Source organism: Planococcus notacanthi (assembly GCF_030407825.1).
Lineage (GTDB): Bacteria > Bacillota > Bacilli > Bacillales_A > Planococcaceae > Planococcus > Planococcus notacanthi.
The window spans coordinates 1-57,103 of sequence record NZ_JASDCQ010000008.1 but is presented as its reverse complement, the minus strand read 5'-3'; the positions used below and the strand labels follow the sequence as shown (position 1 = coordinate 57,103).

The 57,103-nt window shown below is 44.6% G+C and carries 68 protein-coding genes and 2 other annotated features (1 of these 70 cut by a window edge); all 68 genes read right to left on the bottom strand.

Annotation, left to right across the window (positions count from 1 at the left end; genetic code table 11):
- Positions 1–913, bottom strand: partial view of a DNA-directed RNA polymerase subunit alpha gene (locus QMA01_RS17455; protein ID WP_191716887.1) — the 5' portion only. Its footprint begins 32 nt before the window's first position; 913 of the gene's 945 nt are visible here — the first part of the coding sequence; its start codon is at positions 911–913; the stop codon falls past the left edge of the window.
- A gap of 130 nt (positions 914–1,043) precedes the next feature.
- Entirely contained in the window at positions 1,044–1,433 is a 390-nt protein-coding gene (gene rpsK, locus QMA01_RS17450; protein WP_006828953.1) for a 30S ribosomal protein S11, read from the bottom strand.
- A gap of 25 nt (positions 1,434–1,458) precedes the next feature.
- Positions 1,459–1,824: a 30S ribosomal protein S13 gene (gene rpsM / locus QMA01_RS17445; protein WP_006828952.1), complete on the bottom strand. Its 366-nt coding sequence runs from the start codon at positions 1,822–1,824 to the stop codon at positions 1,459–1,461.
- A 23-nt stretch (positions 1,825–1,847) separates the two neighbouring features.
- Entirely contained in the window at positions 1,848–1,961 is a 114-nt protein-coding gene (gene rpmJ, locus QMA01_RS17440) for a 50S ribosomal protein L36 (protein WP_006828951.1), read from the bottom strand.
- A 37-nt stretch (positions 1,962–1,998) separates the two neighbouring features.
- Positions 1,999–2,217, bottom strand: coding sequence for a translation initiation factor IF-1 (gene infA / locus QMA01_RS17435; protein ID WP_006828950.1), 219 nt, complete (start codon positions 2,215–2,217; stop codon positions 1,999–2,001).
- A gap of 399 nt (positions 2,218–2,616) precedes the next feature.
- Positions 2,617–3,270: an adenylate kinase gene (locus tag QMA01_RS17430; protein ID WP_191716886.1), complete on the bottom strand. Its 654-nt coding sequence runs from the start codon at positions 3,268–3,270 to the stop codon at positions 2,617–2,619.
- A gap of 61 nt (positions 3,271–3,331) precedes the next feature.
- Positions 3,332–4,627 carry a preprotein translocase subunit SecY gene (gene secY / locus QMA01_RS17425; RefSeq protein ID WP_191716885.1) on the bottom strand — a complete coding sequence of 432 codons (1,296 nt, stop codon included), beginning with the start codon at positions 4,625–4,627 and terminating at the stop codon, positions 3,332–3,334.
- Positions 4,627–5,067, bottom strand: coding sequence for a 50S ribosomal protein L15 (rplO, locus tag QMA01_RS17420; protein WP_038701928.1), 441 nt, complete (start codon positions 5,065–5,067; stop codon positions 4,627–4,629). Before rplO ends, secY begins: the two co-directional genes overlap by 1 nt.
- A gap of 33 nt (positions 5,068–5,100) precedes the next feature.
- Positions 5,101–5,283 carry a 50S ribosomal protein L30 gene (gene rpmD, locus QMA01_RS17415; protein WP_038701926.1) on the bottom strand — a complete coding sequence of 61 codons (183 nt, stop codon included), beginning with the start codon at positions 5,281–5,283 and terminating at the stop codon, positions 5,101–5,103.
- A 14-nt stretch (positions 5,284–5,297) separates the two neighbouring features.
- Positions 5,298–5,798 (bottom strand): 30S ribosomal protein S5, encoded by a 501-nt coding sequence (gene rpsE / locus QMA01_RS17410; RefSeq protein ID WP_191716884.1) that lies wholly within the window; start codon positions 5,796–5,798, stop codon positions 5,298–5,300.
- A 20-nt stretch (positions 5,799–5,818) separates the two neighbouring features.
- Positions 5,819–6,181 (bottom strand): 50S ribosomal protein L18, encoded by a 363-nt coding sequence (gene rplR / locus QMA01_RS17405; protein WP_191716883.1) that lies wholly within the window; start codon positions 6,179–6,181, stop codon positions 5,819–5,821.
- Between the two features lie 33 nt (positions 6,182–6,214).
- Positions 6,215–6,754, bottom strand: coding sequence for a 50S ribosomal protein L6 (gene rplF, locus QMA01_RS17400; RefSeq protein ID WP_191716882.1), 540 nt, complete (start codon positions 6,752–6,754; stop codon positions 6,215–6,217).
- A 30-nt stretch (positions 6,755–6,784) separates the two neighbouring features.
- Positions 6,785–7,183 carry a 30S ribosomal protein S8 gene (gene rpsH, locus QMA01_RS17395; protein WP_006828942.1) on the bottom strand — a complete coding sequence of 133 codons (399 nt, stop codon included), beginning with the start codon at positions 7,181–7,183 and terminating at the stop codon, positions 6,785–6,787.
- A 29-nt stretch (positions 7,184–7,212) separates the two neighbouring features.
- Positions 7,213–7,398 (bottom strand): 30S ribosomal protein S14, encoded by a 186-nt coding sequence (rpsN, locus tag QMA01_RS17390; protein ID WP_006828941.1) that lies wholly within the window; start codon positions 7,396–7,398, stop codon positions 7,213–7,215.
- Between the two features lie 19 nt (positions 7,399–7,417).
- Positions 7,418–7,957 (bottom strand): 50S ribosomal protein L5, encoded by a 540-nt coding sequence (gene rplE / locus QMA01_RS17385; RefSeq protein WP_191716881.1) that lies wholly within the window; start codon positions 7,955–7,957, stop codon positions 7,418–7,420.
- 27 nt (positions 7,958–7,984) lie between these two features.
- Complete coding sequence (rplX, locus tag QMA01_RS17380) at positions 7,985–8,296, bottom strand: 50S ribosomal protein L24 (protein WP_058386721.1); 312 nt, start codon at positions 8,294–8,296, stop codon at positions 7,985–7,987.
- A 35-nt stretch (positions 8,297–8,331) separates the two neighbouring features.
- Complete coding sequence (rplN, locus tag QMA01_RS17375; RefSeq protein ID WP_006828938.1) at positions 8,332–8,700, bottom strand: 50S ribosomal protein L14; 369 nt, start codon at positions 8,698–8,700, stop codon at positions 8,332–8,334.
- Between the two features lie 47 nt (positions 8,701–8,747).
- Positions 8,748–9,011 carry a 30S ribosomal protein S17 gene (gene rpsQ, locus QMA01_RS17370; RefSeq protein ID WP_008432511.1) on the bottom strand — a complete coding sequence of 88 codons (264 nt, stop codon included), beginning with the start codon at positions 9,009–9,011 and terminating at the stop codon, positions 8,748–8,750.
- Between the two features lie 24 nt (positions 9,012–9,035).
- Complete coding sequence (gene rpmC, locus QMA01_RS17365; protein ID WP_006828936.1) at positions 9,036–9,236, bottom strand: 50S ribosomal protein L29; 201 nt, start codon at positions 9,234–9,236, stop codon at positions 9,036–9,038.
- Positions 9,226–9,660, bottom strand: coding sequence for a 50S ribosomal protein L16 (gene rplP, locus QMA01_RS17360; protein ID WP_038701916.1), 435 nt, complete (start codon positions 9,658–9,660; stop codon positions 9,226–9,228). Before rplP ends, rpmC begins: the two co-directional genes overlap by 11 nt.
- Before the next feature lies 1 nt (position 9,661).
- Positions 9,662–10,318 carry a 30S ribosomal protein S3 gene (gene rpsC / locus QMA01_RS17355; RefSeq protein WP_006828934.1) on the bottom strand — a complete coding sequence of 219 codons (657 nt, stop codon included), beginning with the start codon at positions 10,316–10,318 and terminating at the stop codon, positions 9,662–9,664.
- Positions 10,319–10,321: 3 nt separating this feature from the next.
- On the bottom strand, positions 10,322–10,663 hold the full coding sequence (gene rplV / locus QMA01_RS17350; RefSeq protein WP_008432509.1) for a 50S ribosomal protein L22: 342 nt from the start codon (positions 10,661–10,663) through the stop codon (positions 10,322–10,324).
- A gap of 19 nt (positions 10,664–10,682) precedes the next feature.
- Positions 10,683–10,961, bottom strand: a complete 279-nt coding sequence (gene rpsS, locus QMA01_RS17345; protein WP_068871362.1) for a 30S ribosomal protein S19 — start codon at positions 10,959–10,961, stop codon at positions 10,683–10,685.
- A 60-nt stretch (positions 10,962–11,021) separates the two neighbouring features.
- Positions 11,022–11,852 carry a 50S ribosomal protein L2 gene (rplB, locus tag QMA01_RS17340; protein ID WP_191716880.1) on the bottom strand — a complete coding sequence of 277 codons (831 nt, stop codon included), beginning with the start codon at positions 11,850–11,852 and terminating at the stop codon, positions 11,022–11,024.
- Between the two features lie 45 nt (positions 11,853–11,897).
- Positions 11,898–12,182, bottom strand: a complete 285-nt coding sequence (rplW, locus tag QMA01_RS17335; protein WP_006828930.1) for a 50S ribosomal protein L23 — start codon at positions 12,180–12,182, stop codon at positions 11,898–11,900.
- Complete coding sequence (gene rplD, locus QMA01_RS17330; RefSeq protein ID WP_191716879.1) at positions 12,182–12,805, bottom strand: 50S ribosomal protein L4; 624 nt, start codon at positions 12,803–12,805, stop codon at positions 12,182–12,184. The genes rplW and rplD overlap by 1 nt, the downstream gene beginning before the upstream one ends.
- 29 nt (positions 12,806–12,834) lie before the next feature.
- Positions 12,835–13,464: a 50S ribosomal protein L3 gene (rplC, locus tag QMA01_RS17325; RefSeq protein WP_191716878.1), complete on the bottom strand. Its 630-nt coding sequence runs from the start codon at positions 13,462–13,464 to the stop codon at positions 12,835–12,837.
- Positions 13,465–13,513: 49 nt separating this feature from the next.
- Positions 13,514–13,822: a 30S ribosomal protein S10 gene (rpsJ, locus tag QMA01_RS17320; protein WP_042478628.1), complete on the bottom strand. Its 309-nt coding sequence runs from the start codon at positions 13,820–13,822 to the stop codon at positions 13,514–13,516.
- 254 nt (positions 13,823–14,076) lie between these two features.
- The gene (locus QMA01_RS17315; RefSeq protein ID WP_191716877.1) at positions 14,077–15,399 is read right to left on the bottom strand and encodes a Na+/H+ antiporter family protein; all 1,323 of its coding nucleotides are present in this window, start codon (positions 15,397–15,399) and stop codon (positions 14,077–14,079) included.
- 249 nt (positions 15,400–15,648) lie between these two features.
- The gene (gene leuD / locus QMA01_RS17310; protein WP_203341405.1) at positions 15,649–16,242 is read right to left on the bottom strand and encodes a 3-isopropylmalate dehydratase small subunit; all 594 of its coding nucleotides are present in this window, start codon (positions 16,240–16,242) and stop codon (positions 15,649–15,651) included.
- 25 nt (positions 16,243–16,267) lie between these two features.
- Positions 16,268–17,686 carry a 3-isopropylmalate dehydratase large subunit gene (leuC, locus tag QMA01_RS17305; protein ID WP_203341404.1) on the bottom strand — a complete coding sequence of 473 codons (1,419 nt, stop codon included), beginning with the start codon at positions 17,684–17,686 and terminating at the stop codon, positions 16,268–16,270.
- An 18-nt stretch (positions 17,687–17,704) separates the two neighbouring features.
- Positions 17,705–18,805: a 3-isopropylmalate dehydrogenase gene (gene leuB / locus QMA01_RS17300; protein WP_191716874.1), complete on the bottom strand. Its 1,101-nt coding sequence runs from the start codon at positions 18,803–18,805 to the stop codon at positions 17,705–17,707.
- A 31-nt stretch (positions 18,806–18,836) separates the two neighbouring features.
- Positions 18,837–20,378 (bottom strand): 2-isopropylmalate synthase, encoded by a 1,542-nt coding sequence (locus QMA01_RS17295; protein WP_191716873.1) that lies wholly within the window; start codon positions 20,376–20,378, stop codon positions 18,837–18,839.
- Complete coding sequence (ilvC, locus tag QMA01_RS17290) at positions 20,365–21,399, bottom strand: ketol-acid reductoisomerase (RefSeq protein ID WP_203341401.1); 1,035 nt, start codon at positions 21,397–21,399, stop codon at positions 20,365–20,367. The genes QMA01_RS17295 and ilvC overlap by 14 nt, the downstream gene beginning before the upstream one ends.
- 27 nt (positions 21,400–21,426) lie before the next feature.
- The gene (ilvN, locus tag QMA01_RS17285; protein WP_191716871.1) at positions 21,427–21,939 is read right to left on the bottom strand and encodes an acetolactate synthase small subunit; all 513 of its coding nucleotides are present in this window, start codon (positions 21,937–21,939) and stop codon (positions 21,427–21,429) included.
- The gene (gene ilvB, locus QMA01_RS17280; protein WP_191716870.1) at positions 21,936–23,663 is read right to left on the bottom strand and encodes a biosynthetic-type acetolactate synthase large subunit; all 1,728 of its coding nucleotides are present in this window, start codon (positions 23,661–23,663) and stop codon (positions 21,936–21,938) included. Before ilvB ends, ilvN begins: the two co-directional genes overlap by 4 nt.
- Positions 23,664–24,007: 344 nt before the next feature.
- The gene (gene ilvE / locus QMA01_RS17275) at positions 24,008–24,907 is read right to left on the bottom strand and encodes a branched-chain-amino-acid transaminase (RefSeq protein WP_290215552.1); all 900 of its coding nucleotides are present in this window, start codon (positions 24,905–24,907) and stop codon (positions 24,008–24,010) included.
- A gap of 326 nt (positions 24,908–25,233) precedes the next feature.
- Positions 25,234–26,421, bottom strand: coding sequence for an elongation factor Tu (gene tuf, locus QMA01_RS17270; RefSeq protein WP_191716868.1), 1,188 nt, complete (start codon positions 26,419–26,421; stop codon positions 25,234–25,236).
- A 116-nt stretch (positions 26,422–26,537) separates the two neighbouring features.
- On the bottom strand, positions 26,538–28,616 hold the full coding sequence (fusA, locus tag QMA01_RS17265; protein WP_290215551.1) for an elongation factor G: 2,079 nt from the start codon (positions 28,614–28,616) through the stop codon (positions 26,538–26,540).
- 50 nt (positions 28,617–28,666) lie between these two features.
- A complete protein-coding gene (gene rpsG / locus QMA01_RS17260) occupies positions 28,667–29,137 on the bottom strand; it encodes a 30S ribosomal protein S7 (protein WP_008432480.1) in 471 nt (156 codons plus the stop codon).
- A 44-nt stretch (positions 29,138–29,181) separates the two neighbouring features.
- Positions 29,182–29,601, bottom strand: coding sequence for a 30S ribosomal protein S12 (gene rpsL, locus QMA01_RS17255; RefSeq protein WP_049694534.1), 420 nt, complete (start codon positions 29,599–29,601; stop codon positions 29,182–29,184).
- Positions 29,602–29,699: 98 nt separating this feature from the next.
- The gene (locus tag QMA01_RS17250) at positions 29,700–29,948 is read right to left on the bottom strand and encodes a ribosomal L7Ae/L30e/S12e/Gadd45 family protein (RefSeq protein ID WP_290215550.1); all 249 of its coding nucleotides are present in this window, start codon (positions 29,946–29,948) and stop codon (positions 29,700–29,702) included.
- 137 nt (positions 29,949–30,085) lie between these two features.
- Entirely contained in the window at positions 30,086–33,691 is a 3,606-nt protein-coding gene (gene rpoC, locus QMA01_RS17245; RefSeq protein WP_191716865.1) for a DNA-directed RNA polymerase subunit beta', read from the bottom strand.
- Positions 33,692–33,798: 107 nt separating this feature from the next.
- Positions 33,799–37,353: a DNA-directed RNA polymerase subunit beta gene (gene rpoB, locus QMA01_RS17240; RefSeq protein ID WP_191716864.1), complete on the bottom strand. Its 3,555-nt coding sequence runs from the start codon at positions 37,351–37,353 to the stop codon at positions 33,799–33,801.
- Positions 37,354–37,567: 214 nt separating this feature from the next.
- Positions 37,568–38,170 carry a class I SAM-dependent methyltransferase gene (locus QMA01_RS17235; protein WP_191716863.1) on the bottom strand — a complete coding sequence of 201 codons (603 nt, stop codon included), beginning with the start codon at positions 38,168–38,170 and terminating at the stop codon, positions 37,568–37,570.
- 126 nt (positions 38,171–38,296) lie between these two features.
- On the bottom strand, positions 38,297–38,656 hold the full coding sequence (gene rplL, locus QMA01_RS17230; protein WP_191716862.1) for a 50S ribosomal protein L7/L12: 360 nt from the start codon (positions 38,654–38,656) through the stop codon (positions 38,297–38,299).
- 56 nt (positions 38,657–38,712) lie between these two features.
- Entirely contained in the window at positions 38,713–39,213 is a 501-nt protein-coding gene (gene rplJ, locus QMA01_RS17225; protein ID WP_191716861.1) for a 50S ribosomal protein L10, read from the bottom strand.
- A 31-nt stretch (positions 39,214–39,244) separates the two neighbouring features.
- Positions 39,245–39,393: a sequence feature (ribosomal protein L10 leader region), on the bottom strand.
- A gap of 42 nt (positions 39,394–39,435) precedes the next feature.
- On the bottom strand, positions 39,436–40,134 hold the full coding sequence (gene rplA, locus QMA01_RS17220) for a 50S ribosomal protein L1 (protein ID WP_191716860.1): 699 nt from the start codon (positions 40,132–40,134) through the stop codon (positions 39,436–39,438).
- A gap of 105 nt (positions 40,135–40,239) precedes the next feature.
- Positions 40,240–40,665, bottom strand: a complete 426-nt coding sequence (gene rplK, locus QMA01_RS17215) for a 50S ribosomal protein L11 (RefSeq protein WP_006828906.1) — start codon at positions 40,663–40,665, stop codon at positions 40,240–40,242.
- Positions 40,666–40,829: 164 nt separating this feature from the next.
- Entirely contained in the window at positions 40,830–41,363 is a 534-nt protein-coding gene (gene nusG / locus QMA01_RS17210; protein WP_142830501.1) for a transcription termination/antitermination protein NusG, read from the bottom strand.
- A 103-nt stretch (positions 41,364–41,466) separates the two neighbouring features.
- Positions 41,467–41,652, bottom strand: a complete 186-nt coding sequence (gene secE, locus QMA01_RS17205; RefSeq protein ID WP_191716859.1) for a preprotein translocase subunit SecE — start codon at positions 41,650–41,652, stop codon at positions 41,467–41,469.
- A gap of 59 nt (positions 41,653–41,711) precedes the next feature.
- Positions 41,712–41,858, bottom strand: coding sequence for a 50S ribosomal protein L33 (gene rpmG, locus QMA01_RS17200; protein WP_142830497.1), 147 nt, complete (start codon positions 41,856–41,858; stop codon positions 41,712–41,714).
- A 69-nt stretch (positions 41,859–41,927) separates the two neighbouring features.
- Entirely contained in the window at positions 41,928–42,578 is a 651-nt protein-coding gene (sigH, locus tag QMA01_RS17195; RefSeq protein ID WP_191716858.1) for an RNA polymerase sporulation sigma factor SigH, read from the bottom strand.
- 71 nt (positions 42,579–42,649) lie between these two features.
- Entirely contained in the window at positions 42,650–43,159 is a 510-nt protein-coding gene (locus QMA01_RS17190; RefSeq protein ID WP_191716857.1) for an NYN domain-containing protein, read from the bottom strand.
- A 4-nt stretch (positions 43,160–43,163) separates the two neighbouring features.
- On the bottom strand, positions 43,164–43,919 hold the full coding sequence (rlmB, locus tag QMA01_RS17185) for a 23S rRNA (guanosine(2251)-2'-O)-methyltransferase RlmB (RefSeq protein ID WP_191716856.1): 756 nt from the start codon (positions 43,917–43,919) through the stop codon (positions 43,164–43,166).
- On the bottom strand, positions 43,916–44,335 hold the full coding sequence (locus QMA01_RS17180; protein ID WP_191716855.1) for a Mini-ribonuclease 3: 420 nt from the start codon (positions 44,333–44,335) through the stop codon (positions 43,916–43,918). Before QMA01_RS17180 ends, rlmB begins: the two co-directional genes overlap by 4 nt.
- Positions 44,336–44,340: 5 nt before the next feature.
- Positions 44,341–45,741: a cysteine--tRNA ligase gene (cysS, locus tag QMA01_RS17175; RefSeq protein ID WP_290215549.1), complete on the bottom strand. Its 1,401-nt coding sequence runs from the start codon at positions 45,739–45,741 to the stop codon at positions 44,341–44,343.
- Entirely contained in the window at positions 45,738–46,400 is a 663-nt protein-coding gene (gene epsC, locus QMA01_RS17170) for a serine O-acetyltransferase EpsC (protein ID WP_203341395.1), read from the bottom strand. The genes cysS and epsC overlap by 4 nt, the downstream gene beginning before the upstream one ends.
- A gap of 53 nt (positions 46,401–46,453) precedes the next feature.
- Positions 46,454–46,672 (bottom strand) — a binding site (T-box leader).
- Between the two features lie 43 nt (positions 46,673–46,715).
- Entirely contained in the window at positions 46,716–48,179 is a 1,464-nt protein-coding gene (gene gltX / locus QMA01_RS17165) for a glutamate--tRNA ligase (protein WP_191716852.1), read from the bottom strand.
- A gap of 40 nt (positions 48,180–48,219) precedes the next feature.
- Positions 48,220–48,720: a 2-C-methyl-D-erythritol 2,4-cyclodiphosphate synthase gene (ispF, locus tag QMA01_RS17160; protein ID WP_191716851.1), complete on the bottom strand. Its 501-nt coding sequence runs from the start codon at positions 48,718–48,720 to the stop codon at positions 48,220–48,222.
- Entirely contained in the window at positions 48,717–49,412 is a 696-nt protein-coding gene (ispD, locus tag QMA01_RS17155) for a 2-C-methyl-D-erythritol 4-phosphate cytidylyltransferase (RefSeq protein ID WP_191716850.1), read from the bottom strand. Before ispD ends, ispF begins: the two co-directional genes overlap by 4 nt.
- Positions 49,413–49,428: 16 nt before the next feature.
- Positions 49,429–50,523 carry a PIN/TRAM domain-containing protein gene (locus QMA01_RS17150; RefSeq protein ID WP_290187198.1) on the bottom strand — a complete coding sequence of 365 codons (1,095 nt, stop codon included), beginning with the start codon at positions 50,521–50,523 and terminating at the stop codon, positions 49,429–49,431.
- Positions 50,524–50,614: 91 nt separating this feature from the next.
- Positions 50,615–51,991, bottom strand: a complete 1,377-nt coding sequence (gene radA / locus QMA01_RS17145; protein ID WP_191716848.1) for a DNA repair protein RadA — start codon at positions 51,989–51,991, stop codon at positions 50,615–50,617.
- Between the two features lie 61 nt (positions 51,992–52,052).
- Positions 52,053–54,515 carry an ATP-dependent Clp protease ATP-binding subunit gene (locus tag QMA01_RS17140; RefSeq protein WP_191716847.1) on the bottom strand — a complete coding sequence of 821 codons (2,463 nt, stop codon included), beginning with the start codon at positions 54,513–54,515 and terminating at the stop codon, positions 52,053–52,055.
- Positions 54,512–55,603, bottom strand: a complete 1,092-nt coding sequence (locus QMA01_RS17135) for a protein-arginine kinase McsB (protein WP_203341392.1) — start codon at positions 55,601–55,603, stop codon at positions 54,512–54,514. Before QMA01_RS17135 ends, QMA01_RS17140 begins: the two co-directional genes overlap by 4 nt.
- Positions 55,593–56,126 (bottom strand): UvrB/UvrC motif-containing protein, encoded by a 534-nt coding sequence (locus QMA01_RS17130; protein ID WP_191716845.1) that lies wholly within the window; start codon positions 56,124–56,126, stop codon positions 55,593–55,595. Before QMA01_RS17130 ends, QMA01_RS17135 begins: the two co-directional genes overlap by 11 nt.
- A gap of 12 nt (positions 56,127–56,138) precedes the next feature.
- Complete coding sequence (locus QMA01_RS17125) at positions 56,139–56,609, bottom strand: CtsR family transcriptional regulator (RefSeq protein ID WP_191716844.1); 471 nt, start codon at positions 56,607–56,609, stop codon at positions 56,139–56,141.
- A 152-nt stretch (positions 56,610–56,761) separates the two neighbouring features.
- The gene (locus tag QMA01_RS17120; RefSeq protein WP_191716843.1) at positions 56,762–57,007 is read right to left on the bottom strand and encodes a hypothetical protein; all 246 of its coding nucleotides are present in this window, start codon (positions 57,005–57,007) and stop codon (positions 56,762–56,764) included.
- Positions 57,008–57,103: the final 96 nt, after the last annotated feature.

The window sequence follows — 57,103 nt, the reverse complement described above, 5'->3', positions numbered from 1 at the left end:
CTTCCAACTTCACTTTAACTTCTTCAAGTGATTTGCGTCCGAGGTTGCGTACTTTCATCATGTCGTCTTCCGACTTGCTTGCCAGTTCGTGTACCGTGTTGATACCCGCACGTTTTAAGCAGTTGTAAGATCGAACCGAAAGATCAAGTTCTTCGATAGTCATCTCTAATACTTTCTCTTTTTGGTCTTCTTCTTTTTCAACCATGATTTCAGCCGTTTGAGCCTCGTCTGTCAATCCTACGAAGATGTTTAAATGCTCAGTAAAAATCTTTGCGCCAAGCGCAATTGCCTCTTTTGGACCAATGCTGCCATCTGTCCATACATCAAGAGATAATTTATCGAAATGAGCCAGTTGACCCACACGAGTATTTTCCACTTGGAAATTAACGCGTGAAACTGGAGTGTAAATAGAGTCAACCGGGATAACGCCGATCGGAAGATCTTCACGTTTGTTCTGATCTGCACGGGCATATCCACGGCCCCTGTTTGCATACATACGCATGCGCAAGTGGCCATTTTTAGCGATTGTTGCAATATATAGATCCGGATTCAGAATTTCTACGTCACTGTCGTGCGTAATATCTGCAGCCGTAACCGTTCCATCACCTTTTACGTCGATTTCAATGACTTTTTCTTCGTCAGAGTAAATCTTCAAAGCCAGCTTCTTAATATTCAAGATGATAGTAGCCACATCTTCTTCTACACCTTCAACAGTGGAGAATTCATGCAGAACGCCATCAATTTGAATTGAAGTAACAGCTGCGCCAGGTAAAGATGAAAGTAAGATTCGACGTAAGGAGTTTCCTAAAGTGGTTCCATATCCACGCTCAAGAGGTTCAACAACAAATTTTCCGAACTTGGAACTGCTGTCGATCTCAACCGTTTCAATCTTTGGTTTTTCTATTTCGAGCATTCATTTTACCCTCCTTCAAAACGTCGGTTTTTTTCGTTTCATCAAAGAATTCGATAGTCACAGACTTTCGCTACGATTCAGAACCCATCCAGTAAGTCGTGATGTTCAAAAATCCTATTCAGATTAACGATTATACGCGACGGCGTTTTGGTGGGCGGCAACCGTTGTGAGGTACTGGAGTTACATCTTTGATAGCTGTAACTTCTAGTCCGGCAGCTTGAAGTGCACGGATTGCAGCTTCACGACCTGAACCAGGACCTTTAACTGTAACTTCTAGAGTTTTAAGACCGTGTTCGATTGATGTTTTAGCAGCAGTTTCAGCAGCCATTTGAGCAGCGAAAGGAGTAGATTTACGTGAACCTCTAAATCCTAGAGCCCCTGCACTTGACCATGAAACAGCGTTACCCTGCATGTCAGTGATAGTAACGATTGTGTTATTGAATGTTGAGCGGATGTGAGCAATACCAGATTCGATATTCTTTTTCACACGACGCTTACGAGTTTGTTGTTTACGTGCCATGTTAAGAAGAAACCTCCTTTACTGATTATTTTTTCTTGTTAGCTACAGTTTTACGAGGACCTTTACGCGTACGCGCATTGTTCTTCGTATTTTGACCGCGGACCGGTAGTCCACGACGATGACGGATTCCTCGGAAGCTAGCAATTTCCATCAAACGTTTGATGTTCATTGAAACTTCACGGCGAAGGTCACCTTCGATTTTGTATTGATCTAATTGTTCACGGATATTGTTCAACTCGTCTTCTGTAAGATCACGAACGCGTGTCTCTTCAGAGATACCAGCAGCAGAAAGAACTTTCTGTGCAGTTGTTTTACCAACACCGAAAATGTATGTTAATGAAATAACAACGCGTTTGTCGCGCGGAATGTCAACACCAGCAATACGTGCCATGTGTGCGATGCACCTCCTTCAAATTAGCCTTGTCTTTGTTTGTGTTTCGGATTTTCACAGATTACCATTACTTTACCGTTTCTGCGAATAACTTTACATTTTTCACAGATCGGTTTTACAGATGGTCTCACTTTCATCTAACCCAACCTCCTTAGTAGTCCGGAGTGCAAAAGATTATTTAAAACGGTATGTGATACGACCGCGTGTTAAATCGTAAGGAGAAAGTTCCACTGTCACTTTATCTCCTGGCAGAATGCGGATGAAATGCATGCGAATCTTGCCTGATACGTGCGCAAGAATCGTATGGCCGTTTTCCAATTCCACTTTAAACATCGCGTTAGGCAAAGTCTCAACGACAGTTCCTTCGATTTCAATTACATCGTCTTTCGCCATCGACCCAGTCTCCCTTCTGTATACAAATCAGGTTCTCATCTTCAAACAGTATTTGCTGATTGAATAGTAGTAGTACATTCATTCACAAGAAATGCATGAGTGACATTCGAAAGACATTCTCCGAGTCCCGCAGATTAGCGGGCCGGGGGTAATCCGGCAAAGCCAGTCTGTCTCATGTATCCTCGACTGCCCGGACTGCTTTGGATGAGTTCCAAACCCGTTACACAGATGCTTCCACGAAACCCATTATACTAGTTTCAATGCACGATTGCACGAATGCGCACCTTGCATCAACGTTCATACTCTGAGCCTTGTTTGCTTTTGCAGCTCTCGAAAATTCATATCTCCGGTGCTCCTTAAAGCCACATGGAGGCAACTAACTGCGCCCGGCGCCGGGGATTAGCCTCGGTCGCCCTTTAGAAGAGCATCAATGTCAGCAAATACTTTTTGGATGTCCTGCTGTCCATCTATATTCTGCAGCACGTTTTTGCTTTCATAGAAATCAAGAAGCGGCTGCGTTTGTTGCATATTTACTTCTAAACGTTTAGTGACGGTTTCAGGCTTATCATCTTCACGCTGGTAGAGTTCTCCACCATCTTTGTCGCACACACCAGCAGTTGCCGGCGGGTTGAACACAGTATGGTAAGCAGTTCCACAAACTTTACAGATCCATCGGCCTGTCAAACGTGCAATTAATTCATCTTGTTCGACTTGAATATTTACGACATGCTCGATTCGCTTATCAAGATCGGCCAAAAGAGATTCCAACGCTTCAGCTTGAGGAACAGTACGCGGAAAGCCATCCAATAAGAAGCCATCCTCGCAGTCCTTTTCGCTAAGTCGTTCTCGGACAATGCCGATAGTCACTTCATCAGGCACTAGAGCACCTTGATCCATGAATGATTTTGCTTTCAAGCCCAGTTCCGTTCCGCCTTTTATAGCAGCTCGAAACATGTCACCTGTAGAAATATGAGGGATGTCGTACTTCTTAACAATTTCGTCTGCTTGAGTACCTTTTCCGGCACCCGGTAGACCCATTAATACGATATTCATACGTTTGTCCCCCTCAGACAATTGGACAAGAGACGCTTTCACGTCCCTCTAGATCCATTGATTATTTCATAAAGCCTTTGTAATGACGTTTCACAAGTTGAGATTCCAATTGTTTCATCGTCTCCAGTGCTACCCCTACAACAATCAGAAGGCTTGTTCCGCCGATTTGCGCCGATTGCGGTAAATTCGCAATGTTAATGAAGAAAATCGGTAGAATAGCGATGACTGCCAGGAAGATGGCACCGACGAATGTCAGTCGGTATAACACACTTGTTAAATAATCCTGCGTATTTTTACCCGGACGGATTCCCGGAATATATGCGCCTTGCTTTTTCAAGTTGTCTGACACGTTCTCAGGATTAACCTGAATAAATGCGTAGAAATACGTAAATGCTACGATCAAAGCGACATAAATGATCATGCCGACAGGGCGCGTATAATCGAACGTACTCTGAACCGCTTCCGTAAACGCGTTAGCACCAAAGAAAGAAGCAATGGTTTGTGGCGTAATGATAAACGCTACTGCAAAGATTACCGGGATAACTCCGGCCGCGTTCACTTTCAAAGGTAAATGCGTTTGCTGCCCGCTTGTCGTCTGGCCACGGCCAGCAACTCGCTTCGCATACTGAATCGGTATTTTACGCAACGCTTGTTGAACGTAAATGACCAAAACCGTAATGGCAACAACAGCTAATGCAAGCAATGCCATGATGGCAATATTGATCGGAAGCTGATCTCCAGCTCCTTGGATCTGCTGTGCATACAATTGGTTAATAGCGCCTGGTACTGCAGCGACAATCCCTGCGAAGATGATAATCGAAATACCGTTCCCCACACCTTTTGCCGTAATCTGCTCACCAAGCCACAATAGGAACGCCGTACCAGCAGTCAAGACAATGGCGATGACAACATAAGTTGAAATCGTGTCGTTCTGGATTAAAGAACCGCCGTACATTTGGTTAAACCCATAAGACATACCGATTGCTTGAATAAAGGCAAGAACAATTGTGAAGTAGCGAGTGAATTGAGCAAGTTTCCGTCTTCCGACTTCTCCTTGTTTCGCCCACTCTGCAAATTTCGGTACAACATCCATCTGCAATAATTGCACAATGATTGACGCTGTAATGTATGGCATAATTCCCATCGCTAAAATCGAAAAGTTAGCTAGGGCACCTCCACCGAAAGTATTTAAGAATCCAACCAGACCCATCTGGTCAGTAGCTTGCAAAACCGAAGCGTCAACATTCGGTACTGGAACAAAAGTTCCAATACGGAAAATGATGAGCATCAATAATGTAAAGAATATTTTATTTCGAATATCAGTCACGCGCATAAAATTAGAGATTGTCTGAAACATTAAACCACCTCGGTTTGTCCGCCGGCAGCTTCAATCGCTTCTTTAGCTGATCCAGAGAATTTGTGAGCTTTTACTGTCAATTTCTTTTCTAAGCTACCGTTGCCCAGAATTTTGATTCCAGAACGTTCATTGCTCACAACACCTGTTTCGATCAACAATGCTGGTGTTACTTCTGTGCCTTCGTCGAAACGGTTAAGCACTTCGATGTTTACAACTGCATAGTCTTTACGGTTGATGTTGGTAAATCCACGTTTTGGCAAACGACGGAACAAAGGGTTTTGTCCACCTTCAAATCCAGGACGAACACCGCCGCCTGAACGAGCGTTTTGACCTTTATGACCTTTACCTGCTGTTTTACCAGTACCTGAACCGATACCGCGTCCGATACGCTTTCTCGAGCTGCGTGAACCTTCTGCTGGTTTTAATTCATGAAGTTTCATTTGGTTGGCACCTCCTTCTATAGAAATCCGTAATTAAACTTCTTTGATAGTTACTAAGTGAGCGACTTTATCAAGCATACCGCGAACGGCTGCATTGTCTTGGTGCTCAACAGTTTGGTGCATTTTGCGCAATCCCAAAGACTGAACAGTTTTGCGTTGTGCCGGTTTAGAACCGATCACGCTTTTTGTGAGGGTAATTTCCAATTTAGTTGCCATGTGATTTTCCCTCCTTATCCTAACAGTTCTGCAACTGATTTGCCGCGAAGTTTTGCAACTTCATCAGCACTCTTCAATTGAGTTAAACCGTTAATAGTTGCACGTACCATGTTGATTGGTGTGCTTGAACCTAGAGATTTAGACAAGATATCCTGTACTCCAGCTAATTCAAGTACCGCACGAACAGGTCCGCCAGCAATTACACCGGTACCTGGAGAAGCAGGTTTGATAAGAATTTGGCCTGCGCCAAAACGACCGATTACTAAGTGTGGAGTTGTACCCTTAACCATTGGTACTTCAATAAGGTTTTTCTTCGCATCTTCGATAGCTTTGCGGATTGCATCTGGAACTTCTTGAGCTTTACCAGTACCAAAACCAACATTACCATTTTTGTCGCCTACAACAACTAATGCGGAGAAACGGAAACGACGTCCACCTTTTACAACTTTAGCTACGCGATTGATTGTAACTACGCGTTCTTCAAGTTCAAGTTTGTTTGGATCAATACGACTCATGAAATGTGTCCCTCCTTTTTTTAGAATTCTAAACCATTTTCACGGGCAGCTTCTGCTAATGCTTTTACACGTCCATGATATAAATAACCACCGCGGTCGAAAACAACCGATTTTAAGCCGTTTTCAGTAGCGCGTTTTGCAATTGTTTCGCCGACTTTAGCTGCCGCTTCCACGTTGCCAGTAGATTCTACTGAGAAATCCTTCTCCATAGATGATGCACTTGCAAGTGTAACGCCATTCATATCGTCGATCAATTGAGCGTAGATGTATTTATTCGAACGGAATACGTTTAAACGTGGGCGTTGTGCTGTGCCTGTAATTTTAGAACGTACGCGTGCATGACGTTTTTTACGAGATGCGTTTTTATCGAGTTTCGTAATCACTGAGGTCACTCCTTTCAGCCTGCCTAAGCAGCATTATTTACCTGTTTTACCTTCTTTGCGGCGAACAACTTCACCTTCGTAACGGATACCTTTGCCTTTATATGGCTCTGGCGGACGTACTTGGCGGATGTTCGAAGCAAGAGCTCCAACACGTTCTTTATCGATGCCTTTGACGATGACTTTTGTGTTTGCTGGAACTTCAACTGTTACGCCGTCTTCCGGAGTGAATTCAACCGGATGAGAGTAACCTACGTTAAGAACCAATTTTGAGCCTTGTAATTGAGCACGGTAACCAACACCTACTAATTCAAGTGTGCGTTGGAATCCTTCTGAAACTCCAGTAACCATGTTTGCAAGCAAAGCACGGGATGTACCGTGGTTTGTGCGGTGATCTTTAGAATCTGAAGGACGTGACAATGTTAGGACGTTATCTTCTTGTGTGATTGTAATATCTTTGTTGAATACGCGAGTCAACTCGCCTTTAGGGCCTTTAACAGTTACGGCATTCTTGTCTCCAAGAGTTACGGTAACGTTAGCAGGAACCTCGATTGGTTTTTTACCTACACGTGACATTCTGTTGCACCTCCATTCGTTTGTTGCTTATTACCAAACGTATGCTATGATTTCTCCGCCGATTTGTTTCGCGCGGGCTTCTTTATCAGTTACCAAACCTTGTGATGTTGAGACTAAAGCGATTCCAAGACCGTTTAGTACACGTGGCACCTCGTTAGTTTTAGCGTAAACACGTAGTCCTGGTTTTGAAATGCGTTTCAATCCAGTAATAACGCGTTCGTTGTTAGCTCCGTATTTAAGGAAAATCCGGATCATGCCTTGTTTATCATCTTCAACATATTCTACGTCACGAACGAAACCTTCACGCTTAAGGATTTCAGCGATGTCTTTTTTCACATTAGAAGCCGGAAGCTCTAATTTCTCGTGACGAACCATGTTTGCGTTACGAATGCGTGTCAGCATATCTGCAATCGGATCTGTCATTGTCATTACTTTTACCTCCTTCCCAAATTAGGGGATTACCAGCTGGCTTTTTTGACGCCAGGAATTTGTCCCACATATGCAAGTTCACGGAAACAAATACGGCAAAGTTTAAATTTGCGTAATACTGAATGCGGACGTCCGCAACGTTCACAGCGTGTGTACTCTTGTACTTTAAACTTTGGCGTGCGTTTTTGTTTTGCGATCATAGATTTTTTAGCCACGTTTACGCCTCCCTCATGTTTACTTTTGGAACGGCATTCCGAATTGTGTTAATAACTCACGAGCTTCTTCATCAGAGTTCGCAGTTGTTACAATTACGATATCCATACCGCGTACTTTGTTAACTTTATCGTAGTCGATTTCAGGGAAGATCAATTGTTCTTTTACGCCAAGTGTGTAGTTACCGCGTCCGTCGAACGATTTGTTCGATACGCCACGGAAGTCACGTACACGTGGAAGTGAGATAGCAATCAATTTATCCAGGAAGTCGTACATACGCTCTCCGCGTAGTGTAACTTTACATCCGATTGGCATACCTTCACGAAGACGGAAGCCAGCGATAGATTTTTTAGCTTTAGTAATAACTGGTTTTTGACCAGTGATTGTTTGTAATTCTTCAACAGCAGAGTCAAGTGACTTAGTGTTTTGAACAGCTTCGCCTACACCCATGTTGATAACAATTTTGTTTACTTGGGGTGCCTGCATTACAGATTTATATTCAAACTTGCTCACTAGAGCAGGAGTGATTTCATTCACATATTTTTCTTTTAGGCGGTTCATGTGTGTACCTCCCTTCATTCAGGAATTTTATTTATCTAATTTTTCGCCGGATTTTTTTGCAACACGAACTTTTTTACCATCTTCAACCTTGTATCCTACACGAGTCGGCTCGCCGGATTTAGGGTCAAGTAACATAACGTTAGAAACATGAATTGCTGCTTCTTGGCTGACAATTCCACCTTGCGGATTTGCCTGGTTCGGTTTTGTATGCTTTTTGATGATGTTGACACCTTCAACAAGCACACGGTCTTTCTTAGGTAAAGCAGTCAAAACAACGCCTGTTTTGCCTTTGTCTTTGCCTGAGATTACCTTAACTGTATCGCCTTTTTTAACATGCATTCTGTCGCACCTCCTTGGTATGGCACATTGATTTATTAAAGAACTTCAGGAGCAAGTGATACGATTTTCATGAAGCTGTTATCGCGAAGTTCGCGGGCAACAGGTCCGAAAATACGAGTTCCGCGTGGACCTTTGTCGTCACGGATAATGACACATGCATTTTCATCAAATTTGATATAAGTACCGTCTTTACGGCGAGCTCCGCTTTTCGTGCGAACGATGACAGCCTTAACGACTTCACCCTTCTTAACAACGCCACCTGGTGTTGCTTTTTTCACGGTACAAACGATTACGTCTCCGATGTTTGCAGTCTTGCGACCAGAACCACCAAGTACTTTAATCGTTAGTACTTCACGAGCACCCGAGTTGTCTGCAACTTTTAAACGACTTTCCTGTTGGATCACTTAGGTAACCTCCCTCCGGAATTTCTTAGGTTCCGAAATTATTTAAATTAGATGATAACCGCTTTTTCTACAATTTCCAATACGCGGAAACGTTTTGTAGCTGATAACGGACGAGTTTCCATGATGCGAACTACGTCGCCCATTTTCGCTTCGTTTAGCTCATCATGAGCTTTATATTTCTTAGAGTATTTTACACGTTTGCCATAGAATGCGTGCTTCTTTTGAGTTTCAACCATTACTGTAACGGTTTTGTCCATTTTGTCAGACACAACACGGCCTGTGTATACTTTGCGTTGGTTACGCTCAGTCATACTTGCAAACCTCCTCTCGATTTATCAGTTATTGCCACTGAGTACTCTTTCGTGAATCACAGTTTTCATACGGGCAATCGCTTTACGTACTTCGCGGATGCGAGCAGTGTTTTCTAATTGACCAGTAGCCAATTGGAAGCGAAGGTTGAAAAGCTCTTCTTTCAGTGATTTCACTTTTTGTTCAATCTCAGCAGTGGTTAGGTCACGGATTTCATTAGCTTTCATTCGATTCACCACCAATTTCTTCGCGTTTTACGAACTTCGTTTTGATTGGAAGTTTGTGAGATGCAAGGCGCAATGCTTCGCGTGCCACTTCTTCAGATACTCCACCAAGTTCGAACATGATTTTACCAGTTTTGACAACGGCTACCCAGCCTTCAGGTGAACCTTTACCAGATCCCATACGAACCTCTAGAGGCTTTTTCGTATATGGTTTATGCGGGAAAATTTTGATCCAGACTTTACCGCCACGTTTCATGTAACGAGTCATGGAAATACGTGCAGCTTCGATTTGACGGTTAGTGATCCAAGATGATTCTAATGCTTGGAGACCAAATTCGCCGAATGCGATTTCTTTACCGCCTTTAGCTTCGCCGCGCATCTTGCCTCGGTGCTCTCTACGATATTTAACGCGTTTAGGCATTAACATATTATTTGCCTCCTTCCTCAGATTTCTTCTTAGTTGGAAGGACTTCACCGCGGTAGATCCATACTTTTACGCCGAGCTTACCATAAGTTGTGTCTGCTTCAGCATGCGCATAATCAATATCAGCGCGGAGCGTATGGAGCGGAACAGTACCTTCACTGTAGTGTTCAGCACGCGCAATGTCAGCGCCGCCTAGACGTCCAGATACTTGAGTTTTGATTCCTTTAGCGCCAGAACGCATAGTGCGTTGGATCGCTTGTTTTTGTGCACGGCGGAAAGACACACGGTTTTCCAGTTGACGTGCAACACTTTCAGCAACCAATCTTGCATCAAGGTCAGCTCTTTTAATTTCAATGATGTTGATGTGTACACGCTTGCCAGTCATAGAGTTAAGCTGTTTGCGAAGTACTTCTACTTCAGATCCACCTTTACCGATTACCATACCTGGTTTCGCAGTGTGAATAGTTACGTTGACACGGTTTGCAGCGCGTTCAATTTCAATTTTAGAAACTGAAGCTTCTTTCAAACGTGCTTCAACATATTCACGGATTTTAATATCTTCGTGAAGAAGTGTCGCATAATCTTTCTCAGCGTACCATTTAGACTCCCAATCACGAATGATTCCGATACGCATCCCAATTGGATGTATTTTTTGTCCCACGAATTATCCCTCCTTCTGGTCAGATACCACTAGTGTAATGTGGCTTGTGCGTTTATTAATTGCGCTTGCGCGTCCCATTGCACGTGGACGGAAACGTTTAAGTGTTGGTCCTTCGTCAACGAATACTTCACTGATGACCAAGTCATTCAGATCCATTTCGTAGTTGTGTTCAGCGTTAGCAGCTGCAGATTTCAATAACTTCTCAACAACAACAGATGCTGCTTTCGGAGTGTGGTTCAAAATCGCAACAGCTTCGCCAATTTGCTTGCCTCGAATTAAATCTACAACTAAACGGACTTTACGAGGAGCAATACGTACTGTTCTAGCGACAGCTTTTGCTTGCATAGGGAAATCCTCCTCTCAATTAACGTCTTGTTTTCTTATCGTCTGCACCATGACTAGCGTATTTGCGTGTTGGAGCGAATTCGCCTAGTTTATGGCCCACCATGTCTTCAGTCACATATACTGGAATGTGTTTATGACCATCGTATACTGCGATTGTTTGTCCGATGAATGTCGGGAAAATTGTAGAACGGCGAGACCAAGTTTTGATCACTTGTTTTTTCTCAGAGTCCTTTTGTGCTTCAACTTTTTTCATAAGATGATCATCAACAAAAGGTCCTTTTTTCAAGCTGCGGCCCATGTGGGATCCTCCCTTCGTGATTGCACCACGGTTCTTTCGGCGAACCGTAGCGGAATCAAATTATTTTTTACGACGACGCACGATGAATTTATCGGATTTGTTCGTTTTCTTACGTGTCTTGTATCCAAGAGTAGGTTTGCCCCATGGAGACATAGGTGATTTACGTCCGATTGGCGAACGTCCTTCACCACCACCGTGTGGGTGATCGTTAGGGTTCATTACAGATCCGCGGACTGTTGGGCGGTTGCCTTTCCAGCGGTTACGTCCTGCTTTACCAATGTTGATCAATTCGTGCTGTTCATTTCCTACTGCACCGATAGTAGCGCGGCAAGTAGCAAGGATCATGCGAACTTCGCCTGATTGCAAACGAACTGTTACGTATTTACCTTCTTTACCCAATACTTGAGCTGAAGTTCCTGCAGAACGAACTAGTTGTCCGCCGCCGCCTGGCTTCAATTCGATGTTATGGATTGTAGAACCCATTGGGATGTTTGACAACGGCAAAGCGTTACCTGCCTTGATGTCTGCTTCAACACCTGACATGATTTGAGTTCCAACTTCGACTCCTTTAGGAGCTAGGATGTAACGTTTCTCACCATCAGCGTAATGAATCAAAGCGATGTTTGCAGAACGGTTTGGATCGTACTCGATTGTAGCAACGCGTCCTGGAATGCCATCTTTGTTACGTTTGAAATCAATCACACGGTATTGGCGTTTATGTCCACCACCGTGGTGGCGTACAGTAATTTTACCTTGGTTGTTACGGCCGCCTTTACGCTTTACAGGTCGTAAAAGCGATTTTTCAGGTTTGTTCGTAGTGATTTCAGCGAAATCTGAAGTTGTCATGTTACGACGACCGTTAGTGGTAGGTTTATATTTTCTTATGCCCACGTTGTTTCCCTCCTTCTTTAGTAGTTCTTTAAGAACTTATCGAAATTAAATTTCGAACAACTCGATATCTTTAGATTCAGCAGTCAATTTAACAATCGCTTTACGGCGTTTGTTTGTGTATCCTGCGTGTTTGCCCATACGCTTGAATTTGCCTTTGTAGTTCATGATGTTGACTTTCTCAACTTTCACGCCAAAGATCTCCTGCACGGCTTGTTTAACTTGTGTTTTGTTTGCGCGAGTGTCCACTTCAAAAGTGTACTTTTTCTCTGCCATTACTTCAGATGATTGCTCAGTAATGACCGGACGCTTTATTACATCACGTGCTTCCATTAACTAAGCACCTCCTCAATTTTTTCAATCGCTGCTTTTGTCATAACAATCTTGTCATGTCCAAGCAAGTCTAAAACGTTAATGCCATCTGCTGCTACCACTGTCATTCCTTTAAGGTTACGTGCAGATTTTGCAACGTTCTCATCAAGGTCAGCAGTTACGAACAAAGCTTTTTTGCCAATTGAAAGATCTTGGATCAACTGGTTGAATGCTTTTGTTTTTGGTGCATCAAATGTCAACCCTTCAAGTACCATCAGGTTTTCTCCAGCTACTGTAGATGAAAGCGCAGAGCGTAGAGCCAAACGACGGACTTTCTTAGGAAGTTTGTAGCTATAACTACGTGGAGTTGGACCGAATACGATACCGCCTCCGCGCCATTGTGGTGAACGGATCGACCCTTGACGAGCACGGCCAGTTCCTTTTTGACGCCATGGTTTTTTACCACCACCAGCTACTTCAGAACGATTTTTTACTTTATGGTTACCTTGACGAAGTGAAGCGCGTTGAGACACTACTGCGTCAAATAACACTGATTCATTTGGTTCGATACCGAATACATAGTCGTTCAATTCGATGTCGCCAACTTGTGAACCTGTTTGATTTAATAAAGCTACTTTAGGCATTCTTGTTTCCTCCTTTCTCTAAAAAATTATTATTTCGCTTTAATTGCCGATTTAACACGGATCAATGCTTTGCGAGAACCAGGAACATTACCTTTAACAAGAAGCAGGTTACGTTCAAGATCAACTTTCACGATTGAAAGGTTTTGAATCGTAATTGTCGTGCCACCCATTTGACCAGGTAATTTCTTCTGTTTGAATACGCGGTTAGGAGCAACCGGACCCATTGAACCAGGACGACGGTGGTAACGTGAACCGTGTGTCATTGGTCCGCGAGATTGTCCGTGGCGTTTGATAACACCTTGGAAACCTTTACCTTTTGTTGTTCCTGTGACATCTACTACATCGCCTTCTGCGAATACATCTACTTTGACTTCTTGACCAATCTCGTAATCAGCTAAGTTTACATTGCGAAGTTCGCGAATGAAGCGCTTAGGAGCAGTGTTCGCTTTTGCTACGTGTCCTTTAGAAGGTTTGTTGGAAAGCTTTTCGCGCTTGTCTTCAAAACCTAATTGGATTGCTTCGTAGCCGTCAACCTCAACTGTTTTCTTTTGAAGTACTACGTTTGGAGCAGCTTCAATAACAGTTACAGGGATTAAATCACCGTTCTCAGCAAAAACTTGCGTCATACCGATTTTTCTACCTAAGATTCCTTTGGTCATGTTGTCACACCTCCTGTGATTATTTATGTTTTCTATTTTCGTTTACCGATTAAAGTTTAATTTCAATGTCAACGCCTGACGGTAAATCAAGTTTCATCAACGCATCGACAGTTTGTGGCGTCGGGTTAACGATATCGATTAGACGTTTGTGTGTGCGCATTTCAAATTGCTCACGAGAATCTTTGTACTTATGGACAGCACGCAAGATTGTGTAGACCGATCTTTCAGTCGGCAACGGTATCGGACCCGATACGCTTGCACCTGAACGTTTAGCGGTTTCTACAATTTTCTCAGCAGACTGATCTAGAATTCTATGATCATATGCTTTTAAACGGATACGAATTTTTTGTTTTGCCATTATTTTCCCTCCTTTTCGCCTATTTTTGATAGACATTCTCCACGAAAATTTTCCAATCACTCGCCATGGCAAAGCGGCCGGGTGTATCGGTAACCTCTCGCTTCATCGCAGTCAAAGACCAACATTAACCATTATACAAAAGAAAAAAGAATTCCGCAAGTGTTTCCACGAAATTCTTTCTTATTCGCTTTTTTTATTATAACAGGATATTTTAGAACTTCAAGCATGACGATAATAGTCCGAACATTTCGAGCTTAACCCAGCACCATGACAGCAATCCAACCGAAAATCACCAGTGGTATATTGTAGTGGAGGAAGGTCGGCACACATGTATCCCAGATATGGTTGTGCTGTCCGTCGACGTTCAATCCGGCTGTCGGGCCCAAAGTTGAGTCAGAAGCTGGCGACCCAGCATCTCCTAGCGCCCCTGCTGTCCCAATCAGTGCAATGATCGCCATTGTGGAGAATTCGAACTCCAGGCTCAAAGGTACAAAGATGGCGGCAATAATCGGAATCGTTGCAAACGACGAGCCGATGCCCATCGTCACGAACAGGCCAACGATCAGCATTGCCAGTGCCGCAACACCCTTGTTGCCGGCAAACAGTTCAGATACACTGGCAACCAATGGTGCAACGGCTCCTGTTGCCTGGATGACCGAGGCAAATCCATTTGCACTAATCATAACAAAACCGATAAAAGCCATCATGCGCATTCCTTCCGTAAGCACGTCGTCCGCTTCGCGCCATTTCATGGCACCGAAGACATACAGCACAAGAATTCCGGCAAGTGCACCGATGATCATCGAATCCGTCTGGATTTGAGCAATCAAAGCCGCAACTAATGCTGCGATCGTCACGATGACATCTTTTGTGGAAGCTGTCTTTTTCAGAGTTTCTTCTATAGAAGTAGATGCTTTATGATAATCACGTGGTTTGCGGTAAGAGATGAACACTGCAATGATTAATCCGACCAATAGACCTGCGACTGGAATGGCCATGGCTTTTGGAATATCGGCCATATCAATCGCCAAACCTGCAAGTTCCATCTGCGTAAAAACAATTTCATGAAAAATCAGCCCAAAGCCATAAGGCAATAAAATATAAGGAGCTGTCAGACCGAACGTCAAGACAGCCGCGATCAAGCGGCGGTCAATCCGCAGCTCATTTAAAATATGCAAAATCGGCGGAACCAGTAACGGAATAAAAGCGATGTGAATCGGAATCAGGTTTTGCGAAAAGATGGCCATTGCCAGCAGCGCCAGAATGATAAGAGCTTTCGCTAAATTCGCCCGTGTCGCTTCACCGTCTTTATTGACCAATTTCAAGACGCCGGACACCAGCAGCTCCGGTATGCCGGTCCGTGAAATTGCTACGGCGAATCCACCAAGCATCGCATAGCTGAGTGCTATAGTCGCCCCTGCTCCCAATCCATCTGTAAATGATGTTAATGTATCCATAAATGATAATCCGCCGCTCAATCCGCCTGCAAGCGCCCCAATCAATAAAGCAAAGACGACGTTCACCCGCAACAAGCTCAATACGAGCATGACTAAGACAGCGATGACAACTGCATTCATAAGTAACTCTCCTTTAGTTTGCTAAAGCGTTAAAGTACACACTTTAAATTACCAAAACCCGAATAGCTTGTCAATATCCTATAGCCGGATTATTGAAATACAAAAAAGTCCAAAAATAAAAACCCTTTACGGTTAGATGAACTGCCCCTCCATCATTAGGCATAACTAACAATGGAGAGGCGTTCATTAGGCAAAGGGTTTATTGATAAGACAAGTTATTCGAACAGCAGCCGTCTGGATGCTTGTTCTTTAGTTAGCCTGCCGCTGCTTTTCTTCATAAGCTGCAATATAGGAGTCGTATTGGAAAGTCAACGCGATTTCATCCCAGCCCTTCAGCAGCATTTCCTTCCAGTAAGGATCGATATCGAATTCATAACGCGTACCGTCCTGGCCAGTGACAGTCTGGTCTTCCAAATTGATTTCCAACTTGAATTCCTGACGCTGCCCTTTATCAATCAGATCGTTGACTTCCTGATCTTTCAAACGGATCGGAAGGATGCCGTTTTTCACGCAGTTATTATAGAAGATGTCTGCATAGCTGGGAGCGATGACTACGCGGAATCCGTAATCCAAAATCGCCCAAGGAGCATGTTCACGAGAAGAACCGCAGCCGAAATTTTCTTGTGCGACCAGAATTTCGGAGTCGTTGAATCGTGGGTCATTCAGCACAAAGTCTTCTATGGGTGTACCATCGGCATGGAAGCGCCAATGATAAAAGAGATATTTGCCGAATCCTGTTCGTTCAATACGCTTTAGAAACTCTTTCGAAATGATTTGGTCAGTATCTACGTTTTTGCGTTCAAGCGGCGTCAAGACGCTTGAGATTTTATTGATCGGTTTCATCGATGGGCCTCCTCATTTATGCCTGTCATGCTGATGGTACGGGCTCTTTCATGTAATTGCGGACATCTGTCAAGTGGCCTTCAATAGCAGCCGCTGCCGCCATCACAGGGCTCACCAGATGCGTCATCGATCCCGCTCCTTGGCGTCCTTCAAAATTCCGGTTGGATGTAGATGCACAACGTTCACCCGCAGGAACCGAATCTTCATTCATCGCCAGGCACATACTGCATCCCGTTTCACGCCATTCAAAGCCAGCTTCAAGAAATACTCGATCCAAGCCTTCCTGTTCTGCTGCACGTTTGACCGTTTCAGACCCAGGTACGACAATTGCCGTTACGGATGGATGCACTTTCTTGCCTTTAATGATTTCACTGGCAGCGCGCAAATCACCAAGACGGGCGTTCGTGCAGGAGCCGATGAAGACATGCTGAATATCGATTGAAGAAAGGGGCGTCCCTTCTTCCAGGTGCATATAAGCCAAAGCTTGCTTTAACGCATCTTTATCCGACTGCTTATCGTAATCCGCAGCGGATGGAACTCGTTCGGCAATGCCTGAACCCATCGAAGGGTTGGTTCCCCATGTAACGAATGGAGAAATCTCATCTGCATGGATTGTGACAGACGTATCGTACTGTGCGCCTTCGTCTGTTGCAAGAGCCAGCCAACGGGCAGCTTCTTTTTCAAACGCTTCGCCTTCAGGCACATGTCTGCGCCCTCTCAAGTACTCTACTGTTGTCTCATCCGGACTGATCAACCCAGCGCGTGCCCCAGCTTCAATCGACATATTGCAGATGGTCATCCGCTCTTCCATGGATAGGCCGCGAATAGCCTCTCCTGTATATTCCATAATATGGCCGGTTCCCATATCGATGCCGAATTTAGAAATGATGGCCAGAATGACGTCTTTTGAAGAAACGCCAAACCCGAGCTTGCCATCGATCCGCACTTCCATGGTTTTTGGTTTTGATTGCCATAGCGTCTGAGTAGAAAGCACATGCTCCACTTCGCTGGTGCCGATACCGAATGCCAGAGCGCCAAAGGCTCCGTGTGTCGAAGTATGGCTGTCGCCGCAGACAATGGTCTTTCCTGGCTGCGTCAAGCCCAGTTCCGGTCCGATCACATGGACAATTCCCTGATCCGGATGGTTGATGCCCGCAAGCGGAACACCGAACTCATCACAATTGTCCTGCAAGGTTTTGATCTGTTTCCGTGAAATGGGATCGGTGATCGTCTCCCGATTACGGGTCGGAACATTATGGTCCATCGTTGCGAAGCAAAGATCCGGCCGGCGGACTTTGCGTCCGTTCAACCGAAGCCCTTCAAACGCTTGCGGAGATGTCACCTCATGCAATAAATGAAGATCGATATATAGCAGGTCCGGCTTTCCTTGCTCTTCGAAGACGATATGCTGTTCCCAAATTTTCTCTATGATTGTTTTTGCCATGCGAACCGCTCCTTCCACTTACACATAAGAGTACATGATGTGTTCTGATACAAATTCTCTTTCGAGTTCTTCCACTACTTTGGTGACGAAGCGATCGGTCGAAACGGTGCGTTTCCCGTCGCCTGCCAAATCACCTGTGCAATATCCATCTTCCAAAACATCCATGACCGCTTTTTCGATAGCAGCCGCTTCTGTATGAAGGCCGAATGAATGCTTCAGCATCATTGCTGCGGACAAAATGGCCGCTGCCGGATTCGCTTTGTTTTGTCCTGCGATATCCGGTGCTGAACCGTGTACGGGTTCGTAAAGGCCAAAACCGTCTGAACGGATGCTCGCAGATGGCAGCATGCCAAGTGAACCTGTGATGACCGAAGCTTCGTCGCTCAAGATATCACCGAACATATTCTCAGTCACTACGACATCGAAAGTACGTGGATCGGTAATCAATTTCATCGCTGCTGAATCAACCAGCATATGTTCCACTTCGATATCGGGATAGGCTTTTCTGCGTTCTTCCACAACTTCGCGCCATAGTTTGCTGGTTTCCAGTACGTTGGCTTTATCGACTGAAGTCACTTTGCCTCTGCGTGTGCGGGCAATTTCAAACGCCTGGTTGACGATGCGTTCGATTTCTTCTCTCGTATAAACCAATGTGTCCACCGCTGATTTTTCTGAACGGCGTTTCGGTTCTCCAAAATACAAACCGCTCGTCAATTCACGGACAATGACCATATCCACTTCTTTTGCCACCTCTTCTTTTAATGGCGAAGAAGCAAGCAAAGCCGGCACTGCTTTAACCGGACGGATATTGGCGAACAAATCGAAGTGCTTACGGATGTTCAAAAGCCCTTTTTCAGGACGAAGGTGAGCAGGATTGCTGTCCCATTTCGTTCCTCCGACTGCACCGAGGAGAATCGCGTCACTTTCTTCACAAACATCAATGGTTTGCTGAGGCAGCGGGTTGTCGAATTGATCAACTGCTGTACCTCCGATTGCCGCGTGCTTTAAATGAAAAGTATGTCCATAACGCATTGCAATGGATTGCAGCACTTTTACCGCCGCATCTGTTACTTCTGGTCCAATTCCGTCTCCTGGCAATACCGCTATTGTTTTTTTCATTTTAAATTCCTCCTCTTTCGATCTGTTCTTTTTACACTGCCGACATCCTGACTTTCTTTCCTACCTGGACAATTTGACGATTGACTGCATTCAAGTATGCTTTTGCTGTTGCTTCCAGAACATCCTGTGCGACATCCCGGCCCGTTACGGTCTCTCCGTCATAGCTCATATTGATGACTGCTTCACCCAAGGCGTCGCGCCCTTTGCCGATGGAAGTGACACGGTAGTCCAAGATATGAACTTTGCCTTCTACAATTCGTTCGAGCGTATTGAAAATCGCTTCAACTGATCCGGCGCCAGTAGCTGCTTCGCTGATCAATTCACCATTCGGGTGATAGGCAGAAGCGGTCGCCGTCGGGATATTGGCTGTGCCATATTGAACCTGAACACTTTCCAATTTGTAAACCGGTGTTTCCGTATCATGAATTTGCTGATCAGTCAGCAATACATATAAATCATCTTCCAAAATTTCTTTCTTGCGATCAGCCAACTTCTTGAATTCAGCAAATGCATTGTTCAGCTTTTCGTCTGTTAAATCAAAGCCCATTTTAACGGCCCGGTCTTTAAAGGCATGGCGCCCTGAATGTTTGCCAAGCACCAATTCAGTCGCTGCATCACCGATTAGTTCCGGCGTGATGATTTCATACGTCAACGGATTCTTCAGCATGCCATCCTGGTGGATACCTGATTCATGGGCAAATGCATTTTTGCCGACAACCGCTTTATTCGGTTGAATCAAACTGCCTGTCAATTGGCTGACCAATTGGCTTGTGCGTTTGATTTCATGTAGGTTGATCCCTGTTTCAACATTGAAGATCTGCTTGCGGATATGCAAAGCAACTGCAATCTCTTCAAGCGCTACGTTGCCGGCACGTTCACCGATGCCATTAATGGTTCCCTCGATTTGAGTAGCGCCATTTTCAATAGCGGCCAAGGTATTGGCAGTAGCCATCCCCAAGTCGTTATGGCAATGGGCTGACAGCTTCACTTTTTCGATTCCTGCCACATGATCGGTCATGTACTTGAACATTGCCCCGTATTCTTGAGGCGTTGCATAACCGACTGTATCTGGAAGGTTAATCGTCGTCGCTCCCGCTTCAATCACTTTGCGGATAATATGAGCCAAAAATTCAGGGTCTGAGCGGGAAGCATCTTCCGCTGACCATTGGACCAACGGGAAGAACTTACGCGCGTATTTTACCGACTCTACAGCAAGTTCAACGACTTGCTCCGGTGTTTTGAATAATTTCGTTTCCATATGGATAGGTGAAGTAGCCAAAAAGATATGAATATGCGGCTGTTCCGCTCCTTTTAGCGCTTCCCAGGTCCGATCAATATCACTTTGCATCGAGCGGGCCAGGCCCGTTACGATGGAATTCTTCACTGTGCCTGCGATTCGCTGCACAGCGTCAAAATCTCCTGGAGATGAAGCAGGAAATCCTGATTCGATAATCGTCACTCCCAGACGTTCAAGCTGGCGGGCGATTTCGATTTTTTCTGCTGTATTCAAGTTGATCCCGGCCGACTGTTCTCCGTCTCGTAATGTCGTATCGAAAATATCAATTTGTGACATTGGCGACCACCTCTTTTTGTTTTGCTTTTTTGCCTTCATTAACGAAAGGCATCATTGCACGCAATTCGCGGCCTACTTGTTCGATTTGGTGAGCTTCTTCCGCTTTTTCGATTGCTGTGAATTCTGGACGATTCAATTGGTTTTCAAGCAACCAGCCTTTTGCGAATTTCCCTGTCTGGATATCCGTAAGAACATCTTTCATGCGAGCTTTCGTATCTGCATCTACAATGCGTGGCCCTGAAACAAAATCTCCCCACTGCGCTGTATCGGAAATTGAGTAGCGCATTCCTGACAAGCCACCTTCGTACATAAGGTCAACGATGAGTTTCAATTCGTGCATACATTCGAAGTAGGCAAGTTCCGGTTGGTAGCCCGCTTCAACCAATGTTTCAAATCCAGCTTTTACAAGTGAAGTGACACCGCCGCAAAGAACAGCTTGTTCTCCAAATAGATCCGTTTCCGTTTCTTCTTTGAATGTCGTTTCCAAGACGCCTGCACGTGTAGCTCCGATTCCTTTTGCATAAGCAAGGGCAATTTCCTGAGCTTGTCCTGAAACGTCCTGATGGATCGCGATCAATCCAGGAACTCCAGCACCTGCTTCATACGTACGGCGAACAAGATGTCCAGGTCCTTTTGGAGCTACCAAGAATACATCCACATCTGCAGGCGGCACGATTTGGTTAAAGTGAACGTTGAAGCCGTGTGCAAAAACAAGGGATTTCCCAGCTGTTAATGCCGGTTTGATTTCTGCGTTGTAGATTTGCGTCTGTTTTTCATCAGGCACTAAGATCATGATCACGTCTGCCGCTTCTGCCGCTTCTTTTACTGTAGCCACTTTCATGCCATCGTTTTTAGCTTGATCGAATGATTTACCCTGGCGCACTCCAACTACTACATCAAATCCGGATTCTTTCAAGTTTTGAGCATGTGCATGGCCCTGAGAACCATAGCCGATCACCGCGATTGTCTTTCCTTTAAGTACCTGTTCGTTTACATCTTGGTTATAATACATTTTAGCCATTTTTAATTTCCTCCTCGGGTTTGGGTTTTATAGGATGTTCAATTGCGGTGTTTGTGCTTTTTGTGTTTCTCTGACAAACGCGGATACTCCGGTTCGTGTCAGTTCTTTCACACCATACGGTCTCATCAGATCAATAAATGCTTCAATTTTTTCCGGGTCGCCTGTTACTTGAAATGTTGTTACATTTTTGCTCATGTCGACGACTGTCGCCCGGAACGGTTCGACGATGCTCAATACTTCGTTTCTGACTGCTGGCGGGACTACCACTTTCACCAGTGCCAGTTCCCTCATCACCATCGCCTTATCGGTAATGTCATTTACTTTAATGACATCAATTTGTTTCTGCAGCTGTTTCAGCAATTGCTCCAGCTTGCCTTTATCTTCTACATTGACCACAAAAGTCATTTTCGACATGCCAGGCTGCTCTGTGTGACCGACCGAAATGCTTTCGATGTTGAACTGCCGTTTCATCAATAAGCCTGTAACGCGGTTCAACACCCCGCTTTGGTTGATCACCGTTGTTGTAATGACTCGTTTCATTCGCCTTTCACTCCGATCATTTCATTCAAGCCTTTGCCTGGTGCAACCATCGGATAAACACATTCCATCTGCACCACCCGGCAATCGATCAACACGGGCTCGTTTGAATTAAATGCTTCTGCAAAAACCGCTTCCGCTTCTTCCATCGTTTCGACTTTATAGCCTTTGATGTCATAAGCCGCCGCCAACTTGACAAAATCCGGTTGAACGGGAATCAAAGATTGTGAATAACGTCCTTCATAAAATGTTTCCTGCCATTGTCTAACCATTCCCAAGCTTTGGTTGTTCAGGATAACAACCTTCACCGGCAGCCGCAGCTCTTGAAGTAGGGACAGTTCCTGCAAAGTCATTTGGAATCCGGCATCCCCTACTATAGAGATAACTTGCTCATCCGGTTTCGCCAACTGGGCACCGATGGCTGCAGGGAAACCAAAGCCCATTGTGCCGAGGCCGCCTGATGTCACCCAGTTGTGAGGGTTATTGAAGCGGTAGTATTGAGCCGCCCACATTTGATGCTGCCCCACATCTGTTGTGACAACTGCATTGCCTCCGGTCAGTCGATGGATCAACTCTACGGCTTGTTGAGGCATGATTCCTTTCCGATCTCTTGCATGGTATTGAAGCGGGTATTCCACTTGGTTCCCGGATAGCATTTCAAGCCATTCTGCAGTGTCGGGGCTTCTAAATGATTGATTAAGCAATTGAAGCAGCGCCTCTTTGGCATCCGCAACAATCGGGACGGCTGTCGGAACATTTTTTCCGATTTCTGCCGGGTCGATATCAATATGGATTACTTGTGCATTTGGCGCAAAGCTTGCAAGATTTCCGGTCAACCGGTCATCGAATCGTGCACCAATATTCAACAAGACATCACAATCACATATTGCTGTATTCGCTGTATAAGTGCCGTGCATGCCGGCCATTCCGAGGAATAGTTCATGTTCGCCAGCAATGCTGCCTAAGCCCAACAATGTGTTGGTAACCGGAATTTGATGGCGCTCAGAGAAGACTTTCAACTCTTCTGTTGCCTTTGCCGCCAAGATACCGGCTCCAGCTAAAATCAACGGTCTTTTCGCCTGTGACAATAATTGAGCCGCTTTTTGGATTTGCAGGTAGTTCGGGTTCGTCGTTGGTTGATACCCTGGAAGATATACTGCCTCTTCTTCTTTATTGGATAAGAACAACTCAGTTGCTATATTTTTCGGTATATCGACCAAGACCGGTCCTGGACGTCCAGTAGAAGCAATATAGAAAGCTTCTTTAATGATTCTTGGAAGATCCGATACTTTTTTCACTTGGTAATTATGCTTTGTAATCGGTTGTGTGATGCCGATAATGTCTGCTTCCTGGAAAGCATCAGTCCCTATTACTGAAGTTGCGACCTGGCCTGTGAAAATGACCAGCGGCAAGGAGTCCAACATGGCATCCGCTATGCCTGTCACTAAGTTTGTTGCGCCTGGTCCTGATGTGGCAAGAACAACTCCGGCTTTTCCAGATACTCTTGCGTAGCCTTCTGCGGCGTGTATGGCACCTTGTTCATGTCTAGCCAATACATGGCGTATTGGATTTTTGTGCAAGGCATCGTAAATTGGCAGTACCGCGCCTCCTGGATAGCCGAAAATCATTTCAACACCCTGACCTTTTAAAGATTGAATCAGTACATCTGCACCATTGCCTGTCAGCTTCTGTTTAACTTCTTCTCTAACTTGTACGTTTACTCCCAATCCTTCCGCCTCCTTTTCTAAGTCTCCGGTGGCATGAAAACAAAAAAGCTTTTTCATCCCTACACAAAGAAACATGTTCTTCGCATAGGGATGAAAAAGCTTCATGGTACCACCCTATTTCACTGCGCAACCGCAGCCTCATGGATAAGCATTGCTTATCCGCTGATAACGATGATTTCTAACTTGCAAACCACCGGGACTACCTAAACAGCCGAAGCTTTTCAGCAATCCACTCAGAGGGGATGTCGCAAATGGTTGTATTACCGGCTTCCACCTGTACCGGCTCTCTGTGAATACAGTATCCATCTACTTTAACCTCGTCATTGAGTTGAACTATTATTTTTTTATACTGCGTTTAACTGATCGCTATACACCTTAACGCCATCGTTCTGAACTAATTCTCTAAATGATTCAAGCAAGTCGTTTGTAACCGGTCCGGGCTTGCCGTCGCCAATTACTCGGCCATCCACTTTCACTACCGCGATGACTTCTGCTGCAGTTCCTGTCAGGAACACTTCATCTGCTACATACACATCGTGTCTAGTGAAAACACCTTCTTGGATGTCGTAGCCTTTTTCTGCAGCTACGTCCATGATTGCGTTCCGCGTAATTCCTTCGAGCGCTCCTACATAACCTGGAGGAGTCAATAATTTGTTTTTACGGACAATGAAGATGTTATCTGCTGATCCTTCCGCTACATAACCTTGGTCATTCAGCATCAATGCTTCTGAAACACCAGCCAGATGAGCTTCCAGCTTAACCAGGATATTGTTCATGTAATTTAAAGATTTTACTTTCGGACTCAATACATCCGAACGGCTTCTCCGTGTCGCAACCGATACTATTTCGATTCCTGTTTCATACATTGATTTAGGGAACAGCGATAAAGGTTCGGCGATTACAATTACGCTGGGATGCGAACAACTGTAAGGATCCAATCCTAAGTTTCCGACACCTCTTGAAACGATCAAGCGGATATAAGCATCTTTGAATTTATTTTCTCGTAATGTGTTAACAACAATCTCTGTCATCTCTTCAAAAGTATGTGGAATCTCGAGCATTACCGATTTTGCTGAATCGTAAAGGCGCTCTAAATGTTCTTCCAGTTTAAAGACATTTCCGTTATAAGAACGGATTCCTTCAAACACTCCATCACCGTATAAGAAACCGTGATCGTAAACTGAAATCTTAGCGTCTTCCTTTTTAACAAATTCGCCGTTTAGATAAATTACTTGTTCGCTCATGATGTCCACTTCTTTCTCGAAAGTTTTATAATATGCAATATATCGAATTCTGTTTGCGTCTAGTAAATTGTTGCTATCATATCGCCTATTTCGAAGCATGTCAATCAACTATAGGCTATTTTTTTATGAATTTTGAATATTCATAAACTATGTATCCGTTTTCATTGTTGCTGGCACTGAGTTTTAAAGATTTTTTAAAAAGTTTGAATATTTTATGAACATCCCATATTTTCAGCAAAAACCTTTCGCTCCAGCTATTGGAACGCAAAAAAAGACCCTGTCTCATTAATAATGAGACAGGGTCTTAAATCAACACTCAGCAGTTATTACTTAGTAATTTTAGCAACAACGCCAGCGCCTACAGTACGTCCACCCTCACGGATAGAGAACTTAGTTCCTTCTTCAAGTGCGATTGGAGAGATTAGAGAAACGATCATTTCTATGTTATCTCCAGGCATAACCATTTCTACACCTTCAGGAAGGTTACAAACGCCAGTTACGTCAGTTGTACGGAAGTAGAACTGCGGACGGTAGTTTGTGAAGAATGGAGTGTGACGTCCACCCTCTTCTTTTGAAAGAACGTAAACTTCAGCTGTGAATTCAGTGTGTGGAGTAATTGTGCCTGGTTTAGCCAATACTTGTCCACGTTGTACGTCGTCACGAGAAACCCCGCGAAGAAGTGCACCAATGTTGTCGCCAGCTTCAGCATAGTCAAGCAATTTACGGAACATTTCTACACCAGTTACAGTTGTAGATTTTGGTTCTTCAGTAAGACCAATGATATCAACGTTATCACCGATTTTGATTTGTCCGCGTTCAACGCGTCCAGTAGCAACCGTACCACGGCCAGTGATTGAGAATACATCCTCAACAGGCATCATGAATGGTTTGTCAGTGTCACGTGGTGGAGTAGGAATGTACTCATCAACCGCGTTCATCAATTCAACGATTTTTTCTTCCCATTCTGCTTCTCCTTCAAGAGCTTTAAGAGCAGAACCTTTGATAACAGGAATGTCATCGCCAGGGAAGTCATATTCAGAAAGAAGATCGCGAACTTCCATTTCAACTAGTTCAAGAAGTTCTTCGTCATCTACCATATCGCATTTGTTCATGAATACAACTAGGTAAGGAACACCAACTTGACGTGAAAGAAGGATGTGCTCACGAGTTTGTGGCATTGGGCCGTCAGCAGCAGATACTACTAGGATCCCGCCGTCCATTTGAGCAGCACCAGTGATCATGTTTTTAACATAATCGGCGTGTCCAGGGCAATCAACGTGTGCGTAGTGGCGAGTTGCAGTTTCATATTCAACGTGTGAAGTGTTGATAGTGATACCGCGCTCTTTTTCTTCAGGTGCGTTATCGATTTGAGCGTAAGAACGAGCTTCCCCGCCTGATTGTTTTGCAAGTACTGTAGCGATTGCTGCAGTCAAAGTTGTTTTACCATGGTCAACGTGACCAATTGTACCAATATTCGCGTGTGTTTTAGAGCGATCAAATTTAGCTTTTCCCATTAGAAAAATCCTCCTCAAAATGTAAGTGAATGTTTTCATTTGAAGTGCCGGAATAATAGGGCCCTATTATTCCGAGCATACAAATTATTTATACTTGATTAAAGATCAAAATTCAATTATTGACCTTTATTTTTTTTGATGATTTCTTCAGAAATTGATTTCGGCACTTCTTCATAGTGGTCGAAGTGCATTGAGAACACACCACGGCCTTGCGTGTTTGAACGCAATGAAGTTGCATAACCGAACATCTCTGCAAGAGGTACCATAGCACGAACTACTTGCGCGTTTCCGCGAGCGTCCATACCTTCTACACGGCCGCGGCGTGACGTGATGTCACCCATGATATCCCCAAGGTATTCCTCAGGAATAACAACCTCAACGCGCATAATTGGCTCAAGAAGAACCGGATTAACTTTCGAAATTGCATTTTTAAGTGCCATAGAAGCAGCAACTTTAAATGCCATCTCATTCGAGTCAACATCATGGTAAGATCCGTCGAACAAACGAGCTTTGATATCGATCAATGGATATCCGGCGATAACACCGTTGTCTAGTGAGTCACGAAGACCCGCTTCAACTGCTGGGATGTATTCACGTGGAACAACACCACCAACGATACCATTTTCAAATTCAAAACCTGCTCCTTCTTCGTTTGGAGAGAATTCAATCCAAACGTGTCCGAATTGTCCACGTCCACCAGATTGGCGTACGAATTTACCTTCAACTTTAGCAGACTGACGGAATGTCTCACGGTAAGATACCTGAGGTGCACCCACGTTAGCTTCTACGTTGAACTCACGGCGCATACGGTCAACGAGGATATCAAGGTGAAGTTCACCCATACCAGCGATGATTGTTTGGCCAGTTTCCTGGTCAGTGTGCGCACGGAAAGTTGGATCTTCTTCTTGCAATTTCGCAAGGGCTTGACCCATTTTATCTTGATCCGCTTTAGACTTAGGTTCCACAGAAAGAGAGATAACTGGTTCTGGGAAGACCATGCGCTCAAGAATTACTTGGTGTTTCTCGTCACTTAAAGTATCACCTGTTGATGTATCTTTAAGTCCGATAGCAGCCGCGATATCTCCGCAATATACTTCAGAAATTTCTTCACGGGAGTTTGCATGCATTTGAAGGATACGTCCTACGCGCTCACGCTTGCCTTTAGAAGAGTTCTGAACATATGAACCAGATTTAAGAGATCCAGAATACACACGGAAGAAAGTCAATTTCCCAACGTATGGATCTGTCATTACTTTAAACGCCAACGCAGAGAATGGTTCGTCTTCGCTAGGTTTACGCAATACCTCTTCGTCTGAATCAGGAAGAACACCAGTCATCGGAGGTACATCCAATGGTGATGGTAGGTAATCAATTACTGCATCAAGCATTAATTGAACCCCTTTGTTTTTGAAAGCAGTTCCGCAAACTACTGGGTAAAACTCAACGTCTAGTGTTCCTTTACGGATACCAGCTTTAAGTTCTTCTACAGTGATTTCTTCCCCGCCAAGGTATTTTTCCATCAAGTCTTCGTCAAGCTCAGCAACAGCTTCCACTAATTTAGTGTGCCATTCCTCAGCAAGTTCTTTGTACTCTTCAGGAATTTCGCCATCGGTAATTTCAGTTCCCTGATCATTTGCGTAGAAGCGTGCATTCATTTCAACTAAATCAATGATTGCTGAAAAGTTGTCTTCTGCGCCGATTGGCAATTGGATCGGGTGAGCATTAGCTTGTAGACGTTCATGCAATGTGCCTACAGAGTAAAGGAAGTCAGCACCGATTTTATCCATTTTGTTGATAAATACGATACGAGGAACTCCGTATGTTGTAGCTTGACGCCAAACTGTTTCAGTTTGCGGCTCAACACCTGATTGAGCATCAAGAACTGTAACAGCGCCATCAAGTACGCGCAATGAACGTTCAACTTCAACAGTGAAATCTACGTGTCCTGGAGTATCGATGATGTTTACACGGTGGTTTTTCCATGAAGCAGTTGTTGCAGCAGACGTGATTGTAATTCCGCGTTCCTGCTCTTGCTCCATCCAGTCCATTTGAGAAGCACCTTCGTGCGTTTCCCCGATTTTGTGGATTTTACCAGTGTAGTATAAAATACGTTCCGTAGTAGTCGTTTTACCGGCATCGATGTGTGCCATGATCCCGATATTACGTGTCTTGTCTAATGGGAACTCTCTAGTCATGTTTTTTTCACCTTCCGTTTCGGTTTAAGATGTAAACATCTCGAAAGAAATTACCAGCGATAGTGAGCAAATGCTTTGTTTGCTTCCGCCATTTTATGAATATCTTCACGTTTTTTAACAGCTGCACCAGTGTTGTTAGCAGCATCTAAAATTTCATTAGCCAAACGCTCTTCCATTGTTTTCTCTCCACGAAGACGTGAATAGTTTACAAGGTAGCGAAGACCTAGAGTTGTACGGCGTTCAGGACGAACTTCAACCGGTACTTGGTAGTTAGCTCCACCAACACGGCGAGCGCGTACTTCAAGAACTGGCATAACGTTAGTCAATGCTTGTTCGTATACTTCAATCGGATCTTTACCGCTGCGTTCTTTAACTAACTCAAACGCTCCGTATAGGATCTTTTGTGAAGTACCTCTTTTTCCGTCAACCATCATTTTATTAATTAAGCGTGTCACCAATTTCGAATTGTAAATTGGATCTGGCAACACGTCACGTTTAGCTACAGGACCTTTACGAGGCATGTATGTTCCTCCTTTCAACGAATTCTCTTCGTTAAATTAACTTATTATTTTTTTACTTTAGGACGTTTAGTTCCGTATTTAGAACGACTTTGCATACGGCCGTTTACTCCAGCTGTATCAAGTGCTCCACGTACGATATGGTAACGCACACCCGGTAAATCTTTTACGCGTCCGCCGCGAAGAAGAACTACACTGTGCTCTTGAAGGTTGTGACCTTCTCCAGGGATGTAAGCATTAACCTCGATTTGGTTTGTCAAACGTACACGCGCATATTTACGCAATGCGGAGTTTGGTTTTTTCGGTGTCATCGTACCAACACGAGTACATACTCCACGTTTCTGTGGTGATGTCACGTTAGTCTGAGACTTTTTAAAGCTGTTGTACCCTTTGTTTAACGCTGGTGAATCTGATTTCGTGCTCTTCGGTTTACGAGGCTTGTTAACTAATTGGTTAATTGTAGGCATCGATTTTTTCCTCCTCTCAAAAGGTGTTCTAATACCACATATCCAGGTGGTTCATTTTTGGGTAAAAAACAAAGTCTTTGTGATTTACACAAAAACTGTTATCCAGTAATCGCCACAGCAGCTGCACCGACATTAATGCCATATGCTTTGCCAAGCTTCAATCGTGAATCTGCAAATTCGATCCGAATACCTTTTTCTAAGGCTAGTTGGATAATCTGTTCGGTCATTCGATCGTCCGCGTCTCTTGCCACTATTACTTCTTGGACAATACCGCTCTTTAATGCTTTTACTGTCTGCTTTGTACCGATGATTATTTGACTTGCCTGTTTTACTTTTTCATTAGACATTTTCATATCCTCCAAAGCGTCAGACCGTTAACCATCAACCCTCAACATATTATCATCCTATGACAATGCTGTCAACAGGAATCTTAAAAAATCCCGGGGAGATTATTCAGGAACCCCCCGGAATCCATTATTTCATTTTATGATTCTGTGCCGACTATTTCCTGCTTCTCCGCTTTTTCGCTTTGAGCAATCTTAATCTGGCGGTAACGCTGCATTCCTGTTCCAGCTGGAACAAGTTTACCGATAATGACGTTCTCTTTCAATCCGAGAAGTTCATCACGTTTTCCTTTAATCGCTGCATCAGTTAGGACACGAGTTGTTTCCTGGAAGGATGCGGCAGATAGGAAGGATTCTGTTTCAAGGGAAGCTTTTGTGATCCCCAGGATAACAGGACGGCTTGTCGCTGGCAGATTGCCTTCTAGAACCGCTTTGACGTTGGCTTCAGTGAATTGGTGAATATCCAATAGTGAACCTGGCAGCAATTCAGTGTCACCGGCTTCAATAACGCGGACTTTACGGAACATTTGACGAACCATAACTTCTACGTGCTTATCGCCGATTTCTACCCCTTGCATACGGTATACTTTTTGAACTTCTTTCAATAGATACACTTGAACAGCCTGAACGTCTTTTACTTGAAGCAATTGCTTCGGATCAATTGAACCGTCAGTCAATACTTCGCCTCGAACAATAGCATCATCCACTTGAACTTTAATGCGTGCATTATAAGGAGCTAGATATTTACGGGTTTCAACATCCCCTTGAATCGTTACTTCTTTCTGGCCTTCGCGAATTTCGTCAATTTCAGTAACGGTACCTGTAATTTCAGAAATAACTGCCTGGCCTTTCGGATTACGCGATTCGAAGATTTCCTGGATACGCGGAAGACCTTGTGTAATATCGTCTCCTGCTACCCCGCCTGTATGGAATGTACGCATCGTCAACTGAGTTCCTGGCTCACCGATTGATTGAGCTGCAATAATACCTACTGCTTCGCCCACTTCAACTTCGTCTCCAGTTGCCAAGTTAGTGCCGTAACACTTCTTACAAACGCCGTGTTTTGTATTACATGTAAACGCAGAGCGAATTGTTACTTCTTTAATGCCTGCTTCGATAATAAGGCGAGTCAGGTCTTGTGTAATCAATTCATCTTTCGCTACAATAACTTCTTTTGTTTCCGGATGGCGGATTGTTTTCTTAGCATGGCGGCCAACGATACGCTCATCAAGCTCTTCAATCACTTCTGTGCCTTCCATCAACGCCCCTACCAGCAAGCCTCTGTCCGTGCCACAATCATTTTCGCGGACAATTGCATCTTGTGCAACGTCTACCAAACGACGAGTCAAGTAACCAGAATCGGCTGTTTTCAGTGCTGTATCGGCAAGACCTTTACGAGCACCGTGAGTAGAGATGAAATATTCAAGTACTGTTAATCCTTCACGGAAGGAAGATTTAATCGGAAGTTCAATAATGCGTCCAGCCGGGTTGGCCATCAATCCACGCATACCCGCAAGCTGCGTAAAGTTAGATGCGTTACCACGAGCTCCGGAATCACTCATCATAAAGATTGGATTCAAGTTATCAAGAGATGCCATCAGTTTGTTCTGGATGATATCTTTTGCGTTGCTCCAATAAGAAATGACACGTGCATATCGCTCTTCTTCTGTAATCAATCCGCGACGGAATTGTTTCATTACTTTATCGACGTTTTCTTGTGCATCAACCAAGATTTCTCCTTTGTCAGGAAGAACTACGATATCCGCTACACCAACAGTGATGCCGGCTTGTGTCGAATATTTGAATCCAAGGCTCTTCATACGGTCAAGCATCTTCGAAGTTTCCGTAATGTGGAAACGTTTGAAGACTTCCGCGATGATTTCCCCAAGAATTTTCTTCTTGAATGGAGTTACAAGTTCCGCTTCTTCAATATGCTTGCGAATATCTGTCGTTGTAGGGACAAAGTATTTCGCTGGTGTTTCCACCTGCAGATTGTAATCAGTCGGTTCGTTGATGTACGGGAATGACTTCGGCAGAATTTCGTTGAAAATGATTTTACCAACAGTAGTCAATAAAAGCATTTTGTTCTGTTCTTCTGTGAATGTCGGGTTGTTGACGGATCCAGCCTGAATTGCAATACGTGTATGCAAGTGGACATGGCCTGTTTGGTAAGCGATCATCACTTCTTCAGGTCCTGAGAAAGTAGCGCCTTCGCCTGTAGCACCTTTACGCTCCAGAGTTAAGTAATAGTTTCCTAGAACCATATCCTGAGATGGTGTTACAACAGGTTTTCCGTCTTTCGGGTTCAAGATGTTCTGAGCTGCAAGCATCAACAGACGTGCTTCTGCCTGAGCTTCGGATGATAGAGGTACGTGGACAGCCATTTGGTCACCATCGAAATCGGCGTTGTATGCAGTACATACAAGCGGATGCAGACGGATCGCTTTACCTTCAACCAATGTCGGTTCAAATGCCTGAATACCCAGTCTGTGAAGAGTCGGTGCGCGGTTCAATAGAACCGGATGCTCCTTGATGACATCTTCCAATACATCCCAAACTTCAGAGTGAAGACGTTCGATTTTGCGTTTCGCACTCTTGATGTTATGGGCCAATCCGCGTTCAACCAATTCTTTCATAACGAAAGGCTTGAACAACTCGATTGCCATTCCTTTCGGCAAACCACATTGATACATCTTCAGGTTAGGTCCAACTACGATAACGGAACGGCCTGAGTAATCAACTCGTTTACCAAGAAGGTTTTGGCGGAAACGCCCTTGTTTCCCTTTCAGCATATGAGAAAGAGATTTCAATGGACGGTTACCAGGTCCTGTGACCGGACGGCCGCGGCGGCCGTTGTCGATCAACGCATCAACAGCTTCTTGCAACATACGTTTTTCGTTTTGAACGATGATGCTTGGTGCACCAAGGTCCAAAAGACGTTTCAGACGGTTATTCCGGTTGATTACGCGGCGATAAAGGTCGTTTAAATCGGAAGTCGCAAAGCGGCCGCCGTCTAATTGAACCATCGGACGAAGTTCAGGTGGAATAACAGGAAGTACGTCTAGAATCATCCAGTCAGGGTTGTTGCCTGAGTTACGGAATGATTCAACCACTTCAAGACGTTTGATCGCACGGGTGCGGCGCTGGCCTTGAGCCGTTTTCAACTCTTCTTTCAAAGAATCCGTTTCGCGTTCAAGGTCAATTTCCTGCAATAGACGTTTGATTGCTTCCGCTCCCATGGCAGCTTGGAATTTCTTGCCAAACTTATCACGGTAAGCGCGGTATTCTTTTTCAGAAAGAAGCTGTTTCTTTTCAAGCGGTGTATCCGCAGGATCGATTACCACATAAGAAGCAAAGTAAATGACTTCTTCAAGTGAACGTGGAGACATATCCAAGATAAGTCCCATGCGGCTTGGAATTCCTTTGAAATACCAGATATGCGAAACAGGAGCTGCTAATTCAATATGTCCCATGCGTTCGCGGCGAACTTTTGAACGTGTTACTTCAACGCCGCAGCGATCGCAGACAACGCCTTTATAACGGACACGCTTGTATTTACCACAATGGCATTCCCAGTCTTTTGTAGGACCGAAAATACGTTCACAGAACAAACCATCTTTTTCAGGTTTCAGTGTACGGTAATTGATTGTTTCTGGCTTTTTGACTTCTCCATAAGACCATGAGCGAATTTTATCGGGTGACGCTAATCCGATTTTCATATACTCAAAATTATTAACATCTATCAAGGAGCCTACCTCCCTTTTGTCTCGAGTTTCTGTACGGCTCTTCCTCGGTAATGGCTAAACGAATAAATGGAGAACGGCCGTTTAAAGCCGTTCGATTCCAATGGGCATTAATCAATCGTTCCAACCGGTGCTTCTGTATCTGCAATCGGAAGGATGTTCAATGAATCCGCAGGCTGAAGATCTTCTTCTTCATCCAGGTCGCGCAATTCGATTTCTTCATCATCAATCGTCAGCATCTTGACATCCATACCTAAACTTTGAAGCTCTTTAATCAAAACTTTGAATGATTCCGGCACACTTGGTTCCGGTACACTTTCACCTTTGACGATCGCTTCATACGTTTTCACGCGGCCTACGACGTCATCCGACTTCACGGTTAAGATTTCCTGCAATGTATGTGCAGCACCATATGCTTCAAGTGCCCATACTTCCATTTCACCAAAACGCTGTCCGCCGAATTGTGCTTTACCACCCAATGGCTGTTGTGTAACCAATGAGTAAGGTCCAGTTGAACGGGCGTGCAATTTATCATCGACCATGTGGGCAAGTTTGATCATATACATGATCCCTACAGACACACGGTTATCGAATGCTTCACCAGAACGGCCATCATAGAGAATTGTTTTGCCATCGCGCGGCATACCTGATTCTTCCATTGTTTCCAGTACATCTTCTTCATTCGCTCCATCAAATACAGATGAAGCCATATGAATTCCAAGTGAACGGGAAGCCATTCCAAGATGCAGTTCAAGTACCTGACCGATATTCATACGCGATGGTACACCAAGTGGGTTCAACATGATGTCGACCGGTGTGCCGTCTGGCATGAATGGCATATCTTCTTCAGGAAGAATTCTTGAAATAACACCTTTGTTTCCGTGGCGTCCAGCCATTTTATCGCCGACGGAGATTTTACGTTTTTGAACGATATATGCACGAACCAACTGGTTTACACCCGGTGGCAATTCGTCTCCATCTTCACGGTTGAAGATTTTAACATCCAGTACAATACCGCCAGCGCCGTGAGGCACCCGCAATGAAGTATCGCGCACTTCACGTGCTTTTTCACCGAAGATCGCATGAAGAAGACGTTCTTCAGCAGTCAATTCCGTAACGCCCTTAGGTGTTACTTTACCGACTAGAATATCTCCATCTTTCACTTCAGCTCCGACACGGATAATTCCTCGGTCATCCAGGTTACGCAATGCGTCTTCCCCAACGTTCGGGATATCACGCGTAATTTCTTCCGGCCCCAATTTCGTATCACGTGAATCGGATTCGTACTCTTCGATATGGACAGATGTATAAACATCGTCTTTCACTAAGCGCTCACTCATGATGATCGCATCTTCGTAGTTAAAGCCATCCCATGTCATGAAGGCAACCAGTACGTTTCTTCCTAATGCCATCTCCCCACGTTCCATTGAAGGTCCGTCAGCAAGAATGTCGCGTTTGGAAATACGGTCTCCGACTTTAACGATCGGGCGTTGGTTATAACTTGTCCCTTGGTTAGAACGGACGAATTTCTGCAATTTGTAGGTATCCAGGTCGCCTCGGACTTCATTGCCATCCACAACTTCGATGCGGCGGACTGAAATTTCCTTGGCTTCCACGTATTCTACAATGCCATCATGTTTTGCAACGACAGCTGCACCAGAATCACGAGCTGCCAGGTGTTCCATACCGGTTCCAACAAAAGGAGCTTCCGGATTCAATAACGGAACTGCCTGACGCTGCATGTTCGCTCCCATCAATGCTCGGTTGGAGTCATCGTTTTCAAGGAACGGGATACAAGCTGTCGCTACAGAAACGACCTGTTTTGGAGAAACATCCATGTAATCGATGCTGCCGCGTTTATAAACGGTGTTTTCACCGCGGAAACGTGCCACAACACCATCGTCGGCAAATGAACCATCGTCATTCAGCTTCGAGTTGGCCTGAGCCACTACATAGTTATCTTCTTCATCCGCAGTCAGGTAATCAATCTGCGAGGTAACAAGCCCTGTCTCAGGATCTACACGGCGATAAGGGGTTTCAATGAAACCGAACTTATTCACTTTCGCGAATGTTGACAGAGTATTGATCAATCCAATGTTCGGACCCTCAGGTGTTTCAATTGGACACATGCGGCCATAATGCGAATAGTGAACGTCACGCACTTCAAATCCAGCACGTTCACGCGTTAAACCACCGGGCCCAAGCGCCGACAGACGGCGTTTGTGTGTCAATTCAGCCAATGGATTGGTTTGATCCATAAACTGTGAAAGCTGCGAGCTGCCGAAGAACTCTTTAATTGATGCAATAACCGGACGGATATTGATCAATTGCTGAGGGACGATTGCCTGTGTATCGTTAATGGACATCCGTTCGCGCACAACGCGCTCCATACGGGACAATCCAATACGGAATTGGTTCTGAAGCAATTCCCCTACTGAACGAAGACGGCGGTTACCAAGATGATCGATATCATCCGTGTTTCCGACACCGTAAAGTAGGTTAAAGAAGTAACTGATAGAAGAAATAATATCAGCCGGCGTTACATGTTTGATCTTATCTTCTATATAAGCATTACTGATGACAGTGATTTCTTTCTGGTCTTCACTGTTTGGCGCGTAGATTTTGACCGACTGCAAGGTAACTTCGCCTTCCAGAACTCCGCCTACTTGGGAAACAGTATGGAAACCAACTCCATTTTCCAAGTTCGGGATCAAACGATCAAGTACACGACGGTCAATCAATGTGCCAGCTTCAACTAAAATTTCGCCAGTTTCAGGGTCCACCAATGTTTCAGCAATGGTTTGGTTGAAAAGACGGTTTTTAATATGAAGTTTTTTGTTCATTTTATAACGGCCGACATTTGCTAAGTCATAGCGTTTTGGGTCGAAAAAGCGTGAATACAATAAGCTCTTCGCACTTTCAACCGTCGGTGGCTCACCAGGGCGCAAGCGTTCGTAAATTTCAAGAAGCGCTTTTTCTGTGCTCTCTGTGTTATCTTTTTCAAGCGTATTTTGAAGGAATTCGTTATCGCCAAGTAAATCAATGATTTCCTGGTCAGATCCGAAGCCAAGAGCCCTCAAAAGAACCGTTACCGGCAATTTACGTGTGCGGTCAATTCTGACATACACGACATCTTTCGCATCTGTTTCATATTCCAACCATGCTCCACGGTTCGGAATAACAGTTGCTCCAAAGCCTTTTTTACCATTTTTGTCTGTCTTGTCGTGGAAATAAACACTTGGCGAACGAACCAATTGGGAAACGATGACGCGCTCTGCGCCGTTGATGACGAAAGTACCCGTTTCTGTCATTAATGGGAAATCCCCCATAAAGACATCCTGTTCTTTCACTTCATCTGTTTCTTTGTTGTGTAGACGCACTTTGACACGCAGCGGCGCTGCGTAAGTAACGTCACGTTCTTTCGATTCATCGACTGGATACTTCGGTTCCGCGAGACTGTAATCAACAAACTCGAGTGATAGATTCCCTGTGAAATCTTCAATCGGCGAGATATCCCGGAACATTTCGCGAAGTCCTTCTTCAAGGAACCATTCGTAAGATGACGATTGAATTTCGATCAAGTTCGGAAGATCCAGCACTTCACTGATTCTCGAAAAACTTCTGCGTTGACGATGTTGACCGTACTGAACTAGTTGACCTACCAACTTATTCACCCCTCAATAAAACGATTATAGGTCTTTGCGATTTCCACAAAATAGTGTATGATATCGAAAAGACAAAAAGAAAACGAGACTAAATTAGCTCATTTTCGGTTTACACGTGACTAGCTCTGTCGCCATGCCATGCCCGAAAAAGGGCAAACGACCTCAAAATAATAAATTTTGCATTTCATTATAATAACACAGGCGTTTTGTCAAGTCAAACTTTTCTCGCTTCGAAAATAAAGTAACCTTTCTTCTTATCGGCCACTTTTACTTCTCCGAAAAGCTCTTCCAGTTTCACCTGCGTAGAAGGCGCACCCTGCTTTTTCTGGATAACTACCCACAACGATCCACCATCCGCTAACTTTTCAGCAGCTTCTTCATAAAACCGGAAAATGGTGTCTTTCCCTGCCCGAATTGGCGGGTTTGTAAGAATAGCGGAAAACCCGGAAACCCCCACAGCACTCAACCCATCACTTTCGTAAATCTCGGCATTGGAAATATCATTTTTTTCAACATTTGTTTTTGCCAGTTCAATAGCCCGCGTATTCACGTCCACCATATGAACTTGTTTTTGAGGGAATGCTTTGGCGACCGCCATTCCGATTGGCCCGTAACCACAGCCCACATCCAGCACCGGTCCATCTATTTCAGATCCCTGGAATGTTTCAATCAATAAACGCGAACCAAAATCAACTTCACTTTTGCTGAAAACGCCTGCGTCAGTCTGGAACCGGAATTTCTCGCCGCGCAATACGTCTGTCCATTCTCGAGGATTGCTTTTTGTTTGAGGATTTTTGGAATAATAATGTTGGGACATTTAAAGCCCTCCTTACATTCACCATATTACGGACAAATGCCCGCGATGCAAATAAATTGAAAAAGAAGAAAAGCCCGTCGGTATAACCTGACGAACTTCCCCTCCTTTTTTTCATATTTTATAAAATTACTTAACTTCTACTGATGCGCCAACTTCTTCAAGTTTGCCTTTGATTTCTTCAGCATCTTCTTTAGAAACGCCTTCTTTGATTGCTTTAGGAGCTTCGTCTACAAGAGCTTTCGCTTCTTTAAGACCAAGACCAGTTACTTCGCGTACTGCTTTGATTACTTTGATTTTTGAATCGCCAGCAGAAGCTAGGATTACGTCGAATTCAGTTTGTTCTTCAGCAGCAGCACCGCCAGCAGCTGCAGCAGCAACTGGAGCAGCAGCAGTTACGCCGAACTCTTCTTCGATTGCTTTTACTAGGTCGTTTAATTGAAGAACTGTCATTTCTTTGATTGCGTCTAAGATTTGTTCTTGTGTCATTATAGTTTCCTCCTATTGATAGGTAATATTTTTTTCGTGCTTAGCCGGCTAACTTATTAAGCGCCTTGTTCTTCTTTTTGATCTGCAACTGCTTTGGTAGTAGCTGCAAAGTTGCGGACTGGAGCTTGTAGTACGCTGAGTAGCATAGATAGCAAGCCTTCGCGTGATGGAAGTTCTGCCAATGCTTTCACATCTTCAGCAGATGCTACCGCACCTTCGATGATACCTGCTTTAATTTCAAGCGCTTCGTTCGCTTTAGCGAAGTTGTTGATGATTCTTGCTGGCGCTACTACATCTTCGTTAGAAAATGCAATTGCGTTTGGTCCTGTAAAGTGTTCGTTGATTGCTTCAAGACCGTGCATTTCTGTTGCACGACGAGTCATTGAGTTTTTGTAAACTTTAAACTCAATGCCTTCTTCACGAAGCTGTTTACGAAGTTCTGTTAATTGTGCAACGTTCAATCCACGGTAATCAACAACTACAACCGAAGCTGCAGCGCCGAATTTATCAGCGATTGTTTGCACGACAACTTTTTTCGTTTCAACTGCTTTGCTCATTTTGGCACCTCCTATAGATTTTTCATTTATACCGTCCATAAGAAAAGCCTCTGGTCCATTACAGACACAGAGGCATAAAATCAGCATCCAAAAGATGTTATCTGAATTCATCATGTCCTCGGCAGGGATAAATTAAGCGACTGGCGCCCCTACTGTCTGCGGTACAAATGGGTATTTCACAACTCCGCTAGTATAGCAGAGCGGAAATGTAATGTCAATATCTTATTTAGCGACTACTTTAGTTGGGTCAACTTTAACAGCAGGTCCCATTGTAGTAGTAACATTCAATGATTTGATGTAAGTACCTTTAGCAGAAGATGGCTTCGCTTTTAGGACTACGTCATAGATCGCTTCCAAGTTTTCAGCAAGTTTGCTGTCATCAAAAGAAACTTTCCCGATTGGCGCGTGGATGATACCTGTTTTGTCTGCACGGTATTCCACTTTACCAGCTTTGATTTCCTGAACAGCTTTGGTTACATCAAATGTAACTGTACCTGTTTTCGGGTTTGGCATTAAGCCTTTTGGCCCTAAAACGCGTCCAAGTTTACCAACTTCACCCATCATGTCAGGAGTTGCAACGATCACGTCGAAGTCAAACCATCCTTGTTGGATTTTTTGGATATATTCAGCATCGCCTACGAAATCTGCGCCAGCTGCTTCAGCTTCTTTAAGTTTTTCGCCTTTAGCGAAAACCAATACGCTTTGAGTTTTACCAGTTCCGTTTGGAAGTACTACTGCCCCACGGATTTGCTGGTCGTTCTTACGCGTGTCGATTCCAAGACGGAAAGCCACTTCTACTGTAGCGTCAAAGTTCACTGTGCTTGCTTTTTTCGCAAGTTCGATTGCTTCTTTAGCTTCGTATTGTTTTGAACGGTCGATCAATTTTGCTGCTTCTTGCAGCTTTTTGCCTGTTTTAGCCATTTTAAACGTCCTCCTTGTTGTGGTATAACGGAATGAACCTCCCACGATTAAAGGCTGCGCGGTTCATGATGAACTGCGCAACCCATCCAAAAACAACTGCTAGAATTAGTCTTCGATTGTAATGCCCATACTGCGAGCAGTACCTTCAACCATCAACATTGCAGCTTCTACTGAAGCAGCATTTAGATCTGGCATTTTAGTTTCTGCGATTTCGCGAACTTTGTCGCGTTTCACAGTCGCTACTTTATTGCGGTTCGGTTCGCCTGAACCTGATTCAATACCGGCTGCTACTTTTAATAGAACAGCTGCGGGTGGAGTTTTCGTAATGAATGTAAATGAACGATCTTCAAATACTGAAATCTCAACTGGAATGATCAGTCCTGCTTGGTCTGCCGTACGCGCGTTGAACTCTTTACAGAAGCCCATGATGTTAACACCTGCTTGACCCAATGCTGGACCAACTGGTGGCGCTGGATTAGCTTTTGCTGCAGGAATCTGCAATTTTACAACTTTAACAACTTTTTTAGCCACGAAACACACCTCCTTAAGTCCGTGATGTGGTAATAGGGTTTCCCCTCCCACTCAATATCTGTCTGTCAACGATGTTGATAGAATTAGCTAAATTGTACAGATTGTCCTAGGACAGTCTGACCTCTGAAATAATACCATTAATACTTGAGAATAGCAAGGGGCTTTTATACTTTTTGAACTTGCTCGAAATCCAGTTCCATTTTGGTTTCGCGGCCGAAGATATCAATCGACACTTTAACTTTGCCTTTTGTATCATCGATTTCTTCCACTTTCCCTTGGAAGTTGGCGAATGGCCCTTCCATTACTTCAACTGTATCGGCAACTGCAAAGTCAATATCCACTTTGCGTTCAGTCATTCCCATTTGTTTCAGAATGAAATCAACTTCTTCGTCTAATAATGGCGTTGGTTTTGCTCCCCCGCCTGATGACCCGATAAACCCTGTAACTCCTGGTGTATTTCTGACGACATACCAAGATTCATCTGTCATGATCAATTCCACAAGGACATACCCAGGGAATGTTTTGCGCATGACTGTGCGTTTCTTGCCGTCTTTAAAATCTGTTTCCTGTTCTTCCGGAATGATGACGCGGAAAATCAGATCTTCCATACCCATTGTTTCTACACGTTTTTCCAGGTTAGCTTTAACTTTGTTTTCGTACCCGGAATACGTATGGACTACATACCAATTTTTCTCCATAATCGAGCGGACTGAACGTCCATCCCTCCTTTTTTACCAAATGAAAAAACCCGTTCTCATAGAATGACGGGCTATTTTTTATGCGTTATTCTTGTCGGATGACTTAAAGTGCTAAGAACCAACGGAATATTTCCGAGATGCCTGCATCAATTACTGCAAAGAAGAGAGCCATGAAAATACAAGTAGAAAGAACAACGATCGTATAACGAGTTAGTTCTTTTCGCTTCGGCCAGCTAACTTTCCGCATTTCCGAAACGACATTTTTAAAGAAACCGCCAATGTTACCCATTGTTTAAAAAACCTCCGAATTTCAAAATCACTCTATATCGTCCGGCATTCAGTTAAAATTCATATCGTTTGTTTATGCACGGTATGCCCATTGCAATGAGCACAGAATTTTTTGAGTTCCAAACGTGTGCTGGATTCCGCTTTCGCAGGAACCGTGTAATTGCGGGATGCACATTTCGAGCAGCTTAAAACAATTTTTTTAGCCATGTTATCACCTTATTCAAGTTTACAGCTTTTTCAAGGTTATCACCTTCAAACAGACCTGTCAACCGCGCGTCAAGAGCTCGGCATCTCGTTGATCTGCAAGTGGCGTTCGAGTTTTCGCTTGACCCGCTGCAGCGCATTGTCAATTGATTTTACGTGGCGCTCAAGCTTTTCCGAAATTTCCTGGTAGGATTGGCCATCCAGATAAAGGGCCAGCACTTCACGCTCAAGTTCACTCAGTACTTCTCCCATCTTCTCTTCCATATACTGAAATTCCTCGTTATGGATGATCAAATCTTCCGGGTCGTCCACACCGTTTCCAGTCAGTACGTCCATCAAGGTACGGTCAGATTCTTCATCATAAATCGGCTTATCCAAAGATACATAAGAATTCAACGGGATGTGCTTCTGGCGTGTGGCCGTTTTAATGGCCGTGATGATTTGCCGGATGATGCAAAGTTCTGCAAACGCACGGAACGAAGATAATTTATCACTTCGGAAATCACGGATAGCCTTATACAGGCCGATCATGCCTTCCTGGATGATGTCTTCCTTATCGGCACCGATCAAAAAATACGAGCGGGCTTTCATTCGAACAAAAGGCCGGAACTTTGTAATCAAAAAATCCAATGCTTCCGTGTTTCCACTGTGGACTGAACTGACAAGTTCCTCATCTGTCATGTCGGTGAATCGTTGGGGCTGAACTTGATCATTAATCTCCACGGGTGATCCCTCCGATTGCGTGAGCCTCGATATCTTCAGTATACAGGAAGAAAAAAATGAGCGTCAACCGTTCATTTCAAGCCTCTTCGCCATTTTTCGAAAATTTCCGCTACTTCGCCGGACAGCGGTATTTTGGAAATCCCGCGCTGTTCCTGGATTTCTTTTACTTTTTTAGTGATGTTCTCCTGTATTTCAATCATTTCGATTTCCAACTCGCGGGCTGAAATTCGCAAAGCGCCTTTGCCGAAAATGACCCATTGCTCGGTCAGATCCGACGTGGCTACATAAATCTGGTCGCGGCGGTTGTTTAAACTGGTCGCCAGTTTCTCGATCCGTTCATCTGCCGTTTCGCTTTCTTTTGTGAAAATGACTTCAACATCGTGGTGCAGATTCTTGGCTTCAATGCCTGGAACCAGGTGGGCATCAAAAATGATGATGACACGCCATCCTTTGTAACTCCGGTATTCAGCCATGCGCTCTATGAGCCGGTCTCTGGCATTGGCCAATTTGTCTTTCTTCAGTTCTTGCAGTTCCACCCAGTCTCCAATGATATTGTACCCATCAACCAGCAGAATATTCATGGCATTAAACCAGTGGATTGCGCTTTCTGTAAACTTCGTACATCAATAAGCTTGCTGCTACTGAAGCATTCAATGAAGTTACATGGCCGACCATAGGCAATTGGTAAAGGAAATCGCATTTTTCGCGTAAAATCCGGCTCATCCCTTTTCCTTCACTGCCGATGATGACGGCCAACGGAAGAGCTGCATCCATTCTCCGGTAATCCACCGATTCTTTGGCATCTGTACCAGCAATCCAAACTCCACGCTTTTTCAACTCATCCACGGTCTGCGACAAATTATTGATGCGTACAACGGGCACATGTTCAATCGCTCCTGTTGAAGCTTTTGCTACCACACCCGTCAAGCCGACAGCGCGGCGCTTCGGAATAATCAAACCATGCACGCCGATCGCATCAGCCGTTCTCATAATGGAACCCAAATTATGCGGATCTTCCAACTCATCTAGAATCAGGAAAAACGGATCTTCATTTTTTGAAGCAGCTGCCTCGAACAAATCATCCAGGCTCGCGTAATTATAGGCAGCCACTGCTGCTGCAATGCCTTGGTGGTTGGTGTCCGTCAAACCGTCGATTTTCTTCTTCGGCACGGACTGGACGATAACGCCTTTGTCTTTTGCCAGTTGCAGCAATTCGGTGATGCCTTTTTTCTGGACGCCTTCTGCAATCCAGATTTTATTGATATCCCGGTCTGCACGCAGCGCTTCCAAAACCGGATTCTTGCCGCCGATTATCTCTGGTGCCAATTCTTCTTCCGTCATTTCAACACGCCTCCCAGCTCTTCGACAATCTCAATCGCATAGGAAATGATTTCGTCCACACGCGCTTGTTCTTCTTTTAAGTATAGCCAGCCCAGCACCGCTTCAAAAGCCGTACTGAAATTATAAGTCTGGACGTCGGTGTTTTTCGGAACCGATCCCGACTTGGCATTGCGCCCCCGTCTCATGACCGCCAATTCCGCTTCTGTCAGAAATCCTTCTTCCGTCAGCCGCTTCAGGACCATCGCCTGCGCTTTGGCAGAAACGAAAGTGGTCGACTGGCGGTGCAGGATATTTGGTTTAACGCGTCCCGAACGCAATAAATGTTCGCGGATGGACTGCTCATAAACGGCATCCCCCATGTAGGCAAGAGCCAACGCGTTCAGTTGGTCTACATCATTTTTTCGTAAAACATTCAACTTTATTACCCTCTCTTCCAGCGTGTACCTTGTGCCGTATCTTCCAAAATGATATTTTTCTCTTTAAATAAATCACGGATTTCATCAGCCCGGGCAAAATCGCGGTTTTTGCGCGCTTCGATGCGCTCTGCCATCAAAGCCTCGACTTCTTCATCCAGCAATTCTTCCTCTTGGCTGAATGGAACCCCCAACACGCCGGCTAATTCATCAAAGACGGCAATAAAGGTTTCCAGAACCGTTGTTGATGTCTGCTTCTCCAACAAATACGTATTCGACAAACGGGACAAATCAAATAAACTTGAAATGGCATTTGCCGTATTGAAATCATCATCCATCGTTTCAACGAAAGCTGTTTTAATGGCTTCGATTTTATCGATCCAAATATCGGAATGGTCACCCAGGTCAGCTGATGTGCTTAACCGATGCTTCAAATTGGCATATGCCGTACGCAGCCGCTCCAACCCGGCAATGGCATCTTCCACCAATTGCTGCGAGTAGTTGATCGGGTGGCGGTAATGAACCGACAGCATGAAGAAACGCAACACTTGTGGATCAAGTTCCTTCAATATATCGTTCACCAGCACAAAATTGTTCAGTGACTTCGACATTTTTTCGTTATCAATATTAATATACCCATTATGCATCCAATAACGCGCAAAAGGTTTACCGGTTAAAGCTTCCGATTGGGCAATTTCATTTTCATGATGCGGGAAAGTCAAATCTTGTCCGCCTGCATGGATATCGATGGTATCACCCAAATGTTCACGCGCCATGACCGAGCACTCAATATGCCAGCCCGGACGCCCTTTGCCCCATGGGCTGTCCCATGAAATCTCTTTCGGCTTCGCTGTTTTCCACAAAACAAAATCCAATTCGTCTTCTTTTTTGTCGCCGGTTTCAATGCGCGCACCGACTTTCAGTTCGTCGACTGACTGGTGGGACAGTTTGCCGTAGCCTTCAAATTTCCGGGTACGGTAATAGACGTCTCCTTGCGACTCATAGGCATATCCCTTTTCAATCAACGCTGCAATAAAATCGATGATCTGCACCATATGGTCGGTTACACGTGGGTGGACGTCCGCTTCTGCGCAGCCCAACGCTTTCGTATCTTCAAAATAAGCAGCGATAAACCGCTCTGCAATTTCCGGTACTTCCTGGCCGAGTTCGTTGGCCGCTTTGATCAATTTATCATCAACGTCAGTAAAGTTCGATACATACTTCACATCATAGCCGCGGTATTCCAGATGGCGGCGCACTGTATCATAGACGATTACCGGACGCGCGTTGCCGATGTGGATGTAATTATAAACAGTCGGTCCGCAGACATACATTTTTACTTTTCCTTCTTCTAAAGGAACGAACTCTTCTTTTTGCCGTGACAATGAATTAAAAATCTGGATAGTCATAAACGTTGCCCTTCTTCCTGCCTAGCTTTTTTTAACTCTTCAACTTCTTGCTGTAATCTGGCAATCTTCATTTCCATGCTTTCGCATTTATCCATAACGGGATCCGGCATATTCTGATGGTTCAAATCCGGCTTAATTCTGACGCCGTTTTGAATCACCACTTTCCCCGGAATCCCGACTACTGTCGAATTCATCGGTACGTTCTTCAACACCACTGATCCCGCTCCAACTTTGGAATTGGCACCGACAACGATCGATCCAAGTACTTTGGCGCCAGTGGCAACCAGCACATTGTCTTCCAATGTCGGATGGCGTTTCCCGCGTTCTTTCCCGGTACCGCCTAACGTAACGCCCTGGTACAAGGTGACATTGTCACCGATTTCACAAGTTTCTCCAATGACCACGCCCATCCCGTGGTCAATAAAGAAGCGGCGGCCAATGACCGCACCTGGATGGATTTCGATTCCTGTGAAAAAGCGGCTGATCTGTGAAATGACACGGGCAATGAAAAATAGTTTATTCTTGAAGAAAAAATGTGCCAGCCGATGCGCCCAGATGGCGTGCAAACCGGAATACGTCAAAATGACTTCCAAATAATTGCGGGCTGCCGGATCCTGCTCGAAAATAACATCAACGTCATCTTTCAATAATTTAAACATCTCTATCGCTCCCTTTCGTATCCAAAATAAAAAGCGCCCCTGTCACATTACATGACAGAGACGCATAGCTGCGCGGTTCCACTCTGATTAAAAGGGCAACTGCACCCTTTTCTCTCGAAGGCCTATAACGCAGGCAAGACGTCTGGTCTACTTGATTCGACTCAGCACTCAGAGAGGCATTTCGATGCAGCAGCGGCCCAGATCCCTTTCAGCCGGTGGGGACCTTCTCTTGAGAGCTTTCTGCATGTACTTCTTCTCGTCAACGTTTTTATTAATGGTAAATTCATTTTACACCGTCAGCTCAATAAGTCAACGTTAGGCACTTGCGTATTGTGAAACACGGGCGATGGCTTTGTCTTTTCCTAATAAGGAAATGGCATCCGGCAATTCAGGCCCATGCATTTGTCCAGTGATTACGACACGGATTGGCATGAACAGGTTTTTGCCTTTATGGCCAGTTGTTTTTTGGACCGCCTTGATTGCGGCTTTGATCTCAGCCGGCTCAAAGTTTTCCAATGAAGCCAATTGCTCTTTGAATGCCGTCATCACTTCAGGCACTTGTTCAGCAGCCAAAATTTCTTTTTCGGCTTCCCCATAGGACAATTCTTCTGTAAAGAACTGCTCGGAAAGCTCAGTGATTTCTGCTCCATAACTCAACTGTTCATGGTACAAAGCCACCAGCTTGTTCGCCCATTCCGCTTGCTCCGGCGTCATTTCTTCCGGCAGCTTGCCTGCTTTCTGCAAATGCGGAAGAGACAATTTCACCACTTCTTCAAGCGGCAATTGCTTGATGTATTGGTTGTTCATCCACATTAATTTCTGCTTATCGAACATCGATGGCGATTTAGACAGACGCTCTACATCGAAGATGCGGATCAAGTCTTCTTTCGAGAAAATCTCTTCTTCGCCTTCTGGAGACCAGCCAAGAAGCGCAAAGAAATTAAACAAAGCTTCCGGAATATAGCCAAGGTCTTTGTACTGCGAAATGAACTGCAGAATCGACTCATCGCGTTTCGATAATTTTTTGCGGTCCTCGTTGATGATTAAGGTCATGTGGCCATAACTTGGATATTCCCAACCAAATGCATCATAGATCATCATCTGTCTTGGTGTATTCGATAAATGCTCTTCTCCTCGGAACACATGGGAAATTTTCATCAAATGATCATCGATGACCACAGCAAAGTTATATGTTGGGATACCGTTGGTTTTCACCATGACCCAATCGCCGACATCTTTTGATTCGAATGAAATCGGACCACGCACTAAATCGTTGAACTCATATGTTACTGAAGCAGGAACTTTCGCACGAATCGTAAACGACTTGCCTTCCGCTTCTTTTTCAGCCACTTCTTCAGCTGTCAAGTTGCGGCAAGTGCCGCTGTATTGAGGCGCTGCGATACCCGATGCTTTTTGCGCATCGCGTTCTGCTTCCAATTCTTCAGGTGTACAGAAGCATTTATAAGCCAAGCCTTTTTCAAGCATCTGGTCTGAATGCTCCTTATACGTATCCAACCGTTCCATCTGGCGATAAGGACCGTATTCTCCGCCGATATCAATCGACTCATCATGCTCGATGCCAAGCCATTTCAAGTTATCCAGCTGAGACATAATGCCGGTTTCGATATTGCGGGCTGTATCGGTATCTTCAATGCGTACAATGAATTTCCCGTTATTATGGCGTGCAAATAAGTAATTGAATAATGCTGTACGTGCGCCGCCGATGTGCAAATGGCCTGTCGGGCTTGGCGCATAACGTACGCGTACTTCTTGTGTCATGTAAGTTCCTCCTAAATTATCGTATCCTTCTGTTATTCTATCACTCTGGGACATCAAGCGAAACCGGACGTTTGTTCAATAAGATCACCGCTAATGCCGCAATTCCTTCTTCACGGCCAGTAAACCCAAGATGCTCAGAAGTCGTCGCTTTAACATTGACCTGCGAAATATCCGCTTCCAATAAGTTCGCAATCGATTCGCGCATTTGTTCGATATAAGGAGCCAGCTTCGGTTTTTGGGCGATGACTGTGCAATCGACATTGCCCAGCTCATAGCCTTGCTCTTTTACATATTCCCAAATATGCGTCAGCAATTTTCGGGAATCGGCGTCTTTAAATTCAGGATCGGTATCCGGGAAATGCTTGCCGATATCCCCTCCGCCAATTGCGCCAAGCGCTGCATCTGTAATGGTATGCAGCAAGACATCCGCATCTGAATGGCCAAGAAGCCCTCGATCATGTTCAATCTCCACGCCGCCTAAAATAAATGGGCGTCCTTCTGCCAGTTGATGCACGTCATAACCTTGTCCAATTCTAATCATTTCTGTTCCTCCTGTATGCGACTCTCCAAAATAGCTCGTCCATAAATCAAGTCATCTGGCGTCGTCATTTTAATATTTTCGTATGTACTTTCAATAATAGCTACCGGGTAGTCCATACGTTCAACAAGCATCGCCTCGTCGGTTCCCATGAATCCATCATTGTGCGCTGCCTGAGCCGCTTTTAAGATCAATGAATAGCGGAAAGCCTGCGGCGTCTGGATCATCCACAATTGATTGCGGTCGACCGTTTCAGAAATGACGCCATTTTCCACTTTTTTGATAGTGTCTTTGACCGGCACTCCAGCGACGGCAGCTCCGGATTCCTGCGCTGCCTCTACCAAGCGTGCAATGACTTCGTGATCGATGAAAGGTCGGGCAGCATCATGAACCAAAACAACGCCACAAGGCGGAATCGCTTCAAGACAGGCTCTAACACTATCCTGCCGCTCCGTTCCACCTGCAGCGTACCCTTTTACTTTCGTAATATCATAGCGTTTTACATACTCTTCGATCAGTTCCCGTTCGTGCTCTTTTACCGCCAGCCAAATAGCCTCGCAATTCGGATCCCGCTCAAACACTTCCAGCGTATAGAGAAAAATCGGTTTGCCGAAAAGTTCGAGCAATAATTTATTTTTATCTGCTTTCATTCGTTTCCCGCTGCCGGCAGCAGGCAGGACGACTGTATAGTTCATTGGATAACATCCTTTATCAATTTGTTGCAGTTTGTTTGCCGTCTCGCGGCTTCGCAAAAATCATCCGTCCTGCAGAAGTCTGTAAAACGCTGGTGACAGTGACATTGATCGCCTGGCCAATAAACCCTTTGCCATCTTCAATCACAATCATCGTGCCATCATCCAGATAAGCTACACCTTGATTTTGCTCTTTGCCGTCTTTGATGACCACTACATGCATATCTTCCCCCGGAATCACAACCGGTTTCACAGCGTTTGCCAAGTCATTGATATTCAAGACAGGTACATTATGAAGTTCACATACTTTATTGAGATTAAAATCATTGGTGACCACTTGACCGCCCATTTTTTTTGCAGCGCGCATCAATTTTAAATCGACTTCACTGACTTCGTCAAAGCTTTCTTCTGTAATCATAATCGCATCCACGCGTTCACTTTGAAGCCGTTTCAAAATGTCCAAGCCTCTCCTGCCGCGCGTTCGTTTCAGCGTGTCCGAAGAATCGGCAATATGCTGAAGCTCAGATAACACAAATTGTGGAACGACAAAGGTGCCTTCCATAAAACCAGTTGCCGAGATGTCCGCAATCCGACCATCAATTATGACACTGGTATCAAGCAGCTTATAAGACACTTTCTCAACCGGTTCTTCCGGCTCCAGCTTTTTCACCGGGGCAAACTTCGCCGGCGTCAACATGGTCAGCATTTCTTCGCGTTTTTGGAAGCCTACCTGAAAACCTAAATAACCAAGCACGACAGATAATATTAATGGTGCCACAGTGGCCACCAATGGAATATCAACGGTACTCAGCGCAAAGCCAATCAGGAACGCCACCACAAGGCCAATAATCATTCCGACCGTACCGAACAATAAATCCGGCGTCGGTGCATGAAGCAGTTTCTCTTCCATCCACTTCATGAAATTTATCAAAGAATCTACAAATAATAAAGATAACAGGAAAAAGACCAGAGCACCAACAATTGCTGCTACGTAAGGGTTACTGATCCATGGATTGTCGAGAAGGGGAATAAGTTCAAATGCAGATGGCAATAATAAGATTCCGACTGTCGCACCAATAAGTAAAAACATAATTTTAATAATAGGTCTTAACACGCGCTCCACCTCCTTTTTTAATTATACACATTTTAAATCTGAAACGCTTTAATGACCCTTATTTAGAAATAAAAGGAGGCATATAGCCTCCTTACTGTGGAAAAATCTCTTTTAACGCATCATTAACACTTTCTACACCGACTACGCGAATCCCTTCCGGATAATCCCAACCGCCTAAATTTGACGCTGGAACAATTGCCCGTTTAAAGCCGAGCTTAGCTGCTTCCTGCACGCGCTGTTCAATACGCGACACACGCCTTACTTCACCGGTCAATCCTACTTCGCCGATGATGCAATCGTACACATTTGGAGCCTTGTCACGGAAACTGGAAACAATGCTTGCGAGGACAGCTAAATCGATAGCGGGTTCATCCAGCTTCACGCCGCCTGCCACTTTGATGTACGCATCCTGTGACTGCAGCAGCATGCCCACCCGTTTTTCCAGCACAGCCATCAGCAGCGACACACGGTTGACATCGATGCCTGTTGCCATGCGTTTCGGATAGTTGAAACTCGATGGCGTCACCAACGCCTGAATTTCAACCAATATCGGACGTGTGCCTTCCATTGAAGCGACGACTGTCGAACCGGCTGAACCACTCGTCCGCTCCTGCAGGAACAGTTCAGATGGGTTCAACACTTCTTTCAAGCCGCTCTGGAGCATCTCGAAAATAGCGATTTCATTGGTCGAGCCAAAACGGTTTTTGACGCTGCGCAAAATCCGGTACGTATGATGGCGTTCACCTTCGAAATACAGAACAGTATCCACCATATGCTCCAAGATACGCGGCCCTGCAATCTGGCCTTCTTTTGTTACGTGGCCCACGAGGAAAATGGCAATATTCTTCGTTTTTGCAATCCGCATCAATTCGGCCGTACTTTCCCTAACCTGTGTCACGCTGCCTGGCGCAGAAGTCACTTCAGGGTGGTGAACCGTCTGAATCGAATCGACAATGACAAAATCAGGAGCTACATCTTCAATGGTATGATGAATCAATTCAAGATTCGTTTCTGCATAAATGAACAGCTCTGAAGACGAAGCATCGAGACGTTCTGCCCGCAACTTGGTCTGGCGGATCGATTCTTCTCCGGAAATGTATAATACCCGGCTTCCGCTATTGGCAAGCATCGCCGATACCTGTAACAGCAAAGTCGATTTACCGATACCCGGATCTCCACCAATCAGCACCAGCGAGCCCGGCACAATTCCCCCGCCGAGGACACGGTTCAATTCACTCAATTCTGTTTCTACTCTTGGTTCATCCTGCGTTTCAATGGCATTGATCGGCGTCGCTTTCTGAGGAACCGATGCACTGTGCTGAAAAGCGCCGCGTGTCCCTTTCGGTGCAGCCACTTCCACTTCCTCAGTCATCGTATTCCATGCCGCACAACCCGGACATTTCCCCATCCATCTGGCTGATTCATAGCCACAAGACTGACAGATGAATTTCGTCTTTTTCTTAGCCATGTGTACCTCCTAAAATAGAAAAACCGCTCGCCGGAGAGCGTCTCCGGCGAGCGGAATGTTCTTATTGTTTTTCCACTACCGCTTCTTTCACTTCTTCTGTTGCTTTTGTGCGAACGATGAAGTCATCGTCCTCCACATCGAAGATAATGCGTTGGCCTGAGAGGGCTGTACCTTTTAACAACTCTTCTGACAAGCGGTCTTCCACGTGTTTTTGAAGAGAACGACGAAGTGGACGCGCCCCGTATTCCGGGTCATATCCTTCTTTAGCGACTTTTTCAAGCGCAGCATCGGTCAGCTCCAAATCGATATCCTGCTCTTTCAAGCGTTCCACCAATTGCTTGGTCATCAAATTCACGATCTCTCTCAAGTTCTCTTTTTCAAGAGAGTGGAAGACGATCATGTCATCAATACGGTTCAAGAACTCTGGGCGGAATGCTTTCTTCAATTCAGCAAGCATTTTGCCTTTCATGTCTTTATAATCTGTTTTCGAATCCTCTAAATTGAATCCGACGTATTTATTGTATTTCAGCTCTTCTGCACCAACGTTTGACGTCATGATGATGACAGTGTTGCGGAAATCGACTCTGCGGCCTTTAGAATCCGTCAAACGGCCATCTTCAAGGACTTGCAGTAAGATATTGAAGACATCAGGGTGAGCTTTTTCAATTTCATCAAGCAAGACCACTGAATATGGTTTTCTGCGAACTTTTTCAGTCAACTGTCCGCCTTCTTCATAGCCGACATATCCTGGAGGTGAACCGACCAGACGTGATGTCGAATGTCTTTCCATATACTCGGACATATCAATGCGGATCATTGCATCTTCATCCCCGAACATAGATTCAGCGAGCGCACGTGCCAATTCCGTTTTACCGACACCTGTTGGTCCAAGGAAAATAAATGAGCCGATTGGACGTTTAGGATCTTTCAATCCAGCACGAGCACGACGGATCGCTTTCGAAATCGATGTAACAGCTTCTTCCTGCCCGATGATGCGGTTGTGAAGAATCGATTCCAGGTTGAGCAATTTATCAGATTCTGTTTGAGCCAGTTTTGAAACCGGAATGCCGGTCCACATGGACACGACTTTCGCAATGTCCTCCACTGTTACTTCAGACTCTTCTTTGCCTTGCTTTTCTTTCCATTCTTTCTTCGTTTTATCTAATTGGTTCTGCAATTTCTGTTCTGCATCACGGAGCGAAGCCGCTTTCTCAAATTCCTGGCTTTGCACTGCTTCATTTTTCTCAGAACGTGCAGCTTCCAAGCGTGCTTCCAACTCCTTCAAATCTGGTGGAGTTGTATAAGAGCGAAGTCTTACTTTAGAGCCTGCCTCATCAATCAGGTCAATCGCTTTATCCGGAAGGAAACGATCCGAAATGTAGCGGTCTGACATTTTAGCTGCCGCTTCAATTGCTTCATCCGTGATTTTCACACGGTGATGCGCTTCATAGCGATCACGCAATCCGCGGATAATCTGAATCGACTCTTCAACAGTAGGCTCATCCACTTGAATCGGTTGGAAACGGCGTTCAAGAGCCGCATCTTTTTCAATGTACTTGCGGTACTCATCCAAAGTTGTAGCACCGATACATTGAAGTTCTCCACGCGATAGGGAAGGTTTCAGGATATTGGATGCATCAATCGCACCTTCTGCCCCACCTGCTCCGATTAACGTGTGAAGCTCATCAATGAAGAGAATGACATTGCCCGCTTGGCGAATTTCATCCATTACTTTTTTCAAGCGATCTTCAAACTCGCCACGGTATTTGGTTCCAGCAACCACTGTACCCATATCCAAGACCATAACGCGCTTGTCGCGCAAAGTTTCCGGGATTTCATTGTTGACGATTTGTTGAGCCAAACCTTCTGCAATCGCTGTTTTACCGACACCTGGTTCCCCGATCAATACAGGATTGTTTTTCGTTCTGCGGCTCAATACTTCAATAACGCGTGTGATTTCATCACTGCGGCCGATGACCGGATCCAAGCCGCCATCACGGGCCACCTGAGTCAAATCACGTGCCAAGCCATCCAGCGTCGGGGTATTTGCCGAAGCATTCGGGCTTGTGCCTGTAGACGCCTGTTCATTGTTGCCCAGAAGCTGCAACACCTGCTGGCGTGCTTTGTTCAAGCTGACGCCTGCATTACCTAATACACGCGCTGCAACGCCTTCACCTTCGCGAATCAACGCCAACAGCAAGTGTTCTGTACCAATATAAGAATGGCCCAATTTACGGGACTCATCTACTGACAATTCAATGACTTTTTTCGCTCTCGGCGTATAATGCACAATCGGGCCCACATCTTTTTCGCCGACACCGACAAGTTCCTTAACGCCTTCTTCAATCAATTGTGTATTCACTTCAATCGCTTCCAGAGCTTTAGCAGCAATGCCGCCGCCTTCGCGAATTAAACCGAGAAGAATGTGCTCTGTACCGATTGATTCATGTTTCATGCGAATGGCCTCTTCTTGAGCTAACTGAAGAACTTTTTGTGCGCGTTGTGTAAATCGATTAAACATCATGCAAGATCCTCTCCTTCACTATTTATACCTTCTTTATTCAATCGCTCCCGGAACAGCTTCGCCCGGGCAAAATCGCGTTCTTTCGGCTGCAGCGGCTTATCTGCATATTGCTGCAGGAAGGCCGGCTGCATAAAAATCATCAATTCATTTAAAATCGACATGTCTACATCTTGGATCATCTTTAAATCAATACCCAATCGAACATCTGACAAACAAGTGGCAGCTTCTTCCGTCGTCAGCAGTCTCGAATGGGTAAGAGTTCCAAGTGACCGATAGACACGATCTTCCAACACCAGCGGCGAATTCAACAAAATTGCTTCCCGCGCTTTGCGTTCCTGTTGGATAATCTGTTCCGTCATATTCTCCAAATCCTGAAGAATTTCGTACTCAGACTTACCTAGCGTCAATTGATTGGATATTTGATAAACATTTCCTAATGCTTCACTGCCTTCACCATAAATGCCACGAACTACCATGCCAAGCCTTGAAATCGCTGGAATGATCCGTTGAATTTGATGGGACATCGTCAATGCCGGCAAATGGAGCATGACTGAAGCCCTCATTCCAGTCCCCACATTCGTAGGGCAACTAGTTAAGTAGCCGTATTTTTCGTGAAAGGCATAAGATAAGTTCTTTTCTAATAAGGAATCTAACTCATTCGCTATCTTATACGCTTTCTGAAGATGGAATCCTGACTGCAGACTTTGTATCCGCAAATGATCCTCTTCATTTACCATAATACTCAGCTCTTCGTTATCAGACAATAAAACAGAACCGGAATGTTGGCTATTGGCCAGATAAGGACTGATTAGGTGTTTTTCCACCAGTACTTCCTTTTGGAGTTTAGCAAGTTCTTCAATACTGATATGGCTGAAAGTATAGTCCAACTCGCCACCTTTATCCAGTAATACAGATGAAATCTCTTTATCTACTTTAAGTGCCTCATCTTCAGTAAAAGAATACGGAAACTTGAAATTCTCTAAATTTCTAGCCAACCGGATTCTTGTACTCATTGCAATATCAACATTCTCTCCATCGTTCGCCATCCAGCTGCTTGCTCGAGGTTGGAGAAACCGTTCAACTGCCATTGGAAGCACCTCCCTCAAGCTTGGAACTCAAAACTTTTACTTCATCTCTTAGCCGTGCAGCTTCCTCAAAATCCTCTTCACTCACAGAAACCTGCATTTGCTTGCGCAGTTCCTCTATTTCTTTTTTTATTTTTAAAGTTGTGCCATAAGAAGCAGGGATCTTCCCAGTGTGTTCTGTATTCCCATTATGAAACCTTTTAAATATTTCATCCAATTGGGAGGAAAATGCATCATAACAAGAAGCACAACCAAACTTGCCAAGCTGCAGGAACTTCGGAAAACTAAATCCGCAGGATGGACAGGTCACCGCTTCTTTTCTGACAGGGTTAACGGATGCCTGCGAATTAGGGAACCAATTTGATAATAGCTGATGAATAGCCAATGGATCCTGTTCAAAAGCAATATTAATGCTATGGTTTTCAGCTGCACAGATATGGCATAAATGAAGCTCCGTTATCTGTCCTTGTTGCTGTTGTTTAACTATTACTGATGCAGAACGTTCTCCGCACTGATCGCAAATCATCTTTTCACCCCTTTATATCGTGGTTTGATACTTAATTGTAAAGAGCATCGCTATAAGAATACGAGCTCGGACTTCATCACGCGTCGGAAGAGGCAAAAGCAGCGTCGCGCGATCTACAGCACTGAGAATCAGCTTTGCTTCTCTTTTAGAAATAACCTCTTCATCCAGCAACCTAAAAACAATATCTTCTGCCATTACTTGAGTGGCACCATGTTCTAAGCGCTGAATCACATCTGCGATTACATCTGATTTTTGATGAAGCCTGATTCTTTTAATTCGAATATACCCGCCACCACCGCGCTTACTTTCTACCAAATATCCACGGTCAACTGTAAATCGAGTATTGATGACGTAGTTTATTTGAGAAGGAACACATTGAAACTTTTCAGCTACTTCACTGCGTTTAATTTCAATATGGTCTCTCTCGCTTAATTCGATAACCTGCTTCAAATAACCTTCTATTACATCCGAAATATTCCGCATCGCTTTCACCTCTTCGATACATAATATGCCAAAGTTGACTTTGACTATATTTGACTTAATTATACACCAAGCTTTTTGCGGATATCAAATAGTACGAATCAGAATTTACAATCAAAAAAGTCCCGAAGCAATTTCGCTTCAAGACTTCCTGTTTATTCCTGATCCAATATTCTCTTCACAAAATCTTTTGCATGGCTGGATACAGATTCTGTTTTTTCTTCCATGTACTTAGTCTTCCACTTAATGCCTTCCTGCCAGACCTCCACCACATCGCCAACTGAAACATTATGAGTAAAATCTGTTATTGGAAAAGTATACTGTTCTTCCCCATTTTCAATTGTTTTTAACAATGCTGTTCTTTTATCAATAGCTTCGACTCTATAAATACCGGGTTTCATAATCCTCACCTCACTCCTGCTTTTCCCATTTCACATCCTCTTCAATCCTTATTCTCAATTATTATAAATAACTTTTATAGAACAACGTTTTTTTCA

Coding starts and splice junctions, on each gene's coding strand:
- rpmC (WP_006828936.1), bottom strand. CDS start 9,236: ATGAAAGCTAATGAAATCCGTGACCTAACCACTGCTGAGATTGAACAA.
- nusG (WP_142830501.1), bottom strand. CDS start 41,363: ATGGAGAAAAATTGGTATGTAGTCCATACGTATTCCGGGTACGAAAAC.
- rlmB (WP_191716856.1), bottom strand. CDS start 43,919: ATGACGGAAGAAGAATTGGCACCAGAGATAATCGGCGGCAAGAATCCG.
- rplA (WP_191716860.1), bottom strand. CDS start 40,134: ATGGCTAAAACAGGCAAAAAGCTGCAAGAAGCAGCAAAATTGATCGAC.
- QMA01_RS17140 (WP_191716847.1), bottom strand. CDS start 54,515: ATGATGTTTAATCGATTTACACAACGCGCACAAAAAGTTCTTCAGTTA.
- QMA01_RS17125 (WP_191716844.1), bottom strand. CDS start 56,609: ATGCGGAATATTTCGGATGTAATAGAAGGTTATTTGAAGCAGGTTATC.
- radA (WP_191716848.1), bottom strand. CDS start 51,991: ATGGCTAAGAAAAAGACGAAATTCATCTGTCAGTCTTGTGGCTATGAA.
- rpsH (WP_006828942.1), bottom strand. CDS start 7,183: ATGACAATGACAGATCCGATTGCAGATATGCTGACACGCATTCGTAAC.
- fusA (WP_290215551.1), bottom strand. CDS start 28,616: ATGACTAGAGAGTTCCCATTAGACAAGACACGTAATATCGGGATCATG.
- QMA01_RS17250 (WP_290215550.1), bottom strand. CDS start 29,948: ATGTCTAATGAAAAAGTAAAACAGGCAAGTCAAATAATCATCGGTACA.
- infA (WP_006828950.1), bottom strand. CDS start 2,217: ATGGCGAAAGACGATGTAATTGAAATCGAAGGAACTGTCGTTGAGACT.
- rplC (WP_191716878.1), bottom strand. CDS start 13,464: ATGACCAAAGGAATCTTAGGTAGAAAAATCGGTATGACGCAAGTTTTT.
- rplD (WP_191716879.1), bottom strand. CDS start 12,805: ATGCCTAAAGTAGCTTTATTAAATCAAACAGGTTCACAAGTTGGCGAC.
- rpsQ (WP_008432511.1), bottom strand. CDS start 9,011: ATGACTGAGCGTAACCAACGCAAAGTATACACAGGCCGTGTTGTGTCT.
- rpsM (WP_006828952.1), bottom strand. CDS start 1,824: ATGGCACGTATTGCTGGTGTTGACATTCCGCGCGACAAACGCGTTGTT.
- QMA01_RS17135 (WP_203341392.1), bottom strand. CDS start 55,603: ATGGCAGTTGAACGGTTTCTCCAACCTCGAGCAAGCAGCTGGATGGCG.
- QMA01_RS17315 (WP_191716877.1), bottom strand. CDS start 15,399: ATGAATGCAGTTGTCATCGCTGTCTTAGTCATGCTCGTATTGAGCTTG.
- QMA01_RS17190 (WP_191716857.1), bottom strand. CDS start 43,159: ATGAATATTCTGCTGGTTGATGGGTACAATATCATTGGAGACTGGGTG.
- secY (WP_191716885.1), bottom strand. CDS start 4,627: ATGTTTCAGACAATCTCTAATTTTATGCGCGTGACTGATATTCGAAAT.
- ilvE (WP_290215552.1), bottom strand. CDS start 24,907: ATGAGCGAACAAGTAATTTATCTAAACGGCGAATTTGTTAAAAAGGAA.
- rpsK (WP_006828953.1), bottom strand. CDS start 1,433: ATGGCACGTAAACAACAAACTCGTAAGCGTCGTGTGAAAAAGAATATC.
- rpsJ (WP_042478628.1), bottom strand. CDS start 13,822: ATGGCAAAACAAAAAATTCGTATCCGTTTAAAAGCATATGATCATAGA.
- rpsL (WP_049694534.1), bottom strand. CDS start 29,601: ATGCCTACAATTAACCAATTAGTTAACAAGCCTCGTAAACCGAAGAGC.
- rpmG (WP_142830497.1), bottom strand. CDS start 41,858: ATGGCTAAAAAAATTGTTTTAAGCTGCTCGAAATGTGCATCCCGCAAT.
- leuB (WP_191716874.1), bottom strand. CDS start 18,805: ATGAAAAAAACAATAGCGGTATTGCCAGGAGACGGAATTGGACCAGAA.
- ispD (WP_191716850.1), bottom strand. CDS start 49,412: ATGAACTATACAGTCGTCCTGCCTGCTGCCGGCAGCGGGAAACGAATG.
- QMA01_RS17430 (WP_191716886.1), bottom strand. CDS start 3,270: ATGAATATCGTATTAATGGGTCTACCGGGTGCCGGAAAAGGTACTCAA.
- QMA01_RS17120 (WP_191716843.1), bottom strand. CDS start 57,007: ATGAAACCCGGTATTTATAGAGTCGAAGCTATTGATAAAAGAACAGCA.
- cysS (WP_290215549.1), bottom strand. CDS start 45,741: ATGACTATCCAGATTTTTAATTCATTGTCACGGCAAAAAGAAGAGTTC.
- rplJ (WP_191716861.1), bottom strand. CDS start 39,213: ATGAGCAAAGCAGTTGAAACGAAAAAAGTTGTCGTGCAAACAATCGCT.
- gltX (WP_191716852.1), bottom strand. CDS start 48,179: ATGACACAAGAAGTACGCGTACGTTATGCGCCAAGCCCGACAGGCCAT.
- rplX (WP_058386721.1), bottom strand. CDS start 8,296: ATGCATGTTAAAAAAGGCGATACAGTTAAGGTAATCTCAGGCAAAGAC.
- rpsG (WP_008432480.1), bottom strand. CDS start 29,137: ATGCCTCGTAAAGGTCCTGTAGCTAAACGTGACGTGTTGCCAGATCCA.
- leuD (WP_203341405.1), bottom strand. CDS start 16,242: ATGAAACCGATCAATAAAATCTCAAGCGTCTTGACGCCGCTTGAACGC.
- rplO (WP_038701928.1), bottom strand. CDS start 5,067: ATGAAACTTCATGAATTAAAACCAGCAGAAGGTTCACGCAGCTCGAGA.
- rpsE (WP_191716884.1), bottom strand. CDS start 5,798: ATGAGTCGTATTGATCCAAACAAACTTGAACTTGAAGAACGCGTAGTT.
- QMA01_RS17235 (WP_191716863.1), bottom strand. CDS start 38,170: ATGTCCCAACATTATTATTCCAAAAATCCTCAAACAAAAAGCAATCCT.
- ilvN (WP_191716871.1), bottom strand. CDS start 21,939: ATGAAACGAGTCATTACAACAACGGTGATCAACCAAAGCGGGGTGTTG.
- rpmD (WP_038701926.1), bottom strand. CDS start 5,283: ATGGCAACTAAATTGGAAATTACCCTCACAAAAAGCGTGATCGGTTCT.
- ilvC (WP_203341401.1), bottom strand. CDS start 21,399: ATGGCTAAAATGTATTATAACCAAGATGTAAACGAACAGGTACTTAAA.
- rplV (WP_008432509.1), bottom strand. CDS start 10,663: ATGCAAGCAAAAGCTGTCGCTAGAACAGTACGTATTGCTCCTCGTAAA.
- secE (WP_191716859.1), bottom strand. CDS start 41,652: ATGGGTAACATTGGCGGTTTCTTTAAAAATGTCGTTTCGGAAATGCGG.
- QMA01_RS17295 (WP_191716873.1), bottom strand. CDS start 20,378: ATGTCACAAATTGATATTTTCGATACGACATTACGAGACGGAGAACAG.
- rplF (WP_191716882.1), bottom strand. CDS start 6,754: ATGTCACGTGTAGGTAAAAAACCAATCGAGGTTCCTGCTAACGTTACC.
- rplL (WP_191716862.1), bottom strand. CDS start 38,656: ATGACACAAGAACAAATCTTAGACGCAATCAAAGAAATGACAGTTCTT.
- rpmJ (WP_006828951.1), bottom strand. CDS start 1,961: ATGAAAGTGAGACCATCTGTAAAACCGATCTGTGAAAAATGTAAAGTT.
- rplW (WP_006828930.1), bottom strand. CDS start 12,182: ATGGAAGCACGTGATGTAATAAAGCGTCCGGTCATTACTGAGCAATCA.
- epsC (WP_203341395.1), bottom strand. CDS start 46,400: ATGTTTAAATTATTGAAAGATGACGTTGATGTTATTTTCGAGCAGGAT.
- leuC (WP_203341404.1), bottom strand. CDS start 17,686: ATGGCAAAAACAATCATAGAGAAAATTTGGGAACAGCATATCGTCTTC.
- QMA01_RS17130 (WP_191716845.1), bottom strand. CDS start 56,126: ATGATTTGCGATCAGTGCGGAGAACGTTCTGCATCAGTAATAGTTAAA.
- rplP (WP_038701916.1), bottom strand. CDS start 9,660: ATGTTAATGCCTAAACGCGTTAAATATCGTAGAGAGCACCGAGGCAAG.
- ispF (WP_191716851.1), bottom strand. CDS start 48,720: ATGATTAGAATTGGACAAGGTTATGACGTGCATCAACTGGCAGAAGGA.
- rpsS (WP_068871362.1), bottom strand. CDS start 10,961: ATGGGCCGCAGCTTGAAAAAAGGACCTTTTGTTGATGATCATCTTATG.
- rplE (WP_191716881.1), bottom strand. CDS start 7,957: ATGAACCGCCTAAAAGAAAAATATGTGAATGAAATCACTCCTGCTCTA.
- tuf (WP_191716868.1), bottom strand. CDS start 26,421: ATGGGAAAAGCTAAATTTGATCGCTCTAAAACACACGCGAATATTGGT.